Annotated in this window: 52 protein-coding genes, 1 riboswitch and 1 other annotated feature (1 of these 54 running past the window's edge); of the genes, 25 read left to right on the top strand and 27 right to left on the bottom strand. The window is 46.3% G+C overall.

The genetic code is table 11. From position 1 onward, the window contains the following. Positions 1-786 precede the first annotated feature (786 nt). Together AC2204_RS12490 and AC2204_RS12495 are read left to right on the top strand one after the other, a co-directional pair. The gene (locus AC2204_RS12490; RefSeq protein WP_318925897.1) at positions 787-1,425 is read left to right on the top strand and encodes a YchE family NAAT transporter; all 639 of its coding nucleotides are present in this window, start codon (positions 787-789) and stop codon (positions 1,423-1,425) included. Positions 1,426-1,558: 133 nt separating this feature from the next. Then, on the top strand, positions 1,559-2,377 hold the full coding sequence (locus AC2204_RS12495; protein ID WP_318925899.1) for an ion transporter: 819 nt from the start codon (positions 1,559-1,561) through the stop codon (positions 2,375-2,377). Positions 2,378-2,501: 124 nt separating this feature from the next. Here AC2204_RS12495 and glpQ read toward each other — a convergent pair whose 3' ends face one another. Both glpQ and cysS read right to left on the bottom strand, forming a co-directional pair. Then, positions 2,502-3,581 (bottom strand): glycerophosphodiester phosphodiesterase, encoded by a 1,080-nt coding sequence (gene glpQ / locus AC2204_RS12500; protein ID WP_318925901.1) that lies wholly within the window; start codon positions 3,579-3,581, stop codon positions 2,502-2,504. Positions 3,582-3,907: 326 nt separating this feature from the next. Continuing rightward, entirely contained in the window at positions 3,908-5,290 is a 1,383-nt protein-coding gene (gene cysS, locus AC2204_RS12505; protein ID WP_318925903.1) for a cysteine--tRNA ligase, read from the bottom strand. A gap of 200 nt (positions 5,291-5,490) precedes the next feature. On the opposite strand from cysS, the gene AC2204_RS12510 reads away from it, so the two are divergent. From AC2204_RS12510 to hisIE, 13 genes are all read left to right on the top strand, one after another. After that, complete coding sequence (locus tag AC2204_RS12510) at positions 5,491-5,988, top strand: peptidylprolyl isomerase (protein ID WP_318925905.1); 498 nt, start codon at positions 5,491-5,493, stop codon at positions 5,986-5,988. 42 nt (positions 5,989-6,030) lie between these two features. Next, entirely contained in the window at positions 6,031-6,762 is a 732-nt protein-coding gene (lpxH, locus tag AC2204_RS12515) for a UDP-2,3-diacylglucosamine diphosphatase (RefSeq protein WP_318925907.1), read from the top strand. 312 nt (positions 6,763-7,074) lie between these two features. Then, on the top strand, positions 7,075-8,295 hold the full coding sequence (locus AC2204_RS12520) for an EAL and HDOD domain-containing protein (protein WP_318925909.1): 1,221 nt from the start codon (positions 7,075-7,077) through the stop codon (positions 8,293-8,295). A 2-nt stretch (positions 8,296-8,297) separates the two neighbouring features. After that, complete coding sequence (locus AC2204_RS12525; protein WP_318925910.1) at positions 8,298-8,840, top strand: YchJ family metal-binding protein; 543 nt, start codon at positions 8,298-8,300, stop codon at positions 8,838-8,840. 228 nt (positions 8,841-9,068) lie between these two features. Beyond that, entirely contained in the window at positions 9,069-9,251 is a 183-nt protein-coding gene (locus AC2204_RS12530) for a hypothetical protein (RefSeq protein WP_318925912.1), read from the top strand. A 230-nt stretch (positions 9,252-9,481) separates the two neighbouring features. Continuing rightward, positions 9,482-9,618: a sequence feature (His leader region), on the top strand. Positions 9,619-9,678: 60 nt separating this feature from the next. Then, positions 9,679-10,575 (top strand): ATP phosphoribosyltransferase, encoded by an 897-nt coding sequence (gene hisG, locus AC2204_RS12535; protein ID WP_318925913.1) that lies wholly within the window; start codon positions 9,679-9,681, stop codon positions 10,573-10,575. A 4-nt stretch (positions 10,576-10,579) separates the two neighbouring features. Further along, on the top strand, positions 10,580-11,911 hold the full coding sequence (gene hisD, locus AC2204_RS12540; RefSeq protein WP_318925914.1) for a histidinol dehydrogenase: 1,332 nt from the start codon (positions 10,580-10,582) through the stop codon (positions 11,909-11,911). A 7-nt stretch (positions 11,912-11,918) separates the two neighbouring features. Then, positions 11,919-12,971, top strand: a complete 1,053-nt coding sequence (gene hisC, locus AC2204_RS12545; protein ID WP_318925916.1) for a histidinol-phosphate transaminase — start codon at positions 11,919-11,921, stop codon at positions 12,969-12,971. 18 nt (positions 12,972-12,989) lie between these two features. Beyond that, a complete protein-coding gene (hisB, locus tag AC2204_RS12550) occupies positions 12,990-14,075 on the top strand; it encodes a bifunctional histidinol-phosphatase/imidazoleglycerol-phosphate dehydratase HisB (protein WP_413466697.1) in 1,086 nt (361 codons plus the stop codon). Next, a complete protein-coding gene (hisH, locus tag AC2204_RS12555; protein ID WP_318925917.1) occupies positions 14,075-14,716 on the top strand; it encodes an imidazole glycerol phosphate synthase subunit HisH in 642 nt (213 codons plus the stop codon). Before hisB ends, hisH begins: the two co-directional genes overlap by 1 nt. A 23-nt stretch (positions 14,717-14,739) precedes the next feature. Further along, positions 14,740-15,474, top strand: coding sequence for a 1-(5-phosphoribosyl)-5-[(5-phosphoribosylamino)methylideneamino]imidazole-4-carboxamide isomerase (gene hisA, locus AC2204_RS12560; protein WP_318925918.1), 735 nt, complete (start codon positions 14,740-14,742; stop codon positions 15,472-15,474). Between the two features lie 18 nt (positions 15,475-15,492). After that, entirely contained in the window at positions 15,493-16,266 is a 774-nt protein-coding gene (gene hisF, locus AC2204_RS12565; protein ID WP_318925919.1) for an imidazole glycerol phosphate synthase subunit HisF, read from the top strand. Then, on the top strand, positions 16,263-16,886 hold the full coding sequence (hisIE, locus tag AC2204_RS12570) for a bifunctional phosphoribosyl-AMP cyclohydrolase/phosphoribosyl-ATP diphosphatase HisIE (RefSeq protein WP_318925921.1): 624 nt from the start codon (positions 16,263-16,265) through the stop codon (positions 16,884-16,886). Before hisF ends, hisIE begins: the two co-directional genes overlap by 4 nt. Before the next feature lie 124 nt (positions 16,887-17,010). Here hisIE and AC2204_RS12575 read toward each other — a convergent pair whose 3' ends face one another. Together AC2204_RS12575 and AC2204_RS12580 are read right to left on the bottom strand one after the other, a co-directional pair. Then, positions 17,011-17,589, bottom strand: coding sequence for a thymidine kinase (locus AC2204_RS12575; RefSeq protein ID WP_318925922.1), 579 nt, complete (start codon positions 17,587-17,589; stop codon positions 17,011-17,013). 188 nt (positions 17,590-17,777) lie between these two features. Then, on the bottom strand, positions 17,778-19,373 hold the full coding sequence (locus tag AC2204_RS12580; protein WP_318925923.1) for a Na+/H+ antiporter NhaC family protein: 1,596 nt from the start codon (positions 19,371-19,373) through the stop codon (positions 17,778-17,780). Between the two features lie 96 nt (positions 19,374-19,469). Beyond that, positions 19,470-19,653: riboswitch (Lysine riboswitch) on the bottom strand. A gap of 367 nt (positions 19,654-20,020) precedes the next feature. On the opposite strand from AC2204_RS12580, the gene AC2204_RS12585 reads away from it, so the two are divergent. After that, positions 20,021-20,416, top strand: a complete 396-nt coding sequence (locus tag AC2204_RS12585) for an H-NS family histone-like protein (protein WP_318925924.1) — start codon at positions 20,021-20,023, stop codon at positions 20,414-20,416. Positions 20,417-20,807: 391 nt separating this feature from the next. Here the strand turns inward: AC2204_RS12585 and AC2204_RS12590 are convergent, their stop codons facing one another. Together AC2204_RS12590 and AC2204_RS12595 are read right to left on the bottom strand one after the other, a co-directional pair. Then, positions 20,808-21,779 (bottom strand): lytic murein transglycosylase, encoded by a 972-nt coding sequence (locus AC2204_RS12590; RefSeq protein ID WP_318925925.1) that lies wholly within the window; start codon positions 21,777-21,779, stop codon positions 20,808-20,810. A 9-nt stretch (positions 21,780-21,788) separates the two neighbouring features. Beyond that, positions 21,789-22,067 carry a YcgL domain-containing protein gene (locus tag AC2204_RS12595; protein ID WP_318925926.1) on the bottom strand — a complete coding sequence of 93 codons (279 nt, stop codon included), beginning with the start codon at positions 22,065-22,067 and terminating at the stop codon, positions 21,789-21,791. A 222-nt stretch (positions 22,068-22,289) separates the two neighbouring features. On the opposite strand from AC2204_RS12595, the gene minC reads away from it, so the two are divergent. From minC to minE, 3 genes are read left to right on the top strand one after another with little or no spacing between them, the layout of a single operon-like run. Next, positions 22,290-22,952 (top strand): septum site-determining protein MinC, encoded by a 663-nt coding sequence (minC, locus tag AC2204_RS12600; RefSeq protein ID WP_318925928.1) that lies wholly within the window; start codon positions 22,290-22,292, stop codon positions 22,950-22,952. A gap of 22 nt (positions 22,953-22,974) precedes the next feature. Next, entirely contained in the window at positions 22,975-23,787 is an 813-nt protein-coding gene (gene minD / locus AC2204_RS12605) for a septum site-determining protein MinD (protein ID WP_318925929.1), read from the top strand. 6 nt (positions 23,788-23,793) lie between these two features. After that, positions 23,794-24,054, top strand: a complete 261-nt coding sequence (gene minE, locus AC2204_RS12610; protein WP_318925931.1) for a cell division topological specificity factor MinE — start codon at positions 23,794-23,796, stop codon at positions 24,052-24,054. Between the two features lie 59 nt (positions 24,055-24,113). Here the strand turns inward: minE and rnd are convergent, their stop codons facing one another. From rnd to yoaA, 6 genes are all read right to left on the bottom strand, one after another. Beyond that, positions 24,114-25,244 carry a ribonuclease D gene (rnd, locus tag AC2204_RS12615; RefSeq protein WP_318925932.1) on the bottom strand — a complete coding sequence of 377 codons (1,131 nt, stop codon included), beginning with the start codon at positions 25,242-25,244 and terminating at the stop codon, positions 24,114-24,116. Between the two features lie 211 nt (positions 25,245-25,455). Beyond that, a complete protein-coding gene (gene fadD / locus AC2204_RS12620) occupies positions 25,456-27,147 on the bottom strand; it encodes a long-chain-fatty-acid--CoA ligase FadD (protein WP_318925933.1) in 1,692 nt (563 codons plus the stop codon). A 182-nt stretch (positions 27,148-27,329) separates the two neighbouring features. After that, a complete protein-coding gene (locus AC2204_RS12625) occupies positions 27,330-28,232 on the bottom strand; it encodes an alpha/beta fold hydrolase (RefSeq protein WP_318925936.1) in 903 nt (300 codons plus the stop codon). Positions 28,233-28,564: 332 nt separating this feature from the next. After that, positions 28,565-28,846, bottom strand: coding sequence for a hypothetical protein (locus AC2204_RS12630; RefSeq protein WP_318925937.1), 282 nt, complete (start codon positions 28,844-28,846; stop codon positions 28,565-28,567). A gap of 67 nt (positions 28,847-28,913) precedes the next feature. Further along, positions 28,914-29,615, bottom strand: coding sequence for a tRNA (adenosine(37)-N6)-threonylcarbamoyltransferase complex dimerization subunit type 1 TsaB (tsaB, locus tag AC2204_RS12635; RefSeq protein ID WP_318925939.1), 702 nt, complete (start codon positions 29,613-29,615; stop codon positions 28,914-28,916). Between the two features lie 15 nt (positions 29,616-29,630). After that, positions 29,631-31,574: a DNA repair helicase YoaA gene (gene yoaA, locus AC2204_RS12640; protein WP_318925940.1), complete on the bottom strand. Its 1,944-nt coding sequence runs from the start codon at positions 31,572-31,574 to the stop codon at positions 29,631-29,633. Between the two features lie 213 nt (positions 31,575-31,787). Between yoaA and purU the strand changes: the two genes are divergently transcribed. After that, positions 31,788-32,621 (top strand): formyltetrahydrofolate deformylase, encoded by an 834-nt coding sequence (gene purU / locus AC2204_RS12645; protein ID WP_318925942.1) that lies wholly within the window; start codon positions 31,788-31,790, stop codon positions 32,619-32,621. Between the two features lie 58 nt (positions 32,622-32,679). On the opposite strand, the gene AC2204_RS12650 is transcribed toward purU, so the two are convergent. Beyond that, on the bottom strand, positions 32,680-33,270 hold the full coding sequence (locus AC2204_RS12650) for a VOC family protein (protein ID WP_318925944.1): 591 nt from the start codon (positions 33,268-33,270) through the stop codon (positions 32,680-32,682). Between the two features lie 426 nt (positions 33,271-33,696). Here AC2204_RS12650 and argS point away from each other — a divergent pair, with 426 nt between their 5' ends. Both argS and AC2204_RS12660 read left to right on the top strand, forming a co-directional pair. Further along, the gene (argS, locus tag AC2204_RS12655) at positions 33,697-35,427 is read left to right on the top strand and encodes an arginine--tRNA ligase (protein WP_318925945.1); all 1,731 of its coding nucleotides are present in this window, start codon (positions 33,697-33,699) and stop codon (positions 35,425-35,427) included. Between the two features lie 317 nt (positions 35,428-35,744). After that, on the top strand, positions 35,745-36,764 hold the full coding sequence (locus AC2204_RS12660; RefSeq protein ID WP_318925946.1) for a GGDEF domain-containing protein: 1,020 nt from the start codon (positions 35,745-35,747) through the stop codon (positions 36,762-36,764). A gap of 100 nt (positions 36,765-36,864) precedes the next feature. On the opposite strand, the gene AC2204_RS12665 is transcribed toward AC2204_RS12660, so the two are convergent. After that, entirely contained in the window at positions 36,865-37,470 is a 606-nt protein-coding gene (locus tag AC2204_RS12665) for a DUF924 family protein (protein WP_318925948.1), read from the bottom strand. 188 nt (positions 37,471-37,658) lie between these two features. Here AC2204_RS12665 and AC2204_RS12670 point away from each other — a divergent pair, with 188 nt between their 5' ends. Continuing rightward, a complete protein-coding gene (locus AC2204_RS12670; protein WP_318925950.1) occupies positions 37,659-38,087 on the top strand; it encodes an HIT family protein in 429 nt (142 codons plus the stop codon). Positions 38,088-38,146: 59 nt separating this feature from the next. On the opposite strand, the gene AC2204_RS12675 is transcribed toward AC2204_RS12670, so the two are convergent. From AC2204_RS12675 to znuA, 6 genes are all read right to left on the bottom strand, one after another. Then, positions 38,147-38,389 (bottom strand): FeoC-like transcriptional regulator, encoded by a 243-nt coding sequence (locus AC2204_RS12675; RefSeq protein ID WP_318925952.1) that lies wholly within the window; start codon positions 38,387-38,389, stop codon positions 38,147-38,149. Beyond that, entirely contained in the window at positions 38,386-40,662 is a 2,277-nt protein-coding gene (gene feoB, locus AC2204_RS12680; RefSeq protein ID WP_318925953.1) for a Fe(2+) transporter permease subunit FeoB, read from the bottom strand. The genes AC2204_RS12675 and feoB overlap by 4 nt, the downstream gene beginning before the upstream one ends. Continuing rightward, the gene (locus AC2204_RS12685) at positions 40,662-40,889 is read right to left on the bottom strand and encodes a FeoA family protein (protein ID WP_318925955.1); all 228 of its coding nucleotides are present in this window, start codon (positions 40,887-40,889) and stop codon (positions 40,662-40,664) included. The genes feoB and AC2204_RS12685 overlap by 1 nt, the downstream gene beginning before the upstream one ends. A gap of 158 nt (positions 40,890-41,047) precedes the next feature. Next, on the bottom strand, positions 41,048-44,515 hold the full coding sequence (locus AC2204_RS12690) for an ATP-binding protein (RefSeq protein ID WP_318925956.1): 3,468 nt from the start codon (positions 44,513-44,515) through the stop codon (positions 41,048-41,050). 192 nt (positions 44,516-44,707) lie between these two features. Next, the gene (mepM, locus tag AC2204_RS12695) at positions 44,708-46,063 is read right to left on the bottom strand and encodes a murein DD-endopeptidase MepM (protein ID WP_318925958.1); all 1,356 of its coding nucleotides are present in this window, start codon (positions 46,061-46,063) and stop codon (positions 44,708-44,710) included. Next, positions 46,063-46,977 (bottom strand): zinc ABC transporter substrate-binding protein ZnuA, encoded by a 915-nt coding sequence (gene znuA / locus AC2204_RS12700; protein WP_318925959.1) that lies wholly within the window; start codon positions 46,975-46,977, stop codon positions 46,063-46,065. The genes mepM and znuA overlap by 1 nt, the downstream gene beginning before the upstream one ends. A gap of 114 nt (positions 46,978-47,091) precedes the next feature. On the opposite strand from znuA, the gene znuC reads away from it, so the two are divergent. Both znuC and znuB read left to right on the top strand, forming a co-directional pair. Beyond that, complete coding sequence (gene znuC / locus AC2204_RS12705) at positions 47,092-47,868, top strand: zinc ABC transporter ATP-binding protein ZnuC (RefSeq protein WP_318925960.1); 777 nt, start codon at positions 47,092-47,094, stop codon at positions 47,866-47,868. Continuing rightward, positions 47,861-48,646, top strand: a complete 786-nt coding sequence (gene znuB, locus AC2204_RS12710) for a zinc ABC transporter permease subunit ZnuB (protein ID WP_318925961.1) — start codon at positions 47,861-47,863, stop codon at positions 48,644-48,646. Before znuC ends, znuB begins: the two co-directional genes overlap by 8 nt. A gap of 129 nt (positions 48,647-48,775) precedes the next feature. Here the strand turns inward: znuB and sucD are convergent, their stop codons facing one another. The 7 genes from sucD to sdhD all read right to left on the bottom strand — a co-directional run. After that, positions 48,776-49,648: a succinate--CoA ligase subunit alpha gene (gene sucD, locus AC2204_RS12715; RefSeq protein ID WP_318925963.1), complete on the bottom strand. Its 873-nt coding sequence runs from the start codon at positions 49,646-49,648 to the stop codon at positions 48,776-48,778. Beyond that, the gene (sucC, locus tag AC2204_RS12720; RefSeq protein ID WP_318925964.1) at positions 49,648-50,814 is read right to left on the bottom strand and encodes an ADP-forming succinate--CoA ligase subunit beta; all 1,167 of its coding nucleotides are present in this window, start codon (positions 50,812-50,814) and stop codon (positions 49,648-49,650) included. Before sucC ends, sucD begins: the two co-directional genes overlap by 1 nt. A gap of 138 nt (positions 50,815-50,952) precedes the next feature. Beyond that, positions 50,953-52,170 carry a 2-oxoglutarate dehydrogenase complex dihydrolipoyllysine-residue succinyltransferase gene (gene odhB / locus AC2204_RS12725; RefSeq protein WP_318925966.1) on the bottom strand — a complete coding sequence of 406 codons (1,218 nt, stop codon included), beginning with the start codon at positions 52,168-52,170 and terminating at the stop codon, positions 50,953-50,955. A 29-nt stretch (positions 52,171-52,199) separates the two neighbouring features. Next, complete coding sequence (gene sucA / locus AC2204_RS12730) at positions 52,200-55,010, bottom strand: 2-oxoglutarate dehydrogenase E1 component (RefSeq protein ID WP_318925968.1); 2,811 nt, start codon at positions 55,008-55,010, stop codon at positions 52,200-52,202. 113 nt (positions 55,011-55,123) lie between these two features. Beyond that, entirely contained in the window at positions 55,124-55,837 is a 714-nt protein-coding gene (locus AC2204_RS12735) for a succinate dehydrogenase iron-sulfur subunit (protein WP_318925970.1), read from the bottom strand. A 14-nt stretch (positions 55,838-55,851) separates the two neighbouring features. Then, on the bottom strand, positions 55,852-57,618 hold the full coding sequence (gene sdhA, locus AC2204_RS12740) for a succinate dehydrogenase flavoprotein subunit (protein ID WP_318925971.1): 1,767 nt from the start codon (positions 57,616-57,618) through the stop codon (positions 55,852-55,854). Continuing rightward, positions 57,619-57,671, bottom strand: partial view of a succinate dehydrogenase, hydrophobic membrane anchor protein gene (sdhD, locus tag AC2204_RS12745; protein ID WP_318925973.1) — the end only. The gene runs 295 nt beyond the window's last position; only the last 53 of its 348 coding nucleotides appear in the window; the start codon falls outside the window, past its right edge; its stop codon occupies positions 57,619-57,621.

Genomic DNA, 57,671 nt, shown 5'->3' on the forward strand with positions numbered 1-57,671 from the left:
AGCTTGTTGAGCTAGAGGAATACGCGCGTTGTTCGCCGCCAGAGATGCAGCACGGAAGATTTTGTCAACTTGCTCTTGAGAGAAAGTCGCAAACTCTTTTTGAGCAGCTTTGACACGGGCAACCATTGCATCTAGTTCAGCCATATTCGTTACAGGCATAGTTAACTCCTAACTTAATATTAAAAACTTTTTAGTAAGGATACGTCTTAAATCCTTTCAAGCGGCAGGAAGGTAGTGAATTCATCCAACAATCCCGCAACACACATGCTTAGTAAATCGCTTTCAAAACTGATTATAAAATTTCACACCGTGAAATAATTTGATTTAGATCACTTGTCATTTAAAAGGAGTAAAAATCGTCAAATTTTGATCTGCAGAAGCCATAATCAACACCTTACAGAGTAAATTTGTGAGCTAGTTACTTGACCCCTCAGTACGATGTGAATTTTCTTGTTATCACTAGTTGTGAATATTACGTAATAAACTTTCATTTATTAGAATAAACATCACCCTTTGCGATACCTGTCACGTTTTTTAAAGCTGATTGACTAATCTTTTTTCACATTTGACTGGCACGTTGTTCACCCACTAAGGGTAATACAGTCACCCGTATATTTACAGCCTATTAACACTTTAAAATTCATAAGATTGTTTAGGTTTTGATATAACTATTTTTAATTGGTGGATTTACGCTCTTTAGCTTAAAGTGTCGCCGATGACAGAGATACTCTGCTCAGTTCAAGAAGCTATCTTCTTTTTTATCAACGTTTGTCTGATGGTCAAACAATGCAGTCTTTAGAATTCGCCATTTTCCTACAATTTTTCGTCGGTCTTATCGCAGCAGTCAACCCCATAGGTATCATGCCTATCTTTGTTTCATTAACTTCGCACATGGGCCAAGAGGAAAGAAACAAAACCGCTTTTACGGCCAATATTGCAGTCACGGTTATTCTGATTGTCTCACTACTCGCCGGGCAATTCTTGCTGGATATGTTCAGCATTTCGCTTGATTCATTCCGGGTTGCGGGGGGGTTACTACTGCTTACCATCGCCTTCTCGATGATGAGTGGTAAGCTGGGTGAAGATAAACAGAATAAACAAGAAAAATCTGAATCGGCAAGCCGAGAGCAAATTGGTGTCGTTCCTTTAGCAATGCCTTTAATGGCGGGACCGGGCGCGATCAGCTCGACCATTGTCTATGGTGCTCGATTCCCAGGCTTACCGAATACAATCGGCATTGCACTCACCATCTGCATTTTTGCGTTTTGTTGCTGGCTGTTATTCCGCGGTGCCCCGATCATCGTGCGTTTTCTGGGCCAAACCGGTATTAACGTTATCACACGTATTATGGGCTTAATCCTTGCCGCATTAGGGATCGAGTTTATTGCCACAGGCTTACGTGCCCTGTTCCCTGGATTGGCATAACGTTGCACAAATGAAAAGGGTTACGATAAAATCGTAATCCTTTTCAACAACCCTTCTTGCTACTGCTACTCTGGCTTAAGCCACTTTTCTTCTTTATGCTAGGGTTAACCCTATAACTCAGCAAAGAAATAGTATGTCCAGACTCACCCTTCGGCAAAAGATCTATGAAGTCATTTTTGGTACCGACACCCGTGCGGGGCAGAACTTTGACATTGTGTTAATCCTCGCAATACTGAGTTCAGAGTTGATTCTCATACTTTCATCAGTCACCCATATTCAAGAGCAGTACGCAAACATCCTCTTTTACGGTGAATGGGTTTTTACGCTCCTTTTCACCGTTGAATACCTGTTGAGGCTATATAGCTCACCTAAACCGCTTGCTTATGCGCGGAGTTTTTTTGGTGTCATCGATCTCATTGCCATTTTACCGGTCTATCTTGCGCTCATGATTCCCGGTGCCCACTACTTACTCATCATTCGTTTGATTAGAGTATTACGTATTTTCCGGGTATTGAAGCTGGCACGTTACCTCAAAGATTCCAATATCTTACTGCGTGCTTTACTTCAATCCCAACGAAAAATCCTGGTATTTTTCAGCTCCGTATTCATTCTTGTGACCGTTTTCGGGGCATTGATATTTGTTATTGAGGGGCCAGACAATGGCTTTACCAGTATTCCGCAAAGTATCTACTGGGCAATTGTCACCATCACTACCGTCGGTTATGGCGATCTCGTTCCGCACACCTTTCTCGGTAAAGCAGTTGCATCCATGACCATGTTGCTCGGTTACTCCATATTGGCCGTTCCGACCGGCATTATCACCGCAGAACTGAGTCAGGAGATGAAAGCTCAACGGGAATTGATCCGCTGTATGAACTGCACCCGTGGCGGCCATGAATCTGATGCGAAATTCTGTAAAAACTGTGGCAGTGAACTGCCTGAACAGCTCTAGCCGCATTTTATTCAGGGCTAAAAATAAAAACCAACAAGCAAAAAAAAGCGACGCCAAACACAGCGTCGCCTTATTGCCACCACGAGTTACCGCCCTGATGGCGATCTGTCTTTTATTTAACAGATTATTGCTGGACTGACAGGTAATTTACAGCCCGATCCGGGAAGTCAGTGAAGACCCCATCAACGTTTGCGGTATTATAGAAAATATCTAACATATCGTTGAAATTATTTGCATACGCCGGAATACGACCCGTATCTGCACGGAATGTATAAGGATGCACTTGCATGCCATGCTGGTGAGCCGCTTTCACCAACCCCGTTAGCTTGATATTCCCTTTGGTTGATTGATCAGATATCACCATTGGCTTCCACGGGCCAATACCATCAGCATATTTGGCAACTTCCTCCATCCCACCTTTTGCAAACATCCAATCGTAATTGTATGGCTGCGCTTGACCTTTGTTGTTATACACCATGGTTTCATTCCAGTCGGTGTATGCCAGTAGCTGAACCAGTTTCACATCCATACCCATGGCTGGCATTAGCTCGTCATGAATACGCTTAAGCTCTTCAAAATCAAAAGACTGAAGGAAGACTTTACTTGCTTTGTCGGTATAGCCGTAGTCTTTGAGTACTTTTAACACCGCGGTACTGATATCTTTGCCTTCATGGCGATGGAACCATGGCGCTTTGATTTCAGGGTAAATGCCAATGTCGTAACCCAGCGTTTTGTTCAACCCCTGGATCATCTCAATTTCTTCTTCAAAGGTCGGCACCTTAAAATCAGACTTCCATATCGGATAACGCTCGGGGAAACCCTGAACTTGCTTACCATCTTTAATGTTAAAGCCTTCAGTCACGCTCAGCTGCTTGATTTCGGCAAGAGTAAAATCAATCGCATAAAAACGGCCGTCTTCGCGGGCACGACTCGGGAAAATCTGGGCGACATTGGTAACGCGATCAAGGAAGTGATCGTGCAGTACCACTAGCCTGTTATCTTTCGTCATCACCACATCCTGCTCAATATAGTCAGGCTTCATGGCATAAGCCATCGCTTTGGCCGGTAAGGTATGTTCTGGCAGGTATCCCGAGGCACCACGATGGGCAACCACGATTTTATTGGAATCTGGAGTTGATTGGGCAAAAGTGGGAGATGCGAGCAAGGTGCTGCCAACGGCAGCGGCAAGCCATATTTTTTTCATTATTATCATCCTTAGCAATCTGTACTTTCATTTGGGGCAAACAAAGTACATCGGGGTTATACATCGGAAAGCATAATAATCAGTAATAAATGAACATTTTCGAATTTCTACTTTTATTGTGATCAGTGGCGCTCGAATTGGAACACATTATTTTCGAAAAGTGATACTGGATCAAATTTCATTGTTCATCTGAAAGGCGGCAGTGTACCGCCTTCATTTTGTATTAGTCGGTAATTCTTTAATAATATCAATCGGTATAAGCCTTCCTTCGGACATAAAAAAACCGGAACCATCACTGGCTCCGGTTTTTTATTAGTAATTAAGGCTTATTTACGGCGCCATGTCGTACCTTGCGCGCCGTCTTCCAGAATAATATCCATCGACAACAGCTTATCACGAGCCGCATCAGCAGCTGCCCAGTCTTTTGCTGCGCGGGCATCCAGACGCTGCTGGATCAGGGCCTCTATTTCTGCCACATCATCACTCTCTCCGGCTCCGCCTTGCAAGAAAGCTTCTGGCTCTTGAGACAACAAGCCTAGAATATCAGCCAGCTCGCGCATACGCGCACCCAGCGCAGAGGCCGCAGCCAGATCATCAGGTTTCAACCGGTTAATTTCACGTGCCATATCAAACAGTGCCGAGTAGGCTTCCGGGGTATTAAAGTCATCATCCATCGCTTCTTTAAAGCGGGAAACAAACTCTTCTCCACCGTCCGCTTTCGCCGTCAAGTCAAGACCACGCAAAGAGGTATAAAGACGCTCAAGAGCAGAGCGCGCCTGCTTAAGGTTATCTTCGCTGTAATTCAGCTGGCTGCGATAGTGGCCAGACATCAGGAAATAGCGAACCGTCTCGGCATCGTAATAGCCCAATACATCACGGATGGTGAAGAAGTTACCCAGTGATTTAGACATTTTCTCACGGTCAACCATGACCATGCCACTGTGCATCCAGGTATTCACGTATTGTGAACCTGTTGCGCAGCAGGACTGTGCTATTTCATTTTCGTGGTGCGGGAACTGTAAATCAGAACCACCACCGTGAATATCAAAGTGGTCACCAAGAATGGCAGAATTCATTGCCGAACATTCGATATGCCAGCCCGGACGTCCTGGACCCCACGGAGATTCCCATGTTGGCTCACCTGGCTTAGACATTTTCCACAATACGAAATCAAGCGGACAACGTTTCGCCGTGTCAATATCAACACGTGCACCAGCTTGTAGTTGATCCAAATCTTGTTTAGACAGCCGACCATATTGTTCGAACTTGCTCACTTCGAACATAACATCGCCATTGCTGGCAACATAAGCAAAGCCTCGTTCAATCAAACGCTCACACATTGTGATAATTTCAGCAATGAATTCTGTTGCTCGCGGCTCGATATCAGGGCGTTTCATACCCAGTGCATCAAAATCAGAGTGCATTTCACCGATCAGGCGCTCGGTCAATGATTCGCAGCTCTCGCCGTTCTCTGCTGCACGCTTGATGATCTTATCATCAATATCCGTGATATTTCGAACAAATGTCAGATCATAACCAGAGTAACGTAGGTATCGAGATACAACATCGAAAGATACAAAAGTACGACCATGACCAATGTGACACAAATCGTAAATGGTAACCCCACAGACATACATGCCTACTTTACCAGGCTGAATGGGTTTGAATGCCTCTTTCTGTTTTGTCAGTGAGTTATAGATCTTTAACATATCTCGTAATTACTCATTTTATGGGGTTACTATTAAGAGCAGTAATTACACCTTTTATGGCAAATGAAGGCAAGGAAAAATACCGCAGGTGATACCAAGCAGATCAAAATTTGTATGGACAGGTACTAATAAGATAAAATCCAACGTTAAAGAAAGTTATATACTTTAAAAGCTATATACATCCATTAAAGGACAGAATCATGGTAACGCTTCACACTACTTTTGGTGACATCAAGATCGAGCTAAATTCAGAAAAAGCGCCTGAAACGTGTGCAAACTTCCTGCAATATTGCCGTGACGGTTTCTACAACGATACTATTTTCCACCGTGTTATCGATGGTTTCATGATCCAGGGCGGCGGTATGGCATCTGGCATGGTTGAGAAAGAAACCCGTGCAACAATCAAAAATGAAGCAAACAACGGCCTGAGCAATAAGGTCGGCACGCTTGCAATGGCTCGCACAAATGCGCCGCATTCTGCAAGTTCTCAGTTCTTCATTAATGTTAACGACAATAAATTCCTGGACTTCAAATCAGAAACGCCTGATGGCTGGGGTTACTGTGTGTTCGCTGAAGTTGTTGAAGGCATGGACGTAGTTAACAAGATCAAAGCTGTCTCTACGGGTAACTGGGGTTATGTACACCAGGACGTGCCAGTTGAAGAAGTGGCTATCAATAGCGTAACGATTGAAGAATAATTCTTCGATCAGGGTGGCCTTGTTGCCACCCTATCCTTCCTTATGACTACACTTTTTATTGCCGATCTGCACCTAAGTGCCGAACGTACTGATATTACTGATTGTTTTCTCTCATTCATGCAACAAGAAGCAAGAAGGACTGATGCCCTCTATGTGCTTGGTGATTTGTTTGAAATGTGGATAGGCGATGATGACAATTCCCCCTTCCACCAGCAAATCAAACATGCCTTTAAGCAACTCACCGATTCAGGCGTGCCTTGCTTTTTTATTCATGGTAATCGTGACTTTCTGATTGGTTCGCGTTTCAGCCAGGAAACCGGCGTACAACTGTTGCCACAACACAGTGTTATTGACCTGTATGGCACACCGACCTTGATCCTTCATGGTGATACGCTGTGCACCTTAGATGAGGCTTATCAGCGTTATCGTAAGAAAGTCCATAACCGATTTATTCAGTGGCTGTTTTTCCGTCTGCCCCTGCGTTATCGCCAGAAGATCGGTGATAAAATACGAAACAGCAGCAGTCAGAATAATCAAGCTAAGAAGATGACAATCATGGATGTTACACCCGATGAGGTGATCAAAGTGATGGCTGAACATAACGTACTCAGTATGATCCATGGCCATACCCATCGCCCTGACGTACACACGTTAACCGTCGATGGAAAAAACGCCACTCGGATCGTGTTAGGTGACTGGTACGATCATGGTTCGGTGCTGGTATGCAGACCTGAAGGTAATCGATTGGAAAAAAGAGATTTTTTCAATCGATAGTGACAACAAGGTACGCCATGCGTACCTTTTCATTGTAGCCAGAATAGGATATTTAGCGGGATTAATATAAAATGAATACGATCACATACAACCGAAAATACGAATAAAAAACCCATAATTACAACAGATGTCTCATATTGTTCGATTTTCTTGATCATTCCTTTAATATGTTACAACTATCACTATGTACACCTATAATTATTTGTATTATTCGTAAGTTAAGATAGTGCATCTGTTATCTGACTTGTCATTCGATATTATTATCTTAAATAATATTTTTAGAATATAAATTAATAGCTTGAGCTAGCCATCATGCATTCATACCATGCTAGACAGCCAATACTGAACAAAGAAAAAGCAACCGTAGGGTACGAATTGCTTTTTCGAGACGGGCCAGATAACTGCTTTCCGGATATCGGTGACGAGCAAGCAACCAATCGCTTATTAATCGATAACTTTATGACGTCTGGCTCATTGCAATCCACTGATAGTAAATGGTTTTTTGTAAACTTTCCATATACAAGCCTGATTCAGCGCACCCCACTGATGTTTCCAAAGAAAAGTTTCGTCATTGAAATTCTTGAGACCTGTGTACCAACTGACGAATTATTAGAAGCAGTGACAGAGCTTCACCAGAAAGGTTACATGCTGGCACTGGACGACTTTATACCCAGTAAAGAATGGAATCGTTTTTTACCCTATATTCATATTGTGAAGTTCGATTTACGTTCAACGCCTGTAGCAAGAGCGGGCTTTTTCATTCGTCGCCATAAAGATGGCAACCTCAAGTTTCTAGCTGAAAAAGTAGAGACCCATGAGGAGTTCATTGCAGCGTGCGACGCGGGATTTGACCTTTTCCAGGGCTTTTTCTTTAGCAAACCAGAGATGGTTCAGCGTAAATCTTTAGCCCCTTCGGCTTTAACGACGATCCGCCTCTATCAGGAGATTTGTCTGCCTGAAGTCGATTACAAAAAAGTCGAAGGTATCATCGCCACCGACGTAACGCTTTCCTATAAATTACTGCGCCATGTCAATACCATGACGTCAGCACGTACCGAAGCGATATCATCGTTTAAACAGGCTTTAGTTTATCTGGGCGAAGAAAAACTACGACGCTTTATTTCCTTTGTAGCCGCCTCTCATGCGCTCGCAGGCAAACCACATTCGTTATACAGCTTATCGCTACTGCGCGCCCATTTTTGCGAGCGACTGGGAATACTTGTCACCCCAAAGATTAGCGGCAATCAGGCTTTTTTAACCGGACTCTTTTCATTGCTTGATTCACTATTAGATCAACCTATTGATGAGCTGGTCACCCTCCTGCCTTTAAGTGAAGAGGTTCAACAGGCTCTGGTTAACCAGACCGGAACACTGGGCACCATTCTCAAATTAGCCACAGCCTACGATCAGGCCCAGTGGGAGGATGTCAGCCAATACAGTAAACAGCTTGGCATTAACGAAACAAACGTTGCAGCTCGCTATGATGAATCATTAAAATGGGTGACCTTTTTTGAGAAAGCAGCGACAAAATAATCATGTCAAAACCTCAACAAGCCTGCCCCTGTGGTAGTCAGAAATCACTGGCAAAGTGCTGCCAGCCGATACATCTGTCAGCAATACATGCAGAGCATCCAGAACAACTGATGCGCGCCCGATACAGCGCGCATGTTTTAGGCATAGTAGACTTTGTTATCGCAACCTACCATCCAAGTTGCCAGGCAGAGCAATACCGTGAGGCTATTGCCGAATCAGTGAGCTCTCAATGGCTGGGTCTTGATATCATCAGCAGTGAAATCACAGATAACGATGAAGGTTTTGTCGAATTCAAAGCCTATTACCAAGAGGGTAAAGAACAACATTGTTTACATGAGCGTTCTCGCTTTCTGAGAGAACCAGTTAATGGTGAGCAACAATGGTTCTATATTGATGGAGACTACCCCGAGTCACCGCCGCAAGAATCGCCGTTATCACAAGAGTCGACTGCGCCTGCGATCAGCCCGGCAGTCAGCAATAAAATCAGCCGCAACGATCCTTGTCCTTGCGGTAGTGGTAACAAATTCAAAAAATGTTGTGGTTAATACCATTAGGGATGACACTACCATCTAGGAAAATATCAACCCTCTGAAAATAAGGAGTAAGTACCTGCTTACTCCTTGTAAAGCCTAACATCGATATCCCACTCTCTAACAAGATTACCTACCACACACTGTCTACTTTACAACCAATATGTGAGCAAAAAACACTCAAGATGTGCACTTGATTGCCGATAATATCATCAGACACTTTCAGTTTGATGAGGCAATAACATGATCAATTCGAACAACAAACTACCGCCGCCCACTCAAAATCAGCTCAAAAAAGTGACTCAGGCATCACCTATTGATGAGCGACGGCTGAAGATCGAACCCAAAAAAGCAGAGAGCAATGACCAGGAAAGTGATCAGCCCAAAAAGAAAGCGCGTAAACACCTGCTCGATATATATGTCTGATTTTGATTAACTGACTGCTCTCTATTGTAAAAAAGCGGTGAAGTCATGCCCTTCTCCCGTTTGTTTTGCTGTCAGGTTATTACCTGCCGGCACCACTTGATTAGAAATTGAAAATTTCCATCAATTTAATGTTGCAAAAACAGACGAGCTTCGTTAGTGTGAAAGACAAGCACTAAGTAAATAATGATTTCGACAGAGTAAATAATTATGCGTATCCAAATGGTAAACCTACATCACCATCATCATCCTGACTAGTCTTTCGGGAGGATACGCCTCACTCTGGAAGACAGTAATAATTCTTCCAGCGGTTAATATGAATACAGAATTCAAACCCTCGGAAGAGCAATGCTTCCGAGGGTTTTTTCGTTCTAAGTGACAAAAAATTCACGGATTGGCTTTACAAGAATACAAACAGGGAAAAATGACAATGCAAACACAACGACTTCGAATTGCGATTCAAAAGAAAGGGCGTCTAAGTAAAGAGTGCCAGAACCTGCTTAAACAATGTGGTGTCAAATTTAATCTGGTGGGCGAGCGTTTGGTTGTACACGCTGAAAACATGCCTATCGACCTGCTGTTAGTCCGTGATGACGATATTCCGGGTTTGATCATGGATGGGGTTGTTGATCTGGGTGTCATCGGCGAAAACGAATTGGAAGAGGTCGGCCTTGAGCGTGAAGCACTTGGCGAGCCCTCTGAATACAACAAACTACGTCGTCTAGATTTTGGTGGTTGCCGCTTATCCATTGCCATAGATAAAGACGCCCAATATAACGGCCCGCAAGATCTACAAGGCAAGCGTATTGCAACAACCTACCCGCAACTGGTAAAACGCTATATGGACGAGCAAGGGGTGACATTCAGCCCTTGTATGCTCAATGGCTCGGTAGAAGTCGCTCCCAGAGCAGGCCTGGCAGATGCCATCTGTGATTTGGTTTCAACCGGTGCCACTCTTGAAGCCAACGGCCTGAAAGAAGTTGAAGTGATCCTCCGCTCTAAAGCCGTACTGATACAGCGCAATGGTGAGTTCAGTACAGAAAAACAAGCCCTGATTGAACGCCTTCTTACCCGCATGCAGGGGGTTATTCAGGCCAAAGAATCAAAATACATCATGCTACACGCGCCAACAGAGTGCTTAGATAAAATCACGGCATTGCTTCCAGGTGCTGAAGATCCGACCGTATTACCACTCGCTGCCGATAAAAGCCGCGTTGCCGTTCATCTGGTCAGCACTGAAAACCTGTTCTGGGAAACAATGGAGCAGCTAAAAGCGCTTGGTGCCAGTTCAATTCTGGTGCTGCCAATTGAAAAAATGATGGAGTAAGGCAATGAAAACGGTTGTTTGGCAATCCCTGAGTGAAAACCAGCAAGATACCTTGCTGCAGCGTCCGGCAATTGCTGAGGGCGCAAACATCACCGCGATAGTTGCCGCTGTGGTTGCTGATGTCCGTCAGCGTGGTGATGAAGCCCTGCTCGATCTGACAGAAAAATTTGACCGCGTACGGCCTGAGTCGATTCGCGTTTCTGAACAAGAAGTCAGTGCGGCATCATCACGCTTAAGCGATAAGATGAAACAAGCGCTGCAGCAGGCTTATCAAAATATCGCAACATTCCACCAGGCACAAAAGGTGGATACCCTGCGCGTTGAGACTCAGCCAGGCGTCGTTTGCGAACAGGTCACCCGTCCGATCAATTCAGTAGGCCTTTACATTCCGGGAGGTAGTGCACCGCTGCCTTCAACCGTTCTCATGCTAGGCGTACCGGCACAGATTGCGGGATGCTCTCAGGTAGTATTATGCTCGCCCCCGCCTATTGCCGACGAGATCCTCTATGTCGCTCAACTGTGTGGTATCAAAGACATCTATAATGTTGGTGGGGCTCAAGCCATTGCCGCAATGGCTTATGGCACCGAATCGGTCAGTTCTGTCAATAAGATCTTCGGCCCGGGCAATGCCTTTGTGACTGAGGCCAAACGTCAGGTCAGCAATGACTTCCGCGGCGCGGCAATTGATATGCCAGCAGGTCCATCTGAAGTATTAGTCATTGCTGACAGCACGGCAGAACCAGCGTTTATTGCGGCAGATTTGCTCAGTCAGGCTGAACACGGGCCGGACTCCCAGGTCGTGCTGGTAACACCAGATCCTAGTATTGCTGATCGGGTTGCTGATGCCATCCAACAACAACTTAAAGAACTTCCTCGTGCCGACATCGCACGTCAGGCTTTAGGTTCAAGTCTGTTGATTGTGGCAGAAACACTGGCTCAGTGTATTGCGATTTCTAACCATTACGGGCCTGAACACCTGATTGTACAAACCCGGACCCCAAGAGAGTTAGTGCCGCTGCTCGATAATGCCGGTTCGATTTTCTTAGGTGACTGGTCACCGGAATCGGTTGGCGATTATGCATCGGGAACAAACCACGTATTGCCGACCTACGGTTATACCCGTACCTATTCAAGCCTGGGCTTAGCCGACTTTTCTAAACGCATGACGGTACAGGAATTAACAGCAGACGGCCTTAAAATTCTTGCCCCGACAGTGGTTACGATGGCGGAAGCTGAAGGACTTGATGCACACAAACGCGCAGTGACGATTCGAATCGAGAAGTTGCAGCAGCAAGAAGCGTGTAATACATCGCAAATTAACGATAAAGAGGCGTAACGTAATCATGACTATCGCACAACTGGCACGGAAAACCGTGCGCGAACTAACGCCTTACCAGTCTGCTCGGCGCCTGGGTGGAAGTGGCGATATCTGGCTCAATGCCAACGAATCGCCATTTGCCAACGAATACAACATTAATTGCAACCGCCTGAACCGCTACAGTGAATGCCAGCCAGTAGATCTGATCCAGGCCTACGCCGATTATGCCGGCGTACAAAAAGAACAAGTGATGACTTCGCGTGGTGCCGATGAAGGCATCGAGTTGCTAATTCGTACTTTTTGCGAGCCAAACCAAGATAGTATCCTATACTGCCCACCGACCTATGGCATGTATGCCATCAGTGCAGAAACGTTCGATATAGCGACCAAATCAGTACCGTTAACCGCTGATTGGCAGCTGGATTTACCCACCATTCATGACAATCTTGATGGCGTCAAGTTAGTCTTTGTTTGTAGCCCTAACAATCCAACCGGTAACTTGATGAAACGTCAGGATATCGAAGCACTGCTCGATATGACGGCCAATAAAGCGTTAGTGGTCGTCGATGAAGCCTATATCGACTTTTGCCCTGAGGCCTCAACCGTTGATCTGCTTGAGCAATACCCGAATCTAGTGATTCTGCGCACTCTGTCAAAAGCGTTTGCTTTAGCCGGACTTCGTTGTGGTTTTACCTTAGCCAACGCCGATGTTATCGAGCTATTATTAAAAGTAATAGCTCCGTACCCGGTACCAGTACCTGTGGCTGACATTGCCGTTCAGGCACTTTCACCTGCCGGATTAGCAAAAACCAAATTCCAGGTGCTCGATCTCTGTGCCAACCGTGCTTACCTTCAAGCTGGCTTAAGCATGCTAAATAACGTTCACGTTTTTGATGGCTATGGCAACTACATACTGGTGAAGTTCCCGGATGCAGACGCCTTATTTAAGGCGTTGTGGGATCACGGCATCATTCTTAGGCGCTCCCCCATTAAGAACTGTATTCGTATTAGTGTCGGCAACCGTGATGAGTGTGAAAAAACACTGGCCTTCATCCGAGAGCAACTAGATCAGAATTAAGCAGAAAGGATAAGCATTGTGAGCAAGGAAAAGATTTTATTTATTGATCGTGACGGCACCTTAATTGTTGAGCCACCTATTGATTTTCAGGTCGATCGCTTAGACAAACTGAAACTCGTACCTTTCGTGATCCCAGCGTTGCTTCAGCTGCAGGATGCGGGCTATAAGCTGGTTATGATCACCAATCAGGACGGCCTCGGCACAGATAGCTACCCGCAGGCGGACTTCGACGCGCCGCACACCATGATGATGGAAATCTTCGAATCACAAGGAGTAAAATTCGACGATGTCCTGATTTGTCCGCACTTTGACGATGAAAACTGTACCTGCCGCAAGCCTAAACTAGGCCTTGTTAAAAGCTACCTGCAGCAGGGTCGTGTCGACTTTGCCACATCAGCCGTGATTGGCGATCGTCCAACCGATCTGCAGTTGGCTGAAAATATGGCCATTCGCGGTATCCTTTACAATCCGCAGCCCCGCGATGAAAAAAGCATGAACTGGCAACAGATCGTTAAAGATCTTACGACCACCCCAAGGATCGCCGAAGTGGTTCGCACCACCAAGGAAACCGACATCCGGGTGAAAGTGAATCTCGATGAAACCGGTGGCAACAAGATTGAAACTGGCCTGGGATTCTTTGACCACATGCTTGATCAAATCGCGACCCACGGTGGCTTCCGCATGGAACTCACCGTCAAAGGTGATTTGCACATTGACGATCACCACAGCGTTGAAGATACCGCTCTGGCCTTAGGTCAGGCGTTAAAACAAGCGCTAGGCGACAAACGGGGCATAGGCCGATTTGGATTCAGCCTGCCTATGGATGAATGTCTGGCGCAATGTGCCTTAGATCTGTCTGGCCGCCCGTACCTGAAATTTGACGCTACATTCGGTCGTGAACAAGTCGGTGATTTGTCAACAGAAATGGTACAGCACTTCTTCCGGTCACTGACCGATACTCTGGCCTGTACCCTGCACCTGTCCTCGACCGGCGATAACGACCACCACATTGTCGAGAGCCTGTTCAAAGCCTTCGGCCGCACGCTGCGCCAGGCGATTCAGGTCGAAGGTAACGAATTACCGAGCAGTAAAGGAGTGCTGTAATGGTGAGTAAAAACCAGAAGATCGTCATTATTGATACCGGCTGTGCCAACGTCTCTTCAGTACGTTTTGCTATCGAGCGCTTGGGCTACACGGTCACCGTCAGCAAAGAGCCGAGCATCGTACTGGCTGCCGACAAATTGTTTTTGCCCGGTGTTGGTACCGCCAGCGAAGCGATGAAGAACCTGCAGGAACGCGACCTGGTCGAGCTTGTTAAACAAGTCGACAAGCCTCTGCTGGGTATCTGTTTAGGCATGCAGTTACTTGGGGCATTATCGGAAGAACAGGGCCAGAGCGGTACCGATCTCGTTCCGTGCCTTGGCCTTTGCGATGCGCCAATAAAGAAAATGCAGACCGGTGACTTGCCACTGCCTCACATGGGCTGGAATACCATCACCCCCGTTGACGGTCACCCGCTGTTCAAAGATATCCCGGCGGGTAGCTACTTCTACTTTGTTCACAGCTATGCCATGCCGGTCTCTGAGGCTGCATTCGAAGAAAAGGGTTATACCATCGCCCGGTGTGAATATGGTCAGCCGTTTAGTGCCGCGATTCAGAGCGGTAACTACTATGGGGTCCAATTTCACCCTGAGCGGTCAAGCAAAGCCGGCGCTCAGCTAATTAAAAACTTTTTAGAGATGTAAGGACGACATAAAAGGACCTTATGATGATTATTCCCGCCCTCGATTTAATTAACGGTCAAGTTGTTCGTCTGTTTCAGGGAGATTACGGACAAGTTACTGAATACCAGGTAGATCCAGCTGAACAATTCAAACTTTATAACCAGGCTGGAGCCGACTGGCTGCATCTGGTTGATTTGACAGGGGCCAAAGATACCTCTGCCCGTCAGCTTGATTTGATCCGACACTTACTTGCCAGCACCCCGGCCAATATTCAAATTGGCGGTGGAGTTCGCACCGAAAAAGACGTCGCTGATTTATTGGCAGCCGGGGCACAACGTGTTGTTGTCGGCTCTACCGCGGTCAAACAGCCAGAGCTAGTTAAGGGCTGGATGGAAAAATACGGTCCGGAGCACATCGTATTAGCTCTCGACGTCAACATTGACCAAGACGGCAACCGTAAAGTGGCTATATCAGGCTGGCAAGAAGATTCCGGAGTCAGTATCGAAGCGTTGCTGGATGACTTCCTGACGGTAGGCCTGAAGCATGTACTCTGCACCGATATCTCTCGTGACGGCACACTTGCCGGCTCTAACGTCGAGCTGTATGTCGATCTTTGCGCCCGGTATCCGCAAGTCCAATTCCAGTCTTCCGGTGGTATTGGTGGCCTGAAAGATATCGAAGCCTTAAAAGGCAGTGGTGTCGCGGGTGTCATCGTTGGGCGCGCTTTGCTCGATGGTAAGTTTACCGCCGAAGATGCTTTCCAGTGCTGGAACAATTAACAAACAAGGAGTCATAGCATGCTAGCAAGAAGAATCGTTCCTTGTTTAGATGTCCGCGACGGACAGGTGGTCAAAGGGGTGCAATTTCGAAACCACGAGATCATCGGTGATATTGTACCGCTTGCCAAACGTTACGCCGAAGAAGGTGCCGATGAACTGGTTTTCTACGATATCACGGCCTCGAGTGATGGCCGCGTCGTTGATAAAAGCTGGGTCGCCCGTGTTGCTGAAGTGATTGATATACCATTTTGTGTTGCCGGCGGTATTAAATCAGCAGAAGACGCGAGCCGTATCTTGCAGTACGGAGCCGATAAAGTATCAATCAACTCCCCTGCGCTGGCAAACCCGGATTTGATCACCGAACTTGCCGATAAGTTTGGCGTGCAGTGTATTGTGGTCGGCATCGATTCCTATTTTGATGCTAAAACGGGGAAATATCAGGTCTACCAATTTACCGGTGATGAAACCCGCACCAAAGCAACCCAATGGGAAACCTGCGATTGGGTACAGGAAGTACAGAAACGTGGCGCGGGTGAAATCGTGTTAAACATGATGAATCAGGATGGCGTACGTAACGGTTACGATCTAAAGCAACTCAATATGGTACGTAAAGTCTGCCATGTTCCTTTAATTGCTTCCGGTGGTGCTGGGGAAATGGTGCACTTTGCTGAGGCCTTCAATAAGGCCAATGTTGATGGCGCATTGGCGGCTTCTGTCTTCCATAAGCAAATTATCAATATTGGCGAACTTAAGCAGTATCTAAAAGAACAGAATGTGGAGATCCGACTATGAGCCTGGTAACAGCGGTTAATTGGGAAAAAGTCGACGGCTTAGTCCCGGCGGTGATTCAGGATAACACCAGCGGCCAGGTACTGATGCTGGGTTACATGAACCAAGAAGCCTTAAATAAAACATTAGAAACCCAACAGGTAACCTTCTGGTCTCGTACCAAGAACCGCCTGTGGACTAAAGGGGAAACCTCCGGCAACGTCCTTGAGCTGAAAAGTATTAACCTGGATTGTGATCAGGACACTTTACTCGTCAAGGTAAAGCCGGTTGGACCAACCTGCCACCTGGGTACCCCAGCCTGTTTTGACAATGATACCGAGGGCAAACAAGAACAGCCGGCACTGGTGTTTCTTCATCAACTTGAACAAGTTCTGGCTAGTCGTAAAGGTGCTGATCCCGAGTCCTCTTATACTGCCAGTCTCTATGCTCGCGGCACCAAACGTATATCGCAAAAAGTGGGTGAAGAAGGCGTTGAAGTCGCGCTTGCGGCAACGTCGGGCGATAAGGCGGAGTTAGTCTGTGAATCGGCTGATCTGATTTATCACCTGCTTGTTCTGCTGCAAGATCAAGATCTGACACTGGCCGATATCACTGCCAAGCTCCAGGAGCGCCACAATAAATAAAACGGAACGATGAGGCGTTATACTCCCAGGAATAGGATGAGTTCACTAAAAATATGACCTATAAAAAAGGAAGCGCAGGCTTCCTTTTTCTTATTCACGGCGGTTCCCCGAGCCAAGACGCTTTTTAACGGCCCAATGCTTCTTTATAGTGCTTGCGACAAACGGAGAGATAACGGTCATTACCGCCAATTTCAACTTGATCACCATCAGCAATCGCCTGACCAGACTCGTCCTGACGAATCACCATATTTGCTTTACGTCCACAATGACAAATTGTCTTTAGCTCGACCAGCTTATCAGCCCAAGAAAGTAAATATCGGCTTCCTTCGAAAAGCTCACCGCGGAAATCACTACGAAGTCCGTAGCATAAAACCGGAACATGGAGTTTATCGACGACTTCCGTTAATTGATACACCTGATCTTTGGTCAGAAACTGGCACTCATCAATCAAGACACAGTCAATTTTGGATGCACGGTGAAGGGCTTGCAGTTTATCCCAGAGATCGTCTTCGGGCGTATATAGCTCCGCATCTTCCTGTAAACCGATCCGAGAGCTGACCTTGCCCTTACCAAATCGGGTATCAATCGCCGCGGTGAGGATCACCGGATGCATGCCACGTTCGCGATAATTAAAAGATGATTGTAATAACGTCGTCGATTTACCCGCATTCATTGCTGAGTAGTAGAAATACATCTGGGCCATGAGGCTCCCCAAAGACTGAAAAACTGCCGGAATGCTACAGAAATTAACCCGGAAATGAAAGAACATACCGCATGAAAAGGGCAGTATCCAGTCTCTTGTCTTTACACTCAAATTATATCAATCGGGATACAAAAAAGCCTGCGAAAACATCGCAGGCTTCGTCGCAGATTACTAATCTGTTACTGGTATTATACGTTTGCAGTGGTCGCTGTCGGACGGCGAGAGAGCCAAGATAGCATTACACAAACCACAATAAATGTGACAGTGGCTGCCATAAATGACACGGCCAGTGAACCCGTCATGCCGAGCACTAAGAAACCAATGGCTGAAACAAAGGCGACTGAAAGTGCGTAAGGTAGCTGAGTAGAGACATGATCAATATGGTGACAACGAGCACCGGTTGAAGACAGGATGGTGGTATCAGAAATTGGTGAACAGTGATCACCGAAGACCGAACCCGCCAGAACCGCACTTAACATCGGCAGTAGCAGAGCAATATCTGTCGCAGCAGATAAATCGCCGGCAATCGGTAGCATGATACCGAAAGTACCCCAAGATGTTCCTGTTGAGAACGCCATAACACCTGATAGCAAGAACAGGATAACGGGTAGCATCATTGGGTCAATATTACCTTGCACCAGCGTAGACAAATACTTTCCGGTCGCCATATCGCCGATGACGCTACCGATACTCCAGGCGAACAACAGGATCAGAATGGCACCAAACATCGACTTCGCACCAATCCACAATGTTTTGACGGTATCCGCCATCGGGATTTTCTGGCGCAGCACAGGAATAAACGCCGACACCAAACCAAATAAACCACCATAACATAGCGATTTACCCACATCGGTATTTTCAAAAGCCCCCAGAATATTAAACGCAATTCCATCTGCATCCAGAGCCTGATAACCCGTATAAATCATAAAGAAGAAAGTGGAGAGGATCAGAATTACAATCGGCATAACCAGATCAGTAACACGGCCATTCTGGCTTTCTTCGATTTCAAGCTCATCATTCAGATCTTTAGCCTGACTGTCATCATCGCCTTCATCGAACCCATAACCATGACTTGCCTGCACTTCATGCTTTTTCATAGAGCCGACATCAATTTGGAACCAAGCAACAGCGAATACCATCAGCAGAGCAAATACGGCATAAAAGTTCATTGGAGCCAGCTGCAAGAATGCACTCAATGCAGAATATTCAGTCACACCATGTGATACCAGAATGCCACCAATCACGGTAATGATATAAGCACCCCAACTTGATGCAGGCATTAATACACACATAGGTGCGGCCGTTGAATCCAGAATATAAGCCAGTTTAGCGCGTGAAACGTAAAATCGGTCAGTAACCGGACGAGAAATCGAACCTACTGCCAGACTGTTAAAATAGTCGTCAACAAAAATGAAAACACCTAAAAATGCAGCCAGTAGCTTCGCGCCACGTTTACTTTTTATTTTAGTTTGTGCCCACTCGGCAAATGCGTGTGTACCGCCCGATAAGGTCAGCAATGCAGTCATCATTCCCAATAAAACCAGGAATACCACAATACTCATGTTCCAACTATTGATGGCGCCATCTTCGATGAATACGCTTTTAACTGTTGTGAACAAGTAATCTGCGGTAGCCCCGGCAGAGAAATCGGTTAATAACAGTGCACCTAAGACAACACCAACACCTAAAGAAACCAATACTTTACGTGTAAGGACAGCTAATACCAATGCCACTAATGGTGGTAAAAGCGAAATGGAGGAATGTGAAAAATCTACAATATTCATGATCTCTACTACAACCGATCTGGTCGGAGATCTACTGCTGAACACGGGAATAACCGTGATAGATGAGTATAAGGAAAGAAGATAAACCTCTCCCGACCCCACAGTAGCGCTCCATAGTTAATGTAATTATATACTATGGCAGTGTTGCCCCTATTTGGTGACAACCCCAGCAAGAAGGTCTGATAAACCTTTCTAACTTCGGCATTGGCTCCTTTCGCAAACTATCATCGGAATCACCCTACAGTTTGCTACTCTTAGACAATGCACCTCTACCCTTAGTCAAGGAATGGTTCATTCTACGGAATGTCGACTCTTTTGCAACAACTTAAAGTGAAAGTTTTTACAGAAATAGTGAATAATATTGCCGACTTGGTGAATCTTTAATCATAACACCCTAAATTGGAATGCGATGAATATGAAATGGCGGACATTTATATATAGCGAAGAATCACTTTTTGGTTGATATTTTCAAACTAAAATGTGATTACATTTTTCCATAATTGAGAATCCATTCAACAAACAAACAATATTTAATTATTAATTAAATAAATTGTTTGGCACTGACACTATAAAAGTATTATTATTGATAAATATTGCTTTTTGACTGCTATTATTAATGCGGCAGTAAATTTAACGGGAAATAAAAAATGTCTGATGTAATGAAAGCGCTATTAAACCTTCGTAGCCTTCGCGCACTTTCTCGCGAATATACACTAGAGCAACTACAAGAAGCTCTGGAAAAACTACAAACAGTTGTCGCTGAACGTGAAGAATCTGAAGCAGAAGAGATTGCGAAAGAGAATGAGCGTAAAGAAAAACTGGATCATTACCGTGAAATGCTTCTGGCTGATGGTATCGACCCAGAAGAATTACTTTCTACTCTGGCTAAAGCACCAAAAGCTAAGCGTGCTTCACGTCCAGCAAAATATAAATTCATCGATGAAAATGGTGAAGAAAAAACGTGGACAGGCCAAGGTCGTACACCAAGTGCATTGAAGAAAGCGTTAGATGCCGGTCAATCTATTGAAGATTTCGAAATCTAATAAGCCATATACCAGTTGAATAAAAGCCCGGCTATCATGCCGGGCTTTCTATATTCAGTAAAAGTATTTTATTTATTAACAACCGACTAATGATTGCTGGCCATTCTCATATCACTGCAGACCATTCACGGAATCACCAATAACATCAATACGCATTGGTGCTGTTAATAAGAGCCATTAAAAAGCACGAAAGTAAGCCGGTAACTTTTATTATCCCTGCACGGCTGCCGCACTCACTAAAAACATAAGACATTGAAACAAAAGAAAATAACCAACAAAAAAACCATGTGAATAATAATGATAACAGGCTGGTAAACGATTAGATTCCACGAAAAAGAGCCAGATATTAATACCTGACTCTGTCTCTTTTTAGAATCAAAAAATACAAATGTTATCGAATCCGGTCAGCTAGATGACTCACCGCTAAAGCAAAATAATGCGAACGATTCCAGCTTAATAGTGTTTGATAATTATCATAAATCAGATATGCACGCCCTTGTTGATCATCAGGCTGAATAAGCCATGCGTCAATATTAACTTTAGGAAGTGCTTGCCCATTTATTTTCCTGACCCCCAGCTTTTGCCATTCCGCTAAAGGTCTTGCTTTTTCCTTTTCGACACCTTTAAATGATGTATCTATTCCCACAGGGGATTTAACCTGCCTTCCCCATATATATTCATCATTCCAGCCCGACATCTTCAGATAATTCGCCGCGGAGGCAAAAACATCCTCTTCGCTCTGCCAGATATCAATACGTCCGTCATTATTTCCATCGACAGCATAAGCAAGAAACGATGTCGGCATAAACTGGGGTTGCCCCATCGCACCAGCCCATGACCCTTTCATCTCTGTTGGCGCAATATGGCCGTCATTAAGAATGGTTAAGGCTGCTATTACCTGTTTGCGAAAAAAAGCTTCTCGACGGCCTTCATAGGCCAGGGTAGCAAGCGCTTCGATCACATTATAATTACCCATTAAGCGACCAAAGTTACTCTCAACGCCCCATAAAGCGACTATGAACCTTGGCTGAACACCATATTCACGTCCAATCCTATCCAGCGTCAGTTTATGCTCTTGGTATAGACGATTAGCCTGTTTTACTTTCCAATCAGGAACCGCTCGTGGGATATATTCATCCAGCGTCAACTTTTTCTCAGGCTGATTTTTATCAGCCTTAACGGCATGCTCTGTATATTTAATGCCTTTGAAAGCAGTATTGATTATCGATTCTGAAATTCCATGCTCACGAGCTTGTGTTTTAAGCTCAAGCACATACTCGTCAAATCCTTCGTCAGACGAAAATGCTGTCGAAGAGATCCCTAATCCTATGGCCACTAGGGCCGATATCAAACGCTTATGCATAGTTACCTTTTACGAATTGAGTTCAGCTTTTGCTGCTTTATGTTGTTCGAGTAAATTAATCACTGGTGGTGGTATCTGCAGATAATAACCTGCCGTCGCTAACGCCTCTTTAACCCTATCGGCATCTGCTAATGCTAATTTACGCCCTTCCAGCTTTATCACCATAACAAACTGTGGCTTGCCAAAAGTTGTCATCAGAGGTTCTGGCACGTCAGAAAAATCATCTTTTTTATTGATATATAAATATGTATTTTCTTTTTTGGCACTTTTATAAATTGAACACAACATCAAAATAGCCTGCTTGTTAAAGTCTTCATCTTTTCAGACACTCATTTTACTCAATCATTCCCCCAAAGTGCTAACTTTAAGGCAATGCAGATGAGACGTTTGTCTTAAATTCCAACGCCAGGGCAAGGATAGCTTGCCGATACATCCTTTGGAATATACCATGCAAGTACCTTTGTGATAACGTACCTAATTGGCTAATTTAACGTCAGTCATATAATAATCATGAGTAAATCGCCAGAATTAAAAGGGAGCACATACACGCTCTCAGCCCTGCATTTAGTTGATGGGGATATAAAGCAGGCAACTGACCACTTAAAAGAGAAAGTGAGCCAAGCAGCTAGTTTCTTCGCCTCTGCTCCGGTGGTAATCGATGTTACCCTTGCAGGAAAGCAAATTGACTTCAAACAGCTAAAAGCTGGTGTTGAAGATACAGGAATGATCCCGGTCGGTATCAGCGGCTGTAAAGATCCTTACTTACAGTCACAAGCAAAATCAGCAGGTTTTGCTATCATGAATGCTGCACGTCAGGCGCAAGCGGCAGAAAAAGCCATGGAGCCAACGAAAATCATTCGCACTCCTGTTCGTTCAGGTCAACAAATCTACGCGAAAAACTGTGATCTCGTTGTGATGAACCATGTTAGTGCTGGTGCCGAAATCATTGCTGATGGCTGTATTCATGTTTATGGCGTGTTACGGGGACGAGCTATTGCCGGTGCAAGCGGTCAGCTGCAAGCAACAATTTTCTGCCAGAACTTACAATCAGAGCTGATTTCCATCGCTGGAAACTACTGGCTCAGTGATAAAATCCAAGAAGAGTTCTGGAGCAAAGGTGTCGTTATCTCACTTGCTGAAAATAATTTAAACATAGAGCACCTTGCTTTATAACGTTTGATAAGGAATTTAATAGATGGCACGTATTATCGTTGTTACATCGGGCAAAGGTGGCGTTGGTAAGACAACATCCAGTGCGGCAATCGCATCAGGCCTTGCGCTTGCCGGGAAAAAGACCGCTGTTATCGATTTCGATATTGGTCTGCGTAACCTTGACCTCATCATGGGCTGTGAACGTCGCGTCGTATATGATTTTGTTAATGTCATTAATGGCGAAGCAAATCTTAACCAAGCGCTGATTAAAGATAAGCGCGTTGATAATCTTTTCGTGCTTCCAGCATCTCAGACCCGCGATAAAGACGCATTAAGTAAAGAAGGCGTAGCGCGCGTTCTGAAAAATCTCGATGAAATGGGCTTTGATTTTGTTATCTGCGACTCACCCGCAGGTATCGAAACTGGTGCGCTAATGGCACTGTATTTTGCTGATGAAGCCATTGTCACCACGAATCCGGAAGTCTCCTCGGTTCGAGACTCCGATCGAATTCTGGGTATCTTAGACTCAAAATCTCGTCGCGCTGAAAATTCTGATAAGCCAGTTAAGCAACACCTGCTGTTAACTCGCTATAATCCAGCCCGCGTGACTCTGGGTGATATGCTAAGTGTACAAGATGTAGAAGACATCCTTCATATTCCGTTGCTTGGCGTTATCCCTGAAAGCCAGGCAGTGCTGAATGCCTCCAACAAAGGTGAGCCGGTTATTTTTGACAAAGAGTCAGATGCTGGCCTTGCATATGAAGATACTGTTGCCCGTTTACTGGGCGAGGAACGCCCGTTCCGTTTCTTAGAGGAAGAGAAAAAAGGCTTCCTGAAACGTCTATTTGGAGGCTAATTAATTATGGCTTTGCTAGAGTTTTTCCGCCCGAAAAAAACAAACACGGCTAGTATGGCGAAGGAAAGGCTGCAAATTATCGTCGCAGAGCGCCGCTCTGCGGGCCAGTCTGCGCCTTCTTACTTGCCCCAGCTAAAACAAGATATTCTGGACGTTATTCGCAAATATGTGAATATCACGCCAGAACAGGTAAGTGTAAACCTGGATCAAAGAGAAGAAGATCTGTCGGTTCTGGAGTTAAACGTTACCCTGCCAGAAGACAAATAAAAAAATCCCCTGAAGCGAACCTTCAGGGGATTTAAACTATTTCAGACTATCTGACAGACTTATCTGGCTGACTTTTCCAGCAGTGGTCGTATGCGTTTTTCAAACAATGGCTTACGCCATGTTTTCAGCATGTCAGGCAACTTATCTGCTGACTTCTGATGTTTCCAAGCCCATGAAACAAGCTGGTTCACTTGCTTTTTCGATGCCAAAAATTCTGGGGCCAGCCCCGTTTCTGCTTCGACACAGGTAATTTCATCTTTAATTTGTTTAACAATCTGCTTATAACCCGGCAAATCAACCAGGCGAACAATTTTTTCCGGGTACTGTTCTGGCGAAATATTTTCCGCGTCGTGAACTATTTTTAGCAGACGTCCTGCATGGCGTTGGATCTCCATGCTATCAAAACCTTCTTTCACCATCACCGCTTTAGAGGTGATGTTGTAACGCGCTAATTTCCAGATATTTAATTCTTTAACGATAAAGTTCAACGCGATATCTCGTTTGCGCGCTTCCAGTACACGCCACTTCGCCACTTGTTGCAAAACTGCAAGCTGCTTAGGACTCAACTGCCAGGCATTTTTCACCTTCAGATAAGCTTGTTCCGGGTCAACGGGCTGGACACGTTTCAACATCAGAGACGAACACTCTTGCTCTAATGCTTTCATCCAGCCTTTCGCTTTTACCTGTTCAATCAGCTTTTCATAAAGCGGGAGTAAATAGAATACGTCAGCCGCGGCATAATCGAGCTGTTTTTCAGTTAAAGGACGGGCTAACCAATTGGTTCTGGCCTCACCTTTATCAAGCTCAACCCCAAGATACTCATTGACGAGTGTTCCGAAACCCGTTGAAATTCCGTGGCCCAGAAAGGCAGCCATCAGTTGCGTGTCTAGCATCGGTTCCGGCAAGCATCCTGCGTAGTACTGGAAGACTTCCAGATCTTCGCCACAGGCATGCAAGACTTTAGTCACGGACTTATCTTGTAACAGATCCCAGAACGGTGTCATGTCGTCAATTTCGAGTGGATCAATAAGCGCTAAATTAACCCCATCAAACAACTGGATCAGCCCGAGTTTCGGATACAACGTACGAGTACGTACAAACTCCGTATCCAGCATGACTACAGGGAGTGCACGCGCGTGCTCACAGATTGCCTCTAATTGTTGGGTCGTCGTTATTATTTCGAAATTCACAGCAAACCTTTAAAAGAGCCGGTTGTAACAGACCAGCCTAAAGTACATAACTTGTAGTTGTTCTAAATGGCCACTATCTCATTCAATAGCAATAGGATGAATAACTACCCGATCGTAAGTGCCGGCACTTATCGCCGGCACTTACGATATTGGTCAATTGTAACCTGAAAGGATTATACGCGCTTGTTTTTTACCCGTAAGGCATCTTTGTCTATGCTTCTTGCGCTTTACTCTTTTTGTCAGACTCTTCGCGCAGCACACGACGTAAGATTTTACCTACGTTGGATTTTGGCAATTCATCACGAAATTCAACAATTTTAGGTATTTTATAACCCGTCAGATGTTCGCGACAATGCATCAGCAACTCATCACGGGTCAGGCTTGAATCGCGCCTAACAACACAAATCTTCACCAATTCACCCGAAATATCATGTGGCTGGCCGATAGCAGCAACTTCGAGCACTTTGCCATGTAAGGCGACAACATCTTCGATTTCGTTCGGATAAACATTAAAACCGGACACTAAGATCATGTCTTTCTTGCGATCGACAATGTGCAGGAAACCTTCGTCATCAAAACGTACAATGTCACCCGTCGATAACCAGCCATCATCTGTCAACACTTCTTTCGTGGCTTCCGGACGCTGCCAGTAGCCTTTCATAACCTGCGGACCACGAACTTGCAACTCACCCGCTTGATCATTGCTTAAGACGTTGCCCTCGTCGTCAACAATTCGCACATCTGTAGACGGGACCGGCAGACCAATGGAACCGTTATAATCAACAAGATCATACGGGTACGCAGCCACCAGCGGTGAACATTCCGTTAAACCATAACCTTCCAGCAAGTAATTGCCAGTGACACTTTTCCATTTTTCTGCCACCGCACGCTGAACAGCCATACCGCCGCCGACCGATAAACGGAGCTTACTGAAATCCAATTCATGAAAGTCTTCATTATTGAGCAGAGCATTAAATAACGTATTCACTCCCGTTAATGCGGTAAATGAATAACGCTGTAGCTCTTTAACAAAAGTCGGAATATCTCGCGGGTTGGTGATCAGCAGATTCTGGCCACCGATTTCAATAAACAGTAAGCAGTTCACGGTCAAAGCGAACACATGGTACAGCGGTAATGCCGTCACGATCAGCTCACGACCTTCAGTGAGAACCGGACCATATGCCCCTTTGGCCTGCATCAAGTTCGCCAGCATATTGCGATGGGTCAGAATCGCACCTTTGGCCACCCCTGTCGTACCGCCGGTATATTGTAAAAATGCGGCATCATCGCCAGACATAAACGGCTTCACATACTGCATACGGCGCCCCTTTCTCAAGGCAGCACGCATGGACGTCGCATGAGGCAGGTGGTACTTGGGCACCATCTTTTTGATGTACTTCACCACAAAATTGACCACGGTGCCTTTCGGGCGGGACAGCTGATCACCCAGGCTGGTTAAGATAACGTGCTGAACGCCGGTTCTCTTCACGACCGTTTCCAGGGTGTGAGCAAAGTTCGAAACAATGACAATGGCTTTCGCCCCGGCGTCATTCAATTGGTGCTCAAGCTCTCGCGGGGTATAGAGCGGATTAACGTTTACGACAACACATCCGGCGCGGAGAATACCAAACAACGCGATAGGATATTGAAGCAAGTTCGGCATCATTACCGCGACACGATCACCTTTTTCCAGTTTCAGATCGTTCTGTAAGTAAGCAGCAAAAGCACGGCTACGCTCTTCCAACTTCCGGAAGGTCATGACCTGGCCCATGTTAATAAACGCGGTTTGGTCGGCAAACTTGTGGACCGATTGCTCAAACATATCGACCAGCGATGAGTATAAATCAGGGTTGATTTCTGCCGGTACATCTTCCGGATAGCGGTTAAGCCAAACCTTATCCACTTGCACTCTCCTTACTTTATTCTGGCGCTATCGCCATTTTCTATGGGTAGTTCAAACAATTGATACACCCGCCACAACAGCGTGAGCAACAAAAACTTAACACAAACCAATTAGACTAATCACTCTAAAATTAAAGTGACAATTAATATATTGCTCTTTAGAGCATCGATTGTTCTTAGCATTTAAAATCTAGCGGTAAACATCAAGATATGACGACAGACATCTTGCGGGCTTTCCATATGACAGTGGTGACCACCTTGCACTTGTACTTGCCTGAGCCGCTCAAACCAGCTCTTTTCCGGCCCTGTCCGTTGCAGGTGGGAGAAACCTTGATCACCAACAATGGATAAAACCGGACATTGGATCTGTGACATTAAAGCTTGCGCATGTTCTGCCACCATACGATATAAAGAATCACAGCGTAGCCTGTCATCATGTCGCCAGTACCAATGTTCGCCATCAGTCTCCGTTCCCCTTAAGACCAGAGGCCGTAAACAGGATTCGGGGAGCCTATTGACCGTACAACGCAAATCGAGCGCTTCTTGCAGCGCATTCATTCTCCGTACTGGCCGTCTGGCAACTCGCCGACGATGACGCTGGCGACTTTCAATGCCTTGTTGCAAACGGGCTGCAACATTATCGGCTGATTCATATAACGGAGCCAGCCCTTCAATCATGACCACGCCCGCTACCTTGTCAGGAAAAGCGGCGGCATAACAACCGGCGACCAGTGCACCTAGCGAATGACCCACTAAATACAGGGGAGAGGCCGACAGCTGCTCAACGAGCTGGTGCAGATCATCAATATAGTCAAAAAAATGATAATAGTTATCGGCATCACGTTTATCAGAATAACCATGTCCCGGCCAGTCAATCGCAACTAGATGGCAATGCCTTGCTAAAGACTCAAATAACGCATCAAAACTGGCTGCATTATCTTGCCAGCCATGCAGTAGCAACAATGTCGGTTTTTGATCGCCACAGCCCTCCTCTGCAGGCGGAACCAGCATTTCATCCGCTGAGTGCTGAAACGAGCAGAGCCCGGCCAGCTTTTTTTCAGCTAGCTGGAAAAAAGTGTTATACATCACCATGTCGTCTCGATAACAGATTCAGGGTTACGCGATGATGAACGCCAGGCTGTCTTTTCAACCTGCATTTCAGGGTCGTTAGCGCGCGTGCGCAGCCTATCATAAACACGGTAGACAGCCCAAGAAATAGCTTTATAAACATTTGGTTCTCAGTCATAAATGTTCAATATACGCTCAACACTCTCTTATACCCAGACCATTAATTATCTGACCATTAGGCCATAACAATCAGCACAAGCTGAGGGCATTGTCAGTTAAAAAGATCCCAAGGGAGGCGTCTTAATTAGAGGGAATAAATCAGACATCACATCAGTATTCACAATGTCAGTTCACACGTAAACATCAACGCCCATCAGGTCAGAGAATTCATCTTTTTTATTTTGATACATCACACCCAGATACGATTCAAGCGCTTCGCGATGATTGCCTTCGGGTTGATCATATTGAATCTGGGCATGAGCATCGCGGATCGACTCAGGGCTGTGAACCGATTTCGATACCGCACTGGCGACTGCGGTAGGATGAGCAACGCCTGACGGCTGAGCGGGAGCAGAAACCCGCGGCTTCTGCTGCGGATTTATTGAAGGTGGTAAGCGATGAATTGAAACCATAACATCCCCCTGAGAACAACGAGCAGTGTGGCGGTTGAACTAGCCGGTTACTGCTCGTCTCTGGAATTTATTCCCGCCCCGGCAGTTTTTTCCAGGTCACGGTATCACGCACATAAACAGGACTGGCGGCCTCGGCTGTAACGGCTTCGCCACGAGAAAGGGCAAACTTTGCAAGCAAGACCATATCTTGAGAATCCGGGTATAAAATGGTGCCTTTCTCTGTTTGGGCTTTCAGTTGGCTGAGTTGTTCAGCATAACTTTCCCAGCCTGTGCCTGCGGTAAACCAAATCCCGGATGCCGTCTCAAACCCATCCGCTAAGGCTTCAGGAGCAATGACTTGCTCAGCACCAACAATCAGCCAGTCACCATCAGCCTGGCGTTGATACTGACCCCAGTAGATCTCTCCCATACGGGCATCAATCGCCGTCAGTACTTGCTCGGCCTGATGCTTACGGAAGGTTCCCTGCGCCATTGTTGCCAACGTAGAAACGCCTACCATTGGCAGATCAGCACCGAAAGCTAAGCCTTGCGCGATACCGATACCAATACGTACCCCCGTGAAACTCCCCGGGCCACGACCGAAAGCTAATGCATCGAGCTGATTTAATTTTACACCGCCTTCTGCCAGTACGGTATCAACCATCGGCAAAATTTTTGTGGTATGTTCACGAGGCGCATATTCGCAACGTGAGATAACTTCATCACCCATAAGTAAGGCAACAGAACAATTTTCAGTTGCGGTATCGACCGCCAGAATTTTGGTGCTCATTCAAGCCTCTGAATGCTAATCGTCACAGTCAACAGCTGTAGTTTCACCGTTCACTTGTGACAGAAACTGCCCGACACCACTGATATTCCGCGTACGCGGGATCGGCGGCAGGCTTCTTAAAAATACCGCGCCATACGGGCGCGTTACCAGTCGATTGTCGCAAATTACCAGCACACCTTTATCCCGCTTATCGCGGATCAGGCGTCCGACACCCTGTTTCAGGGTGATCACGGCGTCAGGTATCTGGACTTGTGAAAACGGATCACCACCTCGCAGGCGGCAATCCTCTATTCGCGCTTTTAGCAACGGATCATCCGGCGCAGTAAAAGGCAATTTGTCGATAATAACACAGCTAAGGGCCTGGCCTCTAACATCAATCCCCTCCCAGAAAGCGCCGGTGGCAACTAATAAAGCATTCCCACGCTCTAAATATTCGGCCAGTAACTTCTGCTTGGTCGTTTCACCTTGTACTAACACCGGTAATTCAAGCTTCGCGCGAAAACCTTCCGCCAAATCACGAACCATCTGATGAGAAGTACAGAGAAAGAAACAGCGGCCATTATTTTCTTCAATCACTGGCGTCAGCATTTCCACCAGCTGATCGGCAATACCAAAGCTATTGGGCTCAGGCAGGAAACGAGGCACACACAGCAAAGCCTGCTGCTGATAGTCAAACGGACTTTCCAATGAGAACTGCTGTTTCGGCTCCAGCCCCAGTCGGTGGCTGAAATGACTGAAATCATCATCAACAGCCAGCGTCGCGGAAGTGAAGATCCATGCCCCTTTCTGTTGCTGCATCTGTTCACGGAACTTTTCGGCTACTGACAACGGCGTGATATGCAACGTAAAATGACGAGGCGTACATTCAAACCAATAGGAATAGCCCGTGATAGTGATATCGCACAAACGAGCCAGACGCGCTTTTAATAAGGTTGCCCGTTCAAATGCGGCATCTAACAACTGACTGCGGCCCAGAACCAGTTTCAGCACATCATAAGTTAAATCAAGGGCGTCATTTAACCGGGTCAGCTCTCGCTGAATCACGGGGCTTCTTACCGCATCTCGCCAATTACCACGAAAGCCCGGCTCGCCAAGAACAATACGTAAATCAAATGCCGCTTGGGCCAGTCGGTCGGCAGTCTTTTGCAGTTGGCGCATGTCTCTGGCTTCAGTTCGGTAGCCAATTTCGACGTCTTTCGCCAACTCCTGCACCTGGCGACTGGATAAGCTCTGGCCGAAATACTGGCTGGCAATATCTGGCATCTGATGGGCTTCATCAAAGATAAAAACATCGGCTTCAGGGATCAACTCACCGAATCCGGTTTCTTTAATGGCTAAATCAGCCAGAAAGAGGTGATGATTTACCACCACGACATCGGATTCCATGGCTTTACGACGCGCTTTAACCACAAAGCAATCTTCATAAGACGGACATTCCCGCCCGAGGCAATTGTCGTTGGTCGAAGTCACCATCGGAAGAACGGGACTGTCCTCCGCAATGGCTTCACACTCACCCAAATCACCGCTTTTGGTCGATGACGACCAGTTGCGAATTTTGACCAACTGACTAAGCAGCGTAGGATCAACATGAGTGCCATGGCTTTCGGTTACTTGTCGGCTAAGGCGATCAAGGCACAAATAGTTAGAGCGTCCTTTTAACAGTGACACTCGCCCGGTAAAACCAATGGCATTGGCCATCAGTGGTAAATCACGGTGGAACAACTGTTCCTGCAAGTTTTTCGATCCGGTACTGATTATGATTTTTTTCCCGCTGACCAGCGCAGGCACCAGATAGGCAAATGTTTTACCGGTTCCCGTGCCCGCTTCAACCACCAGTTGAGACTGCTCGCGTATAGCATCATCGACAGCTTGTGCCATATCAATTTGCGGTTGTCGGGCCTGAAAGCCGGGAAGGGCTTTGTCCAACGCGCCTCCAGAGGCGAAAAACTTGGCAATCATGATGTCAAAACTATTGGTTATATATACAGTAGAAAGGTTGACTATTATGCCAAGTTTGTCTGCAGCCGACCATGATTAATTCACCCGGTGTTGCTTGCTGCTTGCGTACGAGTGGGCATTCACTTACGTGATAATTCAATTATCTTTTGACCCTGAAATAAATAAAAGGTAAACAGTAAGAAGTTGAATTAAAAATACCGTTCAAGGAAGACCATGGAAAAGAAAACCCTACTCACCGATTGTCCTGATGCCGTCGGCCTTATCTCAAAGATCACCAACATCTGTTATAAGCACCAACTTAACATCGTGCATAACAATGAGTTTGTTGATAACACCAATAAACAGTTCTTCATGCGTACCGAACTGGAAGGCTATTTTAACGATCACACCTTTTTGGCCGATCTTGACCACGCCCTACCGGCAGGAAGCCACCGCAGCTTGGTGAGTTCGGCACGTAAGCGCATCGTGATCATGGTAACCAAAGAAGCCCATTGTATCGGTGATATTCTGGTGAAAGCGTATGACGGCACGCTGGATATAGACATCGCTGCCGTTGTCGGCAACTACGACACCTTGAGTAAGTTAACTGAAAAATTTGATATTCCGTTCCATCATGTTAGCCACGAAGGACTAAGCCGTGAAGAACATGAAGAGAAGCTGCTTGCTGCAATTACGCAATATGAACCGGATTACGTGGTACTCGCAAAATACATGCGTATTTTAACGGCCAATTTTGTCGCTCAGTTCCCACACCAAATCATTAATATTCACCACAGCTTCCTGCCTGCATTTATTGGCGCGAAACCGTATCAGCAAGCCTTCGAGCGTGGAGTTAAAATCATCGGTGCCACCGCACACTTTGTGACCAACGACCTCGATGAAGGGCCAATCATCACCCAGAGCGTGATCCCGGTTGACCATAATTTCAGTGCCAATGACATGGTACGCTCAGGTCGCGATGTCGAAAAGTCAGTACTGAGTAAAGCGCTCGGTTTAGTGATCGATGATCGGGTCTTTGTGCACGGTAACAGAACAGTAATACTCTAGGTATGTGTATGAGTTGCGAGACTCCTTAAGCTCGCAACTCATGATTCCCGCTTCTGAATTATACTTCTTCGCTTTCAATGACATCCTTCAAAGAGCAAGGATGCAGCTTAATGCAAACCCCGTTTTTCTTAAACGCATAAGTCGGATTCGGTAAGCGCTCTTTATCGCCGGATGGTGAGCTGGCTTTGACTTTAATTCCTTTTCCGGCCATTAGGGTCCACTGGTGTTCAAGCTGAGGGAAAGCCTGTTCCAATACCACCTTCAGTTGCTCGGTATTGCCCGCTTTTGCCGGGATCACAAACTCCACATGCTCCCACCCTTCTTGCGGATAGGCTTTATCACCGGGGTAGGGTAACTCCAAACATTCAATCACCCAGCTACCCACCTGAATCGGCTGATGAAAACCAATCACAATAATCGGTCTGCCATTGATAACATTATTCGACCACTCATCACCATAAGCAAGCCACGACTGATGCAGCGCTTGTGCCATTTCCCGGTCATTTACCCGCAACGCTATATGGTCAGCCTGATATTGCTCAAGAGAAAGCCCTAATTCACTGGCCAACGCCATAATGCGCGCCATAAAGGCAGGTAAATCCGCCAACATTTGTTCAGGGTGAAGGCCCGCTTCTGTCAGCTTCTGCATGTTTTTTTCTCCAATTAATTTATTATCAGGGGCTAACGCATAATTATCCACAGTTTAGGTCTCAACGGAACCCCGAACCATGCTACCACAGGCCTTGTAGCATCTTGATCCATGCATATTTTTCATCAAGTCTTTAAAGCAAAAAAAAATCGCAAACAATGGCCTTTTCAGGTTGCCAAAGTACCTAAATATGTGGGTATGATTAGGAAATACCATTTGTGTATTCAAGGTACCACCTCTGACTCAAGAGGATGCCCCGTCAAAAATACTCACGAGCACTTATTTACATTAACAACATTAAATTAATGTAACCAACCTTCGTGGCTATTTTTGACGGTTTTTGCTTACTGGCAACTCTTGAATACGGTAACGTTTATGCCTCACTAATGATTACATGACGTTACAAACGATTTAAAGGATCAGCGTGTGAACATTCAAGCACTAATTAATGACAAAGTATCTCAGGCCTTAGAAGCCGCAGGCGCACCAGCAGGTAGCCCGGCAGCTGTACGTCAGTCTGCAAAGGCGCAGTTTGGTGATTACCAGGCGAACGGCGTAATGGGCGTAGCAAAAAAACTGGGAACTAACCCTCGAGAATTTGCACAAAAAGTTATCGATGTTCTGGAGCTTGACGGTATCGCTGAAAAAGTCGAAATCGCCGGCCCTGGTTTTATCAATATCTTCCTCTGCAAAAGTTGGCTTGCTGCTCGTGCTGAAGAAGCACTGGCTGATGCGCGTATTGGCGTTGCCACTGAAGAGCAACAAAATATTGTTGTTGATTACTCTGCGCCAAACGTAGCGAAAGAAATGCACGTTGGTCACCTGCGTTCAACCATCATTGGTGACGCGGTTGTTCGTACTCTTGAGTTCTTAGGCCACAATGTTATCCGTGCTAACCACATCGGTGACTGGGGTACTCAGTTCGGTATGCTTATCGCAAACCTCGAACGCGTACAAAAAGAGACCGGGGAAGTATCTATGGAACTTTCCGATCTTGAAGCGTTCTACCGTGAATCTAAAAAACTGTACGACGAAGATGAAGAGTTCGCAGCCCGTGCTCGTGCTTACGTGGTTAAACTGCAGAGCGGCGACGAATACTGCGCTGAAATGTGGAAGAAGCTGGTTGACGTTACGATGGTTCAGAACCAACGCAACTATGATCGCCTGAATGTATCACTTTCTCGTGAGAACGTGATGGGTGAATCCATGTATAACGACATGCTGCCGGGCATTGTTGCTGACCTGAAAGAAAAAGGTCTGGCCGTCGAAAGTGACGGCGCGCAAGTGGTATTCCTGGACGAGTACAAGAACAAAGACGGCGATCCTATGGGTGTTATCATCCAGAAGCGTGATGGCGGCTTCCTGTACACAACCACTGATATCGCATGTGCCAAGTACCGCTACGAGCAGCTAAATGCTGACCGGGTGCTTTACTTCATCGATTCACGTCAGCATCAGCACCTGATGCAGGCGTGGTCTATCGTTCGTAAAGCCGGCTACGTGCCAGAAGAGGTGACGCTTGAGCACCACGCATTCGGTATGATGCTGGGTAAAGATGGCCGTCCTTTCAAAACCCGTGCGGGTGGTACCGTGCGCCTGACGGATCTGCTTGATGAATCAGAGCTGCGCGCAGCTAAACTTATCGAAGAGAAGAACCCGACACTAGACGCTGAAGAAAAAGCGAACATTGCAAAAACCGTTGCAATGGCGGCGGTTAAGTATGCGGACCTGTCTAAGCACCGTACAACTGACTACATCTTCGACTGGGATAACATGCTGGCGTTTGAAGGCAATACAGCGCCATACATGCAGTACGCTTACACCCGTGTTGCTTCTATCTTCAAACGTGCTGACGTTGAGCTGTCAGATTTGACTCACCCTGTTGTTATCAACGACGAGAAAGAACAAACACTGCTATCGGCACTTCTGCAATTTGAAGAAGCAGTACTGGCGGTAGCTCGTGAAGGCCAGCCACACCTGATGTGTAGCTACCTGTTCGAACTGGCAGGCAAGTTCTCTAGCTTCTACGAAGCATGCCCAATTCTAAATGCAGAAGAAGCCGTTAAAGAGAGCCGCCTGAAACTCGCGCTGCTCACTGCGAAAACAATTAAACAGGGTCTGGACCTGCTTGGTATCGAAACCCTTGAACGCATGTAATTAATAATATGATTACAGCCTGATAACCCAAAGCCTTCTAGGGAAACCTTAGAAGGCTTTTTTGTGATTATTCATCCTACCCATATCCGTGGATATAATTAAAAATATAATTACATACTAATAATTTACAGCCTTCTAGAGTATCATTAGCGGATTATTGTAGCTGTGTATATCAATGGTGTTGAGTTTGATAACCGATTGAGGCTAAACGTCTTCACTATGATTAGTATCTGCTCTGGATTACCCCAAAGATTGTTGAATTAGCGGTTTCACTATGATGATTTTTTATATTTTATGCAACAAATGGAATTTGTGTTATGAATAACGATAGTTTTGTGGAATCGACAAAAACGTTAAAAAAAACGGTTCCCTTAATGATCAAACACAAAGTACCGACAACGCCTACCAACTATGCACTTTGGTACACTTATGCAAAGCAACAGCTCCCAATGCTCAATCAAGCCGTTGATCAGGGAATTGCCGAGCTAGGACTCTGTACCCCAACATTATGCGATACTCTCTATCAGGAGCATTTGGCTAGCCAGACAGATAAAGACATGGCTCAGTTAAAACAGAGCCTGACCGCGATGATGCAAGAGATCTCCCATAGCATGGCAGATACTCTATCGGATACTGAAGTATTTCAGGGCGTATTAACCAAGACTTTCGGTAAACTCGAAACGGCTGAACAAGATGGGCTATCACTCGAAGAAACCATGAAACTGGTACGCGAGTTTGTTCGCGAATCCCGTCAGATACACACTTCAACCGGTACCTTTAAAGGGCAACTGAGCAGCACGCAACAAGAGATATCGTCTTTACGTCAGGCGCTAATCGAAAGCCAGAAAGAAGCGAATGAAGATGCGTTAACCGGCATTTTAAACCGTCGCGCTTTTAACCGTGATTTTCAAAATTACATCCAAAAGAATACCCCCCTCAGTCTGATACTGTTAGATATCGACAGATTCAAAAATTTTAACGATGACTTTGGCCATCTGCTTGGTGATCAGGTCCTGAAAACAGTTGCCCGCAGACTCAAAGAAAGCTGCCGGGATTATGCCCAGGCCTACCGTTTTGGCGGAGAAGAATTTGTATTAATTTTACCACATAAAATGAAGGCATCAGCCAGGCAGCAAGCTGAAACCCTCCGTCGTGCTTTAGAAAAGATATCGGTTCTGGACAAAAAATCGGGACAACGTGTTAACTCGATTACAGCTTCATTTGGTGTCGCAGAAAGACTGGAGAATGAATCGGGAGAGAGCCTGATTAACCGCACCGATGCATTTATGATTCAGGCAAAAAAACTCGGCCGTAATCGCGTATTACCGCTTATCTAACCCCCTAAATCATTTCACCAATACTGTCAGGCTAACCTCGCAAGCGTAACCTTACTCGGTCATGACGTAGTATGTGTCTGACAGCATTCTGAAATCATGGCTATTGGCCAAATCGCTGACCACCGTTGCTCAACCACTGCAATTCTTCCTGGGTAGATAAACGCCCCAAAGCGGCGTTACGGTGCGGAAAGCGGCCAAACTTATTTACCACATCTCGATGGCTGACGGCATACTGATAGAAGCCTTCAAAAATAATTGCATTTTCTGGTGAAATGGCCTGACGTAACTGATTAAAGCAAAATATTGACTCTTCCTGATCTTCAATCGCTTCAGAATGCTCTAATGGCAAATACAGAAAGACCCGTTCAATCGGTGTTAGAGCTTCATCCAGATTTTGAGCCAGAGATCGCTTACAAATAGCCTGTGCTAACGAATCATAACGAAACGCAGCACTGAGTCCGCGATAAATATTACGGGTAAATTGATCAAGTAAAATGATCAGCGCAAGAGAGCCTTTCGCAGTCTCAGCCCAATGGCCTAATCCGCCACGACCCGCCTGACTGACTAAGTGTTGAAACTTGTCGGCGATCAGCTTATCTGTCTCTTTTTCGCCTTTAAACCACAGAGCATTTTTGTCGGTTATTGTGACTTCTTGGTCTAACTCACCAAACCAAAAATCTAAGACTTGCTGATATTCTTCCGCCATTGTCATCTCCACACCCACTACAACAACCACAAAGTTTGTACCTGTATATTTGAATGGCCAGACTATTAACGCGATTGGTATAATATATTTATCTCAAAGATAATGTCAGAATACCGAACGACCTATTTTAAAAATATCAGCAATGTTCCAGCTTGTGAGCGGCACTGTACTCTTAAGGAATATTTACAATGAGTTTCACCCTACACCCGCAACTAGCGACAGATACTACGACTTTAGGTGACTTACCTCTGAGTCGGGTTCTGTTGTCCAAAGAGGCCCTGGGCCCATGGCTGATCCTTGTACCTCGCAAAGATGAACTGACCGAGATCCATCACTTATCCGCTGCAGAACAGTACCAGTTAATCCGTGAATCGAGTGCTGTGGCGGCTTTATTAGAAAATGATTATCGTGCCGACAAAATTAATATCGGCGCCCTCGGTAACCTGGTTCCGCAATTACATGTCCACCATATTGCACGCTTTACCACCGACATAGCCTGGCCGGGCCCGGTTTGGGGCAATACCAATGGCACCCAGCGCAGTGAGGAAGTACAACAAGCTTTAGCGGAAGAGCTACGCGACGAATTAAATAATATTGACGGCTTTGTTACGGCTTAAACACGCTAGCAAAAAGGCAACCGTGTGGTTGCCTTCTGTTTTCGAATGATCTGAAGTGATTATCGCATTACCGTTACCGACAGCTCGTTAGCCTGTAAGCAACGATACCAGACCTCTTTTGCTGACTGGCAACAATTATCACTGTCGCAGCCAACCAGTTCTTTACCAACAGTGCCCTTGCGCACCCAAACATCGAGCATTGCCTCGACGCCATCTTCAGACATACCGAAGTGGGTTGCCATTTTTTTCCGGCTCGAACGCCCATGTTGTTCAATATACTGTTTCAGCTGCTGAAGGATCATAATACAACCAACTCTTTTTGTTGTTTCTTACCCTGATGCTTGAACGCGACGAACAAACCTGCATTAATCAGAACAAAAAAAGCAATCCAGGATATGCTCGTAACAGGGTGATCAGCGAAGTGCGCGGCTTGGTAGAAAATAGTGGCAAATGTATAAGCTAGCAGCATTGTCCAGCCTGCAATAAACACAGAGAATTTCTGACCAAACTCGCGGACATAAGCCCCCATCGCGGCAGCACAAGGCGTATATAGCAAGATGAAAATCAAGTATGCCATCGCGGCAGCAGAACTCACAAAGTGCGCTTGAATATTACCAAAGATTGATTGGTCAACGTCTTGCTCTTCAGCAACGGTATTCAGATCACCTAACTCACCCACCGTAATACCGAGAGGGTCTGAGTAACTAAGATCTGTCAGGTTTGCCGGAATCGTTGCTACCGCCTCTTTTAAACTAGCCAACAGGTTATATTCCGCATCATCGTCACTGGCAGATGGCGCATATAAACTATTCAACGTGCCAACTACCGCTTCTTTGGCAAAAATACCAGTAATGATACCCACCGTTGCAGGCCAGTTATCTTCCTTCACACCGATGGGTGATAATACTGGCGTTACAATTTGCGCCGCTTTTGATAATACTGATCGGTCAGAGTCCTCATTACCGAATGAGCCATCTGTACCCAATGAGTTAAAAAAGCTCAGGCATGCGACAACCACAACAATTGTCTTACCCGCCCCAAATACAAAGCGCTTCAGCTTCTGCCAGGTCTTAATGCCCACATTACGCATAGTCGGCAATTCATAATCAGGCATTTCCATAATAAAGCTATCGCTCTTACCCGGATAAAGGGTATGGCGCAGAATCATTCCGGTCATCACTGCGGCAACAATACCGAGTAAATAAAGGGCAAAGACAACATTCTGACCATTTTGCGGGAAGAACGCAGCTGCAAATAGCGCGTATACCGGAAGGCGGGCGCCACATGACATAAATGGCGTCATTGCCGCCGCCAACTTACGCTCACGCTCTTGCTCCAGTGTACGTGTTGCCATGATCGCAGGTACATTACAGCCAAAACCCAGTACCAACGGAACAAATGCTTTACCCGGCAAGCCCACTTTCTGCATCACTTTATCCAGCACAAAGGCAGCACGAGCCATATAACCAGAGCTTTCTAATAGCGCCAGAAACAGATACAGGCAGGCAATAACAGGAATAAAGGTCGCAACAGTCTGAATACCGCCACCAATGCCATCAGTAATCACGGTTGCCAGCCACACCGGCAAATGCTCGTCTAACAGGTAATGGCCACCATCGACAAGAATGGCACCAACGCTAATATCAAAGAAATCGATAAATGCACTACCAATGTTAATGGAGAACATAAACATCAGATACATCACGACAAAAAAGAATGGAATACCAAACGCACGATGTAAAAGAACGCTGTCAATTTTGTCACTGATGCTGCGGCTCAATTTGCCTTCTTGACGGCGAACTTTCTGACAAAGCTGATGCAGGAAGGTATAACGAACATCAGCGACCTGAATATCCGGATCTACCTCTACCAATAGTCTATTGCGAATATTACATGCCCGGCTCTTATCAGATTCAGATAATCCGTTAATAACCAAAGTATCATTTTCAAGCACACGAATAGCTTGTGAACGCACTTTTAACTGTCCGTCAGAGAACAGACCTTCAAGCTCAGTGACAGCCGCTTCAAAGTGTTCGCCGTAATTCAATGTCAGATCACCGACTGCCACGCCTTGTGCCAGCATTTTGTGCAATCTGGCTTTAAACTCGCTAACCTGCTTTTTATTATGTGCTGACAGGGATAATACCGGGCAACCAAGGGCTTTTTCCAACGCTTGGATATCCAGAACCTGACGCTGGCGCTTTAACACATCCATTTTATTTAAGACCACCACCATCGGGCGGCCAAGCTCACGAAGCTGCAGAGTCATGTATAAACTGCGTTCTAAGCAGGAAGCGTCAACAACATTGATAATCACATCTGCCGGTGTGGTTAAAATCGCACGAGAAGCGATGGCTTCATCTAAGCTGTTGGCATCATTGGCACTGTCTAAATTGTAAATTCCCGGTAGATCGGTCAGAGCAAAACTGTCACCCGCACATTGGTAATTTCCCGTTTTTTTCTCAACAGTTACCCCAGCCCAGTTACCCACTTGCTGTTTAGCGCCGGTAAGACCGTTAAATAATGTTGTTTTACCGCTATTCGGATTACCAACGGTAAGAATGTTGTACTGCACTAGCGCACCTCTACGTCAATATTCGCGGCAATTTGTTTACGGAGTGCGATATCGACACCGCGTACCCGCACTTGAAGAGGATCACCAAGGGGCGCTAGACGAATAACGCTGACTGCCGTGTTAGGTAATAACCCCATAACCATTAGCTTTTTCCGGGTGGCGACAGGGAGGTTCGACATATCTGTCACGACTCCATTAACGCCGCACGATAAATCTGACAGTTTCATACTAAACCGACACCTTAATAAGAATGATTTGCATTTATATATGCAATTTTACACATCAAACGGATGCAATTATTGTTTTAAATCAAAAATAACCTCAACTGATAGGGGATCATTGATTGTGCAAACGAAGATTTCAACACAGAGCAACGGGGCTTTTGTTATTCCAGGATTTTTTCACACTCTTTAGCTGACGCAACAAACTGCGATGGGGTCATCCCAAAACTATTTTTAAATCTGACACAAAAGTACGATGGATCATTGAAACCACAGGCTAACGCGACATCAGAAATCTTATCGCCTTGCTTCAACATCACTTGCGCCTGCTCAAAACGAAACTGAAGCACATAATCTTTAAAAGACATATTGAATTCTTGCATGAACTTGCGCTGCAAACTGTCCTCAGAGGTGAATATTGCCTTTGCCGCCGCAGCCGTACCAAAATCAGCATCATGGAAATGCTGCTCTACCAGCGCCATGATTTCTTTACCCCACGGCGTTGCCAGCTCAGTCATAATGTTAGAGCCCGCTTTTGTCTGCGATAAATCATCGGTGTACAGGCCGTCATTAGCGACTGTCATATCGCCGGTATTATCATGTCGGTATAACGGAAGCTTCAGCACAAACTCACTACCAACCCCCTGGTAGCTAATAACGGAGATGTCACCACCGTAACGTTCCACCAGCTGTTTCACCGTACTCAGGCCGAGTCCGAATCCGGATTCAACGTTGAACTCAGATTCTTCCTTAAAATACTGAGTAAAGATACTGTCACGAATATCTTCAGACATCCCTTTACCGGTATCTGCCACCGATATAGTCAAATAGGCACGATCGTTTTTAGCCACGACGGTAATACAACCTCTGATAGCACTATATTTCAGTGCATTTGACAGCAGGTTGCCGACCATAATTTCTAAATGGTAGGGGGCAATTTTAATATTGGCCCCTTCGGTACTATTCTCAAGACACAAAATAATATCTTTTTGATCCGCCTCCATCTGCCAGCTCAGTACCGTGGCCTGAAGAATCGGACTGACTAACTGCTCACAGAGCTTTTCCGGTTCAATAAACCCCAGAGCATCCCTCGTCAGTAACTGATCCGCCAGATGCAGTGAACGCTCAACATTACTGGCTATCATACTGAACTTCTCTGCTTCTTCTCCCTGGTTAGCTTCCTGCATTTTTTTAACCGGACCCAAAATCAATGCTAGCGGTGTCCGCAACTCATGAGATAAATGAGCCATGAAGTTCTGACGAATACTTAAAATATGCTGTAACTGCTTATTACTTGAATAAAGCTGCTGCTTTTGCCGCTCTATACGAACCGTCTTACGGAAGACTGCTTGTTTTAAACGCAGGTTTTGTTCTTTAACATTCTTTGAGTACCAGAAAAGCAACAACATTATAATTGCGCAGAGTAACAAGATGAAAGTCCCCATAGCCCAATAAGAAAGGTACCAGGGCTTGAGAACCTGAAACGGAAATGCCGTGACTTGTTGCCGTTCACTATGCAGTGAATCAATTCTGAGTTCTAACGTATAGTTGCCCGGTCGCAAGCTATCAAAGCTCAGCCAATAGCCATTCAAAGAATGCCAGCTGTCACCTTCATTCGCTGACAAACGAAATTGCAGTTTAGTCTGGCCGGAAAAGGGAAAAACACCTAAATTAAAACTGACTGGATCACCAAACGGTACAAGCAATAACTCCTCGCTGGCACCAGCAAACTGACGTAACTGATGGTTAACCTGTATTTCGCCAATGACCACCTGCGATAACTCAGTTTCTGATTTAAGTAACTTATCAGGGGTGACTTCCAGCAGCCCCTCACGGCCACCAAAAAGTAGCTTACCCGACAGTAATCGCTCACACGCCTGTGAATAAAATTCATTTTCAATGACCCCTGCCGGCGGTGCAAAATGCTGACGTAAGTCCGCATTAAATGAAAAATATGACACGCCTTTACTGGAGCCTAGCCACACGCCTTTATTACCACTCACCACGCAATAAGGATTGGCTCGCTGACCCATAAGCTCGATGATGGATGGTTGCAAGTTTTTCAAATCCGGTGAAAACTGCAAACTATGATTGTTTACAATCCAAAGCTGCGCCATCTGATCTTCATATAAATCTAAAACCCCGCCTTGCCCCCGGGTTTGCTCAATAACTTGAAGGCGTCCGGCATCGAAACGATACAGCGCATAATCCGTTCCTATCCATACTTGTTTTGCACTATCTTCAAAGAGAATAGTGGCCAGCTCATCCCCCTTCGGGTCCAGCTGCCAATGACTGCCAAATGAAACCAACTCCTGGCTATCGGGCCAGTAGCGATACAAGGTTGATCGCATACCAATCCAGACCGATTCATAATGATCAACCATAATGCTGACAACGTGCTTATTGTTAAACCAAGGAGGCAATTGATAAGAAACCTGCTTATTGCTCGATAGTGAAAAAACCTTCAGCCCACGTTCAGTTGCGATCCATAGTTCATTGTTGCGGTAAGCTATATGGTTAACGACTCCCAGAGTGGTAATCTGGCGTACAATATCAAGCTCGGCATTCAGTTCAACCAGCCCCAGATCAGTCGCCAGCCAGATATCACCGTCGGGCAATTCGAGCACATCATTGATTTGTCCTGCCTGAATCAGATCTGGCTGCATACCGTAACGTAGACGTTTAAATAAAGTCGTGATATTAGGAAAATAGTTGACCCCATTATTGGATGCTATCCATAAGGCCCCTTGCTCATCACGGTGCAAGGCCTGGATCTGATCACCATCAATGGAAAAAACATCATGCCGGCGGGCTAGAAAATGATGCAATTCATGGCTCTCAAATTCGAGCAGATTCAACCCTTTCTTGGTACCAATCCACAATCCTGAATCTGTTTCAGAAAGACTCGAAATATAATGATGACTTAGTTGTTTGCGTTCTTTAAACACATATGGCTTTTCACTGTGATTCAAGAAAAGTCCTTCATTGGTACCCACCCAGAGCTGATTGGTTTTATCAGCATAAACCGCCGTCACCTTCTGTTCAGGGTATCTCATGGGCTCAATCCGCTGATGCTCTTTAAATTCATAAAGACCGCTTTCTCCGGCAACAAACAGTGACTCACCGGCAAGGTACAAACCCGTAACAATAAAGCCTTCCGGCAAACTGAAAAATGCCGGATGTGCCTGATCTTCCGTCACGAGATAAAGACCTTGGTCATTGGCAAACCAAACTTCTCCATCTTTGCGAATAACATGTTTCAGTGGAAGCTGACTGATATTGAGATTACGTAACCGGGTTTCTGCCGGAGAGTAATGAAAAGCTTCGCCATCTTTGATTAACCAAAGCGCCTGGTTCACCATAACAGCATCCGTTACCCCCTTAACGATATTGCCTTGCCCGTCAACAGTACTATGCAGAATACGACCATCATAAAAAATCAGCTCCCCGTAAACATCAACAAACCACAAACCACCGTTGGTGTTATTAATGATTTTGAGTGCCGAAACAAGACTTCCCTGCTCTTGGTGAGGTAATGGATAAAAAGCGTAATTCCCGCCAGCGTTAGCGGCAGGGATCCCACCAAGCAGTGAAGCCAACAGACAAATAATAGTAATATAGGCTTTAGTCATATTCTTATTCTTATTCTTAAGTGCCAGTAATATCAGCGCCACACCAATAACTCGCAAAACGGGTACGTTAATGGCTCGGCCATTATACGTACGGTGATTCTAATATAAGCGTCGTTTTATAAATTACAGCCTCAAACATAAAAAAGCGCACCTTGTGCGCTTTTTTGTACCCGAGCCTTTCAATAAAACATACTAACCGGGCATCACCGCCAGTAATTTCTGTCTTTCGCTATTAGCCAGTTGTTTAAATTCAGAACGCGCTTTACTGGGAACAGGCTCCGCTTGAGGCAACGGTACTTTCATTGCGTTAACCGGACGGTTCTTTTTGATGAGTTCAAAGTGAAGATGCGGACCGGTCGAACGACCGGTATTACCACTTAATGCTATACGTTGGCCCATGGTCACTCGGTCGCCAACTTTTACCAGCAACTTATGAAGGTGCAGGTAACGGGTCATATATTCGCGACCATGCTTGATAACAACATAGTTGCCTGCGAGTTGGTGCTTACTGGCTTTAACCACCACCCCATCGCCTGCCGCCAAGACCGGGGTACCAATCGGAGTCGCAAAGTCGGTACCGTTATGTGGCGAAATACGACGGGTTACCGGGTGCTTACGCGTCGGATTAAACGACGAGCTGGTACGGTAGCGCTTCGCTAATGGAACACGGCGCAATGCACGATTTAAGCTATTGCCATCGGGATCATAAAACTGATCATCGCTATGACGCATCACGAAAATTTCTCGATGATCGCTCAGATAGTAAAGCGCTTTCAGTTCACCTTTAGTCACCGCCTTGCCATCAATGAACTCACGCTCTACAGATACGGCAAATCGATCGCCTTTACGCACTTCGCGACCGAAATCAAAGCGCCATTGTAAAACCTGAACTAAGGTTTGAATCTGATTAGGTGTTAAGCCAGCGGCAAGCGCGGAATTATAGAAGCTTCCTGTAATCCTTCCGGTTAAAAAGACAGGTTTAATCACACCGTTTTCTTCAATCTGCTTAAAATGGTAGCCCTTGTCAGCCAAGGTATAGCTATCGGTGATTTTTTTACTGCGCTGGATATTAAATTCTTTTACCTGCCCACCATCATTAACAGACCATTCTATGGTCTGTCCTACCCGAAGGTTCTGAATCGACTTGTTGACCTTGATCAGTCGGTACATATCAGAAATAGGCAGTGCGTATTGCGAGAAAATTGAACCTAATGTTTCACCTGACGTAATTTTATGCTTATGAGCAACGTCAGTAACTTGTTCTAATTTCTGCTCAAGCGCATCTTTTGGCGCTGAAAACTCAGGGTCATCCGGATCCAGTTCAGCGCCCAACGGCTCACTATTCTGATCTGATAAGACATCTACTTTCTCGTGTGGCAGCTCAATTTCAACCCGTGCAGCGCGTTGAGAACTTGATGACTGAAACGTTTGTTTTGATGGCTGCCACATAAGTGCAGCCATCACCAACAGAGAGGTTGAGGCTAACGCAATCCGATGCTGACGAGGTAACTTTTTTATTGAAGAGACCGCAACCTTATACAATTTCATTATTCAAGACACTTGGTAAAACTCGCACCCAATTCTGTAAGAAAACGTGCATACCCACCCTCGCCCTCTGCAATCTCAGTTGCCATTGGGTCAAGAGTTCCTATTTTAACGCCAGTACCACTAACAACACTACTGACTACAGCAGGAGAAAACTGGGGTTCACTGAATACACAAAAAGCTTGTTGATCTTGCAACGCTCGACGTATTGAAATCAACGTCTTTGCACCCGGTCGTCGATCTGGTTCAACCGTGAAATGTCCAAGATTATTCAGTCCGAATTGTTCTTCAAAGTAGCCATAGCCATCATGAAAAACAAAGTAGCCATGATCTGCTAATGGTTTGAGTTTATTATTCAGTTCAGAGACGGTTTGATTGACCTCTGAAATGAACATCGTGAGATTATCCTCATACCCCTTTTTATGCAATGGATCATGTTGAACAAGCGCCTTCGTGATCACATTTGCAGCCTGAATTGCTTGTTTTGGCCCCAACCAAAGGTGTGGATCAATACCGTCATGGTTGTGATTGTGATCATCGTGATCATTCTCAACAGCATGCTCATAATGGCGGAAATCAATAGAGTGCTGTTCAGTTAACGCCAGACTGTTCTCTTTACCTTCAACCATTTTGGCAATAAACATTTCGAGCTCAGGCCCCACCCAGATCACTAAATCTGCATCTCGCAACTTTTTCATATCAGAAGGGCGTAACGCATAATCATGCGGTGAGGTGCCAGGTGGTAGCAATGCGTCACTGCGGGTTATGCCAGCAGTCAGATCCTGTACTATCATATTCAGCGGTTTTACCGTTGTAACCACTGAAAAAACTTTCTCTTCGTTAGCAAAGGCAGAGCCAGTAAGTACCAGTGCAACAATACTGCACCATGAAGTAAAGCGACGCATAACAATGTCCATTAAACAATGCCTAATATAATTAAAGAATACCAATAAGAAATTGAATGTTATATTATAACATCTCATTTTGGCAAACTCCTTTTCTGCATTCTTTCAAGACAGCCTATTTTTCTTATGACAATACTAATTGAACTACAGTCGGTTACCGTCGCATTTGCTGAGCGGCATGTCCTGGATCAAGTTTCTCTGAAGCTTGAACGAGGTCAAATCACCACTTTAATCGGGCCTAACGGGGCAGGTAAATCAACTTTGGTTAAGGTGATCACGGGCTTGCGCAAACCCACCTCAGGAAAAGTGCTTCGTCAGAAGGGAGTTCGTATTGGCTATGTTCCGCAAAAGCTGCAACTTAATACGTCTATGCCTTTAACGGTAGATCGTTTCATGCGATTAGCGGGCCGGTACAAAGAGGATGCCATAATCGAAGCATTGAGCCTTGTCGGAGGTATCCACCTTCAGCACAGTGATATGCATTCATTATCAGGAGGAGAAATGCAACGGATTCTGCTGGCCCGGGCACTGCTGCAAAAACCCGATCTACTGGTCTTAGACGAACCGGTACAAGGTGTTGACGTGAATGGCCAGCTGGAACTCTATAGCTTAATTCAGTCTCTGCGAGATAGGCTCAACTGCGCCATCTTGATGGTTTCGCATGATCTGCATTTAGTCATGGCAAAAACCGATAATGTCATTTGCCTCCACCATCATGTTTGCTGCTCGGGTGAACCCGACACCATCACCAGCCATCCTTCCTACGTGGCTTTATTTGGTCAGCAACAAAGTGAGCAACTGGCTTTATACCATCACCATCATAATCATGAACACGATCTTACAGGTAGCCCTGTAGGACCATGCCAGCATAATAAAAAACAACACGGTGATCATAATGCTTGAGTTTCTTCTTCCAGCCCTTGCCGCAGGTATTGGAATTGCCATACTGGCAGGCCCATTAGGCTCATTCGTCGTCTGGCGCAAGATGGCTTATTTTGGTGACACCCTGTCCCACGCCTCGCTGTTGGGTATCGCATTAGGTTTTTTATTTGATATCAACCTTAACCTGGCCCTGATCATTTGCTGTTTAGTGTTGGCCGTCATTCTGGTCAGCTTACAGAAACAAAAATACGTCGCCACCGATACTTTGTTAGGTATTCTTGCCCACAGTGCGTTATCGCTGGGTTTAGTCGCAGTCAGTTTTCTTGACCATGTTCGTATCGATCTGATGGCCTATCTGTTTGGTGACTTATTAGCCGTCACCACGACAGATCTGTTATGGATTTACGGCGGTGGATTGCTGGTGCTGATCGCACTGTTTACCCTGTGGCACCCTCTGCTTTCCATGACCATCAATGAGGACATGGCGCAAGTTGAAGGGGTAAATGTTGACTTGATGCGGCTCTTGCTGATGCTGATGGTCGGTATGGTTATCGCTGTCGCAATGAAGTTTGTCGGGGCGCTGATCATCACTTCGCTGCTGATCATCCCGGCCGCCACGGCTCGTCGTTTCTCCTGCAGTCCAGAATTTATGGCTGGTTTAGCTTCTGCTATCGGCGCGGTTGCAGTCGTCATTGGCCTGACCATGTCATGGCATTATGATACACCGGCAGGCCCGTCTGTGGTCGTTGCCGCAGCAGGAATGTTCATGCTAAGCCAGCTAAAGCGTGCCGAAAAATAACCTAACCTCCGCACTCGCTTTATTTTGCTTTTGCTATGCCCACAAAAAAACCCGCCAGCTGGCGGGTTTTTAAAACAAGATCTGATGCCTAGTCCGGGACTATTTCCCCGATGAACCAATGGGTATTAATTACCAGCCTGTGACTTCACGCAGTGCTTTACCGATCTCGGCCAGACTTTTCACCGTCTTAACACCCGCTTCTTCAAGGGCCGCAAATTTATCTTCTGCTGTACCTTTACCGCCAGAGATAATGGCACCGGCGTGACCCATCCGCTTACCCGGAGGTGCCGTAACGCCTGCAATGTATGCAACGACAGGCTTAGTAACGTTCTCTTTGATGTAAGCTGCCGCTTCTTCTTCGGCAGTACCGCCTATCTCACCAATCATCACGATTGCTTCCGTCGCGGGATCTTTCTCAAACATTTCCAGCACGTCAATGAAGTTAGAGCCGGGGATGGGATCACCGCCAATACCGACACAAGTAGACTGGCCGAAACCTTCATCTGTGGTTTGCTTGACAGCTTCGTACGTCAAGGTACCAGAGCGGGAGACAATACCGACTTTACCCGGTTTGTGGATATGGCCAGGCATAATACCAATCTTACACTCGCCAGGGGTGATCACTCCCGGACAGTTGGGGCCAATCATACGCACGCCAGCTTCATCAAGACGCACTTTGACATCCAGCATATCCAGTGTCGGAATGCCTTCCGTAATCGTAATGATCAGCTCAAGACCAGCATCGATGGCCTCCAGAATCGCATCTTTACAAAAAGGGGCGGGCACATAGATAACCGTTGCCGTTGCGCCAGTAGCTTCAACCGCATCACGAACGGTATTGAAAACCGGCAGGCCCAAGTGAGTCGTTCCCCCCTTGCCTGGTGATACACCGCCAACCATTTTCGTACCGTACGCAATCGCCTGCTCTGAGTGGAACGTACCCTGGCCACCCGTGAAGCCCTGACAGATCACCTTGGTATCTTTATTGATTAAAACTGACATTATTTACCCTCCGCTGCAGCAACAACTTTTTCTGCTGCTTCAGTTAAGGAAGTCGCAGCTATAATATTCAGACCACTTTCAGCCAGCTTAGCCGTACCGACTTCTGCATTGTTGCCTTCAAGGCGGACAACAACCGGTACTTCAACGCCCACTTCAGCTATTGCACCAATGATACCTTCTGCAATAAGGTCACAACGCACGATGCCGCCAAAAATATTTACCAGTACTGCTTTTACGTTGCTGTCTGACAGGATAATTTTAAATGCTTCTGTGACACGCTCTTTTGTTGCACCACCACCAACATCCAGGAAGTTTGCAGGATGGCCGCCGTGCAGGTTGACGATATCCATCGTCCCCATTGCCAGACCAGCACCGTTAACCATGCAACCAATGTTGCCGTCAAGCGCTACATAGTTCAATTCCCACTGTGCGGCATGTGCTTCACGTTTATCTTCCTGAGATGAATCATGCATATCACGCAGTTTTGGCTGACGGTACATTGCATTTGAGTCAATGTTAATTTTACCATCGAGACAAACGAGACTGCCATCACCCGTCACGACCAGCGGGTTAATTTCAAGTAGCGCCAAATCGTAATCAGCAAACATATTACCAAGGCCGAGGAAGATTTTTGTAAACTGCTTAATTTGATCCCCTTTCAAGCCAAGCTTGAAAGCCAGCTCACGACCTTGATATGGCTGCGGGCCAACCAATGGATCAATTGCCGCTTTGTGGATCAGCTCAGGTGTTTCTTCCGCCACTTTCTCGATTTCAACACCACCTTCAGTCGATGCCATGAAAACAATACGACGAGAAGCGCGATCAACCACCGCGCCCAGATACAGCTCATTAACAATGTTTGATGCTTCTTCGACCAGGATTTTTGTAACCGGCTGGCCATTGGCGTCTGTCTGGTAAGTCACCAGGTTTTTACCCAGCCATTTTTGGGCAAATTCTTTCAGCCCTTCTTTCGTGTTATGTAGTTCAACACCACCAGCTTTACCACGCCCACCAGCGTGAACCTGACATTTGATAACCCACTTGTCACCACCGATTTTACCCGCAGCTTCTGCGGCTTCTTGCGGAGTGTCACAAGCATAGCCTTCTGGAACTGGTAGTCCGTACTCAGCGAAAAGCTGTTTTGCCTGATACTCATGCAGATTCATATGTTCTATCCATTTCATATCCCTTTGGGACTGTTATATCCATTTGAAATACTCTTGGGTATTTCTTCGTCAGTGATACCTGGCAGCCTAATGTAAGCCGGACGTTGAGCCAGTCCGGCTTAAGCTGCAAAACAGGTATTAAACGTCTAGGAGCAGACGGGTTGGATCTTCTAATAATTCTTTAATTGTCACCAGGTACCCTACCGACTCACGGCCATCAACCAAACGGTGGTCATAAGACAGTGCCAGGTACATCATTGGCAGAATTTCTACTTTTCCATCAATGGCCATTGGGCGGTCAGCAATTTTATGCATGCCCAAAATGGCGGCTTGTGGCGGGTTAATGATTGGTGTCGACATCAGTGAACCAAATACCCCACCGTTAGTGATTGTGAAGTTACCGCCAATCAGCTCATCAACCGTCAGCTTACCGTCACGGCCTTTGACAGCGAGTTCACGGATCCCTTTCTCGATTTCAGCGAGGCTAAGCTTGTCACAGTCACGAAGTACCGGAGTCACCAGGCCACGAGGCGTCGACACAGCAATGCTTACGTCGAAGAAGTTATGATAAACAATATCATCACCATCAATCGAAGCATTGACTTCAGGATAACGCTTCAGCGCTTCCACAACCGCTTTGACGTAGAAAGACATAAAGCCCAGGCGAATGCCATGGCGCTCTTCAAATATATCTTTATATTGCTTACGAAGATCCATGATTGGCTTCATGTTTACTTCGTTGAACGTGGTCAGCATTGCGGTGCTATTTTTCGCTTCAAGCAGACGCTCAGCGACACGCTTACGCAAACGCGTCATAGGAACACGTTTTTCGCTGCGCTGTGCCAGCGGTGCTTCTACTTTTGCCTCAACGGCCGGGGCGGCAGTTACCGGAGCGGCTTTATCTTGCTTCAAAAAGGCTTCGACGTCTTCACGTGTAATACGGCCACCGACACCGGTACCTTTCACTGCTGATGCTTGAATGCTGTGCTCACCAAGCAGACGACGGACCGCCGGGCTTAAGGCTTCGCTAGTCTCTTCACTTAAAGAAGCGGTACTACGCTTGGTCGGCGATGCCTCCGCTTCTGTCGGTACATCCTTCGTTGGTTCACCAGCAACCACACCAGCTTTGATCTTGCCGATTAATTGCTTGGATAAAACCGTTGTACCATCGTCTTCAAGAATTGCTTCTAAAATACCATCTTCCGGTGCCGGAACTTCCAGCACCACTTTGTCTGTTTCGATATCCACCAGAACTTCATCACGTGTAACGGTATCACCAGGCTGTTTATGCCAAGTTGCCACGGTTGCATCAGCAACTGATTCAGGTAAATCGGGAACCAGAATTTCGATTGTCATATCGGCTTTGTCCTTTTTTCCAGCTCTTATTAGGCGATTGTCAGAGCGTCTTCAATTAACGCTTTCTGTTGTTTCAAGTGAACCGACATGTAACCTACAGCCGGTGATGCAGATGCCGGGCGGCCTGCATAGTTCAGCTCAGCACCTTTCGGCAACGCAGAGCGGAAGTTATGCTGGCTAGAATACCAAGCGCCTTGATTTTGTGGCTCTTCCTGACACCAAATGAAGTCAGTGACATGCTGATAATCGGCTAACGTAGCTTCAACATCATCTTTAGGGAACGGGTATAACTGTTCAATCCGCACAATGGCAACATCTGTCTGTTCGTTTTTGCGACGTTGATCAAGAAGATCGTAATAGACCTTGCCTGAGCAGAAGACAACCCGTTTGACTTGCGTCGGATCGAGAGAATCGATTTCCCCGATAGCAGGCTTAAACGTCCCCTCAGCTAAATCTTCCATTGTTGATACACACAAAGGGTGGCGTAACAACGACTTCGGTGACATCACGATCATCGGGCGACGCATCGGACGAACAACCTGACGGCGCAACATGTGATAAACCTGTGCCGGCGTCGACGGTACGATAACCTGCATATTTTGCTCTGCGCAAAGTTGCAGGTAGCGCTCAAGGCGTGCAGAGGAGTGTTCCGGCCCCTGGCCTTCATAACCGTGTGGCAACAGCATGGTTAAACCACACATACGTCCCCATTTCTGCTCACCAGAACTGATGAACTGATCGATAACGACCTGTGCACCGTTGGCGAAATCACCAAACTGCGCTTCCCAGATAGTCAGGCCGCCGGGCTCTGCCGTCGCATAGCCATATTCGAAGGCCAACACCGCTTCTTCAGATAACACCGAGTCAATAACTTCGAACGGACCTTGCTTATCATGCAGATTTGCCAGAGGTACGTAAGTGCTTGCATCTTCTTGATTATGCAGTACTGCATGACGGTGGAAGAATGTACCCCGGCCAGAATCCTGGCCCGTAATACGAATACGATTACCTTCATCGACCAAGGTGGCATAAGCCAATGTTTCAGCCATCCCCCAATCAACAAGCTTATCGCCCGCAAGCATTGATAAACGATCGTTATACAGTTTCTGTACTCGGCTCTGAAGCTTATGACTTTCAGGGAACTGACAGATACGCTGACCTAACTCGTGAAGCCGCTTACTATCAACTTTGCTTGGCCAATCGACTGTCCAGTCATGTCCGAGGTACGGAGACCAGTCAACAGAGTGTAGCTTCATCGGACGCCACTCTTTCACCACGCATTCACCGCGGTCAAGTGCATCACGGTATTCGTTGATAAGGCCCGTTGCGGTTTCCAGATCCACACTACTGCCATCGCTTAATGCATCAGCGTAAATCTTACGTGGAGTAGGGTGCTTCTTAATCTTCTGGTACATCAATGGCTGAGTGGCATTCGGCTCATCAGCTTCATTGTGGCCATGACGTCGATAACAGACGAGATCGATAACAACGTCACGCTTGAACGTATTACGGAAATCAAACGCAATGCGGGTGACAAAAGCCACCGCTTCCGGGTCATCAGCATTGACGTGGAAAATAGGTGCCTGCACCATCTTCGCGATATCAGTACAATAATCTGTTGAACGCATATCATGCGGGTTTGAAGTAGTAAAGCCAATCTGGTTATTGACAACGATACGTACAGTACCGCCAACACTATAACCACGAGCCTGAGACATGTTAAATGTTTCAGCCACCACGCCCTGCCCTGCAATTGCCGAGTCACCATGAATAGTGATAGGAAGCACTTTCGAGCCATCGGTATCGCCTAAACGATCCTGGCGTGCGCGAACAGAGCCCACTACAACAGGGTTAACAATTTCGAGGTGAGACGGGTTAAACGCTAATGCCAAGTGCACATCACCACCGGGCGTTGCGAAATCAGCAGAGAAACCCTGATGGTATTTCACATCACCCGTCCCCCAGCTTTCGCCATGCTTACCCGCAAACTCATCAAACAAGTCTTGCGGCTTCTTGCCCAGCACGTTGACCAGCATGTTAAGGCGACCACGGTGGGCCATACCAACAACAACTTCACGAATACCCTGGCAACCCGCATGGCGGATCAGCTCTTTCATCATCGGGATCAGTGCATCACCACCTTCCAATGAGAAACGTTTTGCACCAGGGAATTTTGCGCCAAGATAACGCTCAAGACCTTCCGCAGCCGTTAACTCTTCCAGAAAACACTGCTTCTCTTCTTTACTGAATGTGCCCGTACCAACGACGGATTCGAGACGTTGCTGAACCCAACGTTTCTCATCGGTGTTGGTAATATGCATGTACTCTGCACCAATTGAACCACAATAGGTTTTCTTGAGTGCATCGTAGATTTCGGACAGCTTCATTGTTTCTTGGCCGACGGCAAAAGAGCCGACATTGAAGCTTTCGTTAAAATCATCTGCCGTTAGGTTGTGGAATTCAGGTTCTAATTCTAAAACTCGTTCCTGTTGCCACAAGCCCAGGGGATCTAAGTTTGCATGTTGATGCCCGCGGAAGCGGTATGCATTAATGAGCTGCAACACCTTAACCTGCTTGGCATCCACATCTGGATCACTGACGGTAGCGCTTAGATGAGTTGTTTCTTTTGCCAGACGTCGGAAATAATCACGAATACGAGAATGAGGCTGTTCAACCACCGCTTCATTCACTACCGGCAAGTCGCTAAAAACGCCTCGCCATTGTTCATCAACTAATTCCGGGTCGCTAAGATACAACTCGTAGAGGTCTTCTACATAAGTCGCATTGGCGCCAGCTAGGTGTGAAGACTCAAGCCATGCCTTCATAACGCCGTTCTGCATTGTTTTCCCTTAACCACTAGTTATCGCCATTTACTCCGACCTCTTGGCCGGGCTTAAAAGCTGACCTCTGAATGTAAAAATCAGGAGGCCAGCATATCGATAATTCAATTTATTTATACCGCACGTTTTAGCAGCATTGATTTAATATGACCAATCGCTTTTGTCGGATTTAACCCTTTAGGACAAACATTTACACAGTTCATGATGCCATGGCAACGAAAAACACTAAAAGCATCGTCAAGATCCGATAATCGTTCCTCGGTAGCATTATCCCGACTATCAATTAGCCAGCGATAGGCTGCCAACAAGCCTGCGGGTCCGATGAATTTATCAGGGTTCCACCAGAATGACGGACATGATGTCGAACAACATGCACACATTATACATTCATACAGACCATCAAGATGCGCGCGATCTTCCGGGGATTGCAAGTTTTCACGTGCCGGAGGCTGCACACCATCATCAACAAGAAATGGCTTCACCTTCTCATAGTTGATATAGAACTGTTCCATATCAATGATCAGATCACGAACAACAGGTAATCCCGGTAACGGCCGAATAACAATGGTCTTTTCGCCCGTCAGTGCCGAGAGCGGCGTGATACATGCCAGGCCGTTTTTACCGTTCATGTTAAGACCATCAGAACCACACACTCCTTCCCGGCATGAACGACGGAAAGCCAAGCTTGGGTCTTGCTCTTTCAACAGAATAAGTGCGTCCAGTACCATCATGTCAGAGCCATCAGGTACTTCCAGGTTATAGCCCTTCATATGGGGGGCATTATCAACATCTGGATTGTAACGATAAATTGAGAAATTCAGGTTCATCTTTCTTCCCTTCCCTAGTATGTGCGAGCTTTCGGTGGGAATGCTTCGCGATGAATAGGCTCCATATTTACCGCCCGCTTGGACATTTCTTCTGTCTCGGGGTTGTAAATTGAATGGCATAGCCAGTTCTCATCATCACGCTCAGGGAAGTCGAAGCGAGCATGGGCACCACGACTTTCCGTACGGAAATTTGCCGCAACCGCGGTCGCGTATGCCGTTTCCATCAGGTTATCAAGTTCCAAACACTCAATACGCTGAGTGTTAAATTCGGTAGAGGTATCATCCAGGCGTGCTTCTTTCAAACGCTCGCGGATAACTTTGAGTTCCGCTAAACCATTCGCCATGGCTTCACCTTCCCGGAATACCGAGAAGTTGTTCTGCATGCACTGCTGCAAATCTTTACGGATTTGCACTGGATTTTCACCTTTCTGGGTTGAATTCCAGCGGTTAACACGTGCAAGCGATGCTTCGATATCTGACTCTGTTGCTGGACGGGCCTCCGATTGTGCTGCCAGCGTCTCGCCAAGATGAAGACCTGTCGCACGACCAAAGACCACCAGGTCAAGCAGCGAGTTTCCTCCAAGACGGTTGGCCCCGTGAACCGAAACAGAAGCGATTTCACCACAGGCAAACAACCCTTGAACTTCTTCATCAATGCCTGCGCTATTTTGCTTCAGTGCCTGTCCCGAAACCTGAGTTGGCACGCCGCCCATCATATAGTGACAAGTCGGTATGACGGGAATAGGCTCTTTAACCGGGTCAATATGGGCAAATGTACGAGACAGCTCACACACACCAGGCAGACGAGATTCGAGTACGTCTTTACCCAGATGATCAAGCTTCAGTTTAATATGCGGCCCCCAAGGACCATCACAAGCACGCCCCTCGCGGATCTCAACCATCATTGAGCGGGCAACAACATCACGGCCGGCAAGATCTTTTGCATTAGGCGCATAACGTTCCATGAAACGCTCACCGTCTTTATTGAGGAGATACCCCCCTTCACCGCGACAACCTTCCGTCACCAGAACACCGGCACCAGCAATACCCGTAGGATGGAATTGCCACATTTCGATATCCTGCATCGGCACACCGGCACGTAGCGCCATACCGACACCGTCACCGGTATTGATATGGGCATTGGTCGTCGACGCATAGATGCGGCCTGCACCACCTGTCGCCAGAATGGTTGCTTTTGATTTGAAATAACAGATCTCGCCGGTTTCCATACAAAGTGCGGTACAGCCTAGAATGGCCCCATCCTGGTTTTTTACCAGATCCAGCGCGTACCACTCAGAGAAAATCGTCGTTTTGTGTTTGATGTTTTGCTGGTACAGCGTATGAAGAAGTGCATGGCCGGTTCGGTCAGCCGCAGCGGCAGTACGTGCCGCCTGTTCACCGCCGAATGCTTTTGACTGACCGCCAAACGGGCGCTGATAAATGGTACCGTCATCAAAACGAGAGAAAGGAAGGCCCATCTGTTCAAGCTCAATTACAGATTTGGGGCCATTCTGGCACATATACTCAATGGCATTCTGATCACCAATATAATCAGATCCTTTGACCGTGTCATACATGTGCCATTGCCAGTTATCAGGGTGCGAGTTACCTAGCGCAACGGTAATTCCCCCTTGTGCTGACACAGTATGGGAACGGGTAGGAAAGACTTTAGATAACAACGCACATTTAAGGCCTTGTTCAGAAATTTGCAGTGCGGCGCGCATACCTGCACCACCGGCACCGATTACAACGGCATCAAACTCACGAACTGCAATGCTCACTTACACACCCCACAAAATGAAGAAACCTGAAAACAGATAAACAAAAAGGACCA

This window comes from Photobacterium sp. (assembly GCF_057456235.1).

Bases quoted from the DNA above. Each gene is read 5' to 3' on its own strand.
- AC2204_RS12490 (WP_318925897.1), top strand. From the start codon at position 787: ATGCAGTCTTTAGAATTCGCCATTTTCCTACAATTTTTCGTCGGTCTT.
- AC2204_RS12495 (WP_318925899.1), top strand. From the start codon at position 1,559: ATGTCCAGACTCACCCTTCGGCAAAAGATCTATGAAGTCATTTTTGGT.
- glpQ (WP_318925901.1), bottom strand. From the start codon at position 3,581: ATGAAAAAAATATGGCTTGCCGCTGCCGTTGGCAGCACCTTGCTCGCA.
- cysS (WP_318925903.1), bottom strand. From the start codon at position 5,290: ATGTTAAAGATCTATAACTCACTGACAAAACAGAAAGAGGCATTCAAA.
- AC2204_RS12510 (WP_318925905.1), top strand. From the start codon at position 5,491: ATGGTAACGCTTCACACTACTTTTGGTGACATCAAGATCGAGCTAAAT.
- lpxH (WP_318925907.1), top strand. From the start codon at position 6,031: ATGACTACACTTTTTATTGCCGATCTGCACCTAAGTGCCGAACGTACT.
- AC2204_RS12520 (WP_318925909.1), top strand. From the start codon at position 7,075: ATGCATTCATACCATGCTAGACAGCCAATACTGAACAAAGAAAAAGCA.
- AC2204_RS12525 (WP_318925910.1), top strand. From the start codon at position 8,298: ATGTCAAAACCTCAACAAGCCTGCCCCTGTGGTAGTCAGAAATCACTG.
- AC2204_RS12530 (WP_318925912.1), top strand. From the start codon at position 9,069: ATGATCAATTCGAACAACAAACTACCGCCGCCCACTCAAAATCAGCTC.
- hisG (WP_318925913.1), top strand. From the start codon at position 9,679: ATGCAAACACAACGACTTCGAATTGCGATTCAAAAGAAAGGGCGTCTA.
- hisD (WP_318925914.1), top strand. From the start codon at position 10,580: ATGAAAACGGTTGTTTGGCAATCCCTGAGTGAAAACCAGCAAGATACC.
- hisC (WP_318925916.1), top strand. From the start codon at position 11,919: ATGACTATCGCACAACTGGCACGGAAAACCGTGCGCGAACTAACGCCT.
- hisH (WP_318925917.1), top strand. From the start codon at position 14,075: ATGGTGAGTAAAAACCAGAAGATCGTCATTATTGATACCGGCTGTGCC.
- hisA (WP_318925918.1), top strand. From the start codon at position 14,740: ATGATTATTCCCGCCCTCGATTTAATTAACGGTCAAGTTGTTCGTCTG.
- hisF (WP_318925919.1), top strand. From the start codon at position 15,493: ATGCTAGCAAGAAGAATCGTTCCTTGTTTAGATGTCCGCGACGGACAG.
- hisIE (WP_318925921.1), top strand. From the start codon at position 16,263: ATGAGCCTGGTAACAGCGGTTAATTGGGAAAAAGTCGACGGCTTAGTC.
- AC2204_RS12575 (WP_318925922.1), bottom strand. From the start codon at position 17,589: ATGGCCCAGATGTATTTCTACTACTCAGCAATGAATGCGGGTAAATCG.
- AC2204_RS12580 (WP_318925923.1), bottom strand. From the start codon at position 19,373: ATGAATATTGTAGATTTTTCACATTCCTCCATTTCGCTTTTACCACCA.
- AC2204_RS12585 (WP_318925924.1), top strand. From the start codon at position 20,021: ATGTCTGATGTAATGAAAGCGCTATTAAACCTTCGTAGCCTTCGCGCA.
- AC2204_RS12590 (WP_318925925.1), bottom strand. From the start codon at position 21,779: ATGCATAAGCGTTTGATATCGGCCCTAGTGGCCATAGGATTAGGGATC.
- AC2204_RS12595 (WP_318925926.1), bottom strand. From the start codon at position 22,067: ATGTTGTGTTCAATTTATAAAAGTGCCAAAAAAGAAAATACATATTTA.
- minC (WP_318925928.1), top strand. From the start codon at position 22,290: ATGAGTAAATCGCCAGAATTAAAAGGGAGCACATACACGCTCTCAGCC.
- minD (WP_318925929.1), top strand. From the start codon at position 22,975: ATGGCACGTATTATCGTTGTTACATCGGGCAAAGGTGGCGTTGGTAAG.
- minE (WP_318925931.1), top strand. From the start codon at position 23,794: ATGGCTTTGCTAGAGTTTTTCCGCCCGAAAAAAACAAACACGGCTAGT.
- AC2204_RS12625 (WP_318925936.1), bottom strand. From the start codon at position 28,232: ATGTATAACACTTTTTTCCAGCTAGCTGAAAAAAAGCTGGCCGGGCTC.
- AC2204_RS12630 (WP_318925937.1), bottom strand. From the start codon at position 28,846: ATGGTTTCAATTCATCGCTTACCACCTTCAATAAATCCGCAGCAGAAG.
- tsaB (WP_318925939.1), bottom strand. From the start codon at position 29,615: ATGAGCACCAAAATTCTGGCGGTCGATACCGCAACTGAAAATTGTTCT.
- yoaA (WP_318925940.1), bottom strand. From the start codon at position 31,574: ATGATTGCCAAGTTTTTCGCCTCTGGAGGCGCGTTGGACAAAGCCCTT.
- purU (WP_318925942.1), top strand. From the start codon at position 31,788: ATGGAAAAGAAAACCCTACTCACCGATTGTCCTGATGCCGTCGGCCTT.
- AC2204_RS12650 (WP_318925944.1), bottom strand. From the start codon at position 33,270: ATGCAGAAGCTGACAGAAGCGGGCCTTCACCCTGAACAAATGTTGGCG.
- AC2204_RS12660 (WP_318925946.1), top strand. From the start codon at position 35,745: ATGAATAACGATAGTTTTGTGGAATCGACAAAAACGTTAAAAAAAACG.
- AC2204_RS12665 (WP_318925948.1), bottom strand. From the start codon at position 37,470: ATGGCGGAAGAATATCAGCAAGTCTTAGATTTTTGGTTTGGTGAGTTA.
- AC2204_RS12670 (WP_318925950.1), top strand. From the start codon at position 37,659: ATGAGTTTCACCCTACACCCGCAACTAGCGACAGATACTACGACTTTA.
- AC2204_RS12675 (WP_318925952.1), bottom strand. From the start codon at position 38,389: ATGATCCTTCAGCAGCTGAAACAGTATATTGAACAACATGGGCGTTCG.
- AC2204_RS12685 (WP_318925955.1), bottom strand. From the start codon at position 40,889: ATGAAACTGTCAGATTTATCGTGCGGCGTTAATGGAGTCGTGACAGAT.
- AC2204_RS12690 (WP_318925956.1), bottom strand. From the start codon at position 44,515: ATGACTAAAGCCTATATTACTATTATTTGTCTGTTGGCTTCACTGCTT.
- mepM (WP_318925958.1), bottom strand. From the start codon at position 46,063: ATGAAATTGTATAAGGTTGCGGTCTCTTCAATAAAAAAGTTACCTCGT.
- znuA (WP_318925959.1), bottom strand. From the start codon at position 46,977: ATGGACATTGTTATGCGTCGCTTTACTTCATGGTGCAGTATTGTTGCA.
- znuC (WP_318925960.1), top strand. From the start codon at position 47,092: ATGACAATACTAATTGAACTACAGTCGGTTACCGTCGCATTTGCTGAG.
- znuB (WP_318925961.1), top strand. From the start codon at position 47,861: ATGCTTGAGTTTCTTCTTCCAGCCCTTGCCGCAGGTATTGGAATTGCC.
- sucD (WP_318925963.1), bottom strand. From the start codon at position 49,648: ATGTCAGTTTTAATCAATAAAGATACCAAGGTGATCTGTCAGGGCTTC.
- sucC (WP_318925964.1), bottom strand. From the start codon at position 50,814: ATGAATCTGCATGAGTATCAGGCAAAACAGCTTTTCGCTGAGTACGGA.
- odhB (WP_318925966.1), bottom strand. From the start codon at position 52,170: ATGACAATCGAAATTCTGGTTCCCGATTTACCTGAATCAGTTGCTGAT.
- sucA (WP_318925968.1), bottom strand. From the start codon at position 55,010: ATGCAGAACGGCGTTATGAAGGCATGGCTTGAGTCTTCACACCTAGCT.
- AC2204_RS12735 (WP_318925970.1), bottom strand. From the start codon at position 55,837: ATGAACCTGAATTTCTCAATTTATCGTTACAATCCAGATGTTGATAAT.